The organism is Sorangium sp. So ce131 (genome assembly GCF_051519095.1).
GTDB lineage: Bacteria > Myxococcota_A > Polyangia > Polyangiales > Polyangiaceae > Sorangium.
The window spans coordinates 5,284,049-5,341,719 of sequence record NZ_CP150455.1; the positions used below are offsets into that span (position 1 = coordinate 5,284,049).

At 72.5% G+C, this 57,671-nt stretch carries 42 protein-coding genes (2 of these 42 running past the window's edge); 19 read left to right on the forward strand and 23 right to left on the reverse strand.

Features of this window, described 5'->3' with window-relative positions; genetic code table 11:
• Window positions 1-213, forward strand: the 3' portion of a protein-coding gene (locus WMF43_RS19065; protein WP_437682045.1) for a hypothetical protein. Its footprint begins 87 nt before the window's first position; 213 of the gene's 300 nt are visible here — the last part of the coding sequence; its start codon lies beyond the left edge, outside the window; its stop codon occupies window positions 211-213.
• On the forward strand, window positions 210-494 hold the full coding sequence (locus WMF43_RS19070; protein WP_437682047.1) for a hypothetical protein: 285 nt from the start codon (window positions 210-212) through the stop codon (window positions 492-494). Before WMF43_RS19065 ends, WMF43_RS19070 begins: the two co-directional genes overlap by 4 nt.
• A 5-nt stretch (window positions 495-499) precedes the next feature.
• Here WMF43_RS19070 and WMF43_RS19075 read toward each other — a convergent pair whose 3' ends face one another.
• Window positions 500-841, reverse strand: coding sequence for a hypothetical protein (locus WMF43_RS19075; RefSeq protein ID WP_437682049.1), 342 nt, complete (start codon window positions 839-841; stop codon window positions 500-502).
• A 43-nt stretch (window positions 842-884) separates the two neighbouring features.
• On the opposite strand from WMF43_RS19075, the gene WMF43_RS19080 reads away from it, so the two are divergent.
• The 4 genes from WMF43_RS19080 (at window position 885) to WMF43_RS19095 (ending at window position 7,380) form a co-directional block, all read left to right on the forward strand.
• A complete protein-coding gene (locus WMF43_RS19080; protein ID WP_437682050.1) occupies window positions 885-1,211 on the forward strand; it encodes a hypothetical protein in 327 nt (108 codons plus the stop codon).
• On the forward strand, window positions 1,196-1,456 hold the full coding sequence (locus tag WMF43_RS19085) for a serine hydrolase (RefSeq protein WP_437684037.1): 261 nt from the start codon (window positions 1,196-1,198) through the stop codon (window positions 1,454-1,456). Before WMF43_RS19080 ends, WMF43_RS19085 begins: the two co-directional genes overlap by 16 nt.
• 315 nt (window positions 1,457-1,771) lie before the next feature.
• A complete protein-coding gene (locus WMF43_RS19090) occupies window positions 1,772-3,796 on the forward strand; it encodes a CHAT domain-containing protein (protein WP_437682052.1) in 2,025 nt (674 codons plus the stop codon).
• On the forward strand, window positions 3,793-7,380 hold the full coding sequence (locus tag WMF43_RS19095; protein WP_437682053.1) for an nSTAND1 domain-containing NTPase: 3,588 nt from the start codon (window positions 3,793-3,795) through the stop codon (window positions 7,378-7,380). The genes WMF43_RS19090 and WMF43_RS19095 overlap by 4 nt, the downstream gene beginning before the upstream one ends.
• A gap of 129 nt (window positions 7,381-7,509) precedes the next feature.
• On the opposite strand, the gene WMF43_RS19100 is transcribed toward WMF43_RS19095, so the two are convergent.
• Window positions 7,510-7,659 (reverse strand): hypothetical protein, encoded by a 150-nt coding sequence (locus tag WMF43_RS19100; protein WP_437682055.1) that lies wholly within the window; start codon window positions 7,657-7,659, stop codon window positions 7,510-7,512.
• Between the two features lie 111 nt (window positions 7,660-7,770).
• Between WMF43_RS19100 and WMF43_RS19105 the strand changes: the two genes are divergently transcribed.
• Window positions 7,771-8,871 (forward strand): LysR family transcriptional regulator, encoded by a 1,101-nt coding sequence (locus WMF43_RS19105; protein ID WP_437682056.1) that lies wholly within the window; start codon window positions 7,771-7,773, stop codon window positions 8,869-8,871.
• Here WMF43_RS19105 and WMF43_RS19110 read toward each other — a convergent pair.
• The 3 genes from WMF43_RS19110 to WMF43_RS19120 form a co-directional block, all read right to left on the reverse strand.
• A complete protein-coding gene (locus WMF43_RS19110) occupies window positions 8,858-9,400 on the reverse strand; it encodes a hypothetical protein (protein ID WP_437682057.1) in 543 nt (180 codons plus the stop codon). The genes WMF43_RS19105 and WMF43_RS19110 overlap by 14 nt on opposite strands.
• Before the next feature lie 322 nt (window positions 9,401-9,722).
• The gene (locus tag WMF43_RS19115; protein ID WP_437684039.1) at window positions 9,723-10,079 is read right to left on the reverse strand and encodes a hypothetical protein; all 357 of its coding nucleotides are present in this window, start codon (window positions 10,077-10,079) and stop codon (window positions 9,723-9,725) included.
• 70 nt (window positions 10,080-10,149) lie between these two features.
• On the reverse strand, window positions 10,150-10,470 hold the full coding sequence (locus WMF43_RS19120) for a hypothetical protein (RefSeq protein ID WP_437682059.1): 321 nt from the start codon (window positions 10,468-10,470) through the stop codon (window positions 10,150-10,152).
• A 728-nt stretch (window positions 10,471-11,198) separates the two neighbouring features.
• Between WMF43_RS19120 and WMF43_RS19125 the strand changes: the two genes are divergently transcribed.
• Window positions 11,199-13,958, forward strand: a complete 2,760-nt coding sequence (locus WMF43_RS19125) for a kelch repeat-containing protein (protein WP_437682061.1) — start codon at window positions 11,199-11,201, stop codon at window positions 13,956-13,958.
• 213 nt (window positions 13,959-14,171) lie between these two features.
• Here the strand turns inward: WMF43_RS19125 and WMF43_RS19130 are convergent, their stop codons facing one another.
• Window positions 14,172-14,792 (reverse strand): class I SAM-dependent DNA methyltransferase, encoded by a 621-nt coding sequence (locus WMF43_RS19130; RefSeq protein WP_437682063.1) that lies wholly within the window; start codon window positions 14,790-14,792, stop codon window positions 14,172-14,174.
• Between the two features lie 27 nt (window positions 14,793-14,819).
• Window positions 14,820-15,050, reverse strand: coding sequence for a YgaP family membrane protein (locus WMF43_RS19135; protein WP_437682065.1), 231 nt, complete (start codon window positions 15,048-15,050; stop codon window positions 14,820-14,822).
• A 220-nt stretch (window positions 15,051-15,270) separates the two neighbouring features.
• On the opposite strand from WMF43_RS19135, the gene WMF43_RS19140 reads away from it, so the two are divergent.
• The gene (locus WMF43_RS19140) at window positions 15,271-16,185 is read left to right on the forward strand and encodes a glutathione S-transferase family protein (protein WP_437682067.1); all 915 of its coding nucleotides are present in this window, start codon (window positions 15,271-15,273) and stop codon (window positions 16,183-16,185) included.
• Window positions 16,186-16,281: 96 nt separating this feature from the next.
• Entirely contained in the window at window positions 16,282-17,514 is a 1,233-nt protein-coding gene (locus tag WMF43_RS19145) for a hypothetical protein (RefSeq protein WP_437682069.1), read from the forward strand.
• 81 nt (window positions 17,515-17,595) lie between these two features.
• Here WMF43_RS19145 and WMF43_RS19150 read toward each other — a convergent pair whose 3' ends face one another.
• From WMF43_RS19150 to WMF43_RS19160, 3 genes are read right to left on the reverse strand one after another with little or no spacing between them, the layout of a single operon-like run.
• Window positions 17,596-17,787, reverse strand: a complete 192-nt coding sequence (locus WMF43_RS19150; protein WP_437682071.1) for a hypothetical protein — start codon at window positions 17,785-17,787, stop codon at window positions 17,596-17,598.
• Between the two features lie 22 nt (window positions 17,788-17,809).
• The gene (locus WMF43_RS19155; RefSeq protein ID WP_437682072.1) at window positions 17,810-18,034 is read right to left on the reverse strand and encodes a hypothetical protein; all 225 of its coding nucleotides are present in this window, start codon (window positions 18,032-18,034) and stop codon (window positions 17,810-17,812) included.
• Between the two features lie 15 nt (window positions 18,035-18,049).
• Window positions 18,050-18,940 (reverse strand): hypothetical protein, encoded by an 891-nt coding sequence (locus tag WMF43_RS19160; RefSeq protein ID WP_437682074.1) that lies wholly within the window; start codon window positions 18,938-18,940, stop codon window positions 18,050-18,052.
• A 1,136-nt stretch (window positions 18,941-20,076) separates the two neighbouring features.
• Here WMF43_RS19160 and WMF43_RS19165 point away from each other — a divergent pair.
• Together WMF43_RS19165 and WMF43_RS19170 are read left to right on the forward strand one after the other, a co-directional pair.
• A complete protein-coding gene (locus WMF43_RS19165) occupies window positions 20,077-22,056 on the forward strand; it encodes a CHAT domain-containing protein (protein ID WP_437682076.1) in 1,980 nt (659 codons plus the stop codon).
• On the forward strand, window positions 22,053-25,832 hold the full coding sequence (locus WMF43_RS19170) for an nSTAND1 domain-containing NTPase (protein WP_437682078.1): 3,780 nt from the start codon (window positions 22,053-22,055) through the stop codon (window positions 25,830-25,832). The genes WMF43_RS19165 and WMF43_RS19170 overlap by 4 nt, the downstream gene beginning before the upstream one ends.
• Before the next feature lie 162 nt (window positions 25,833-25,994).
• On the opposite strand, the gene WMF43_RS19175 is transcribed toward WMF43_RS19170, so the two are convergent.
• From WMF43_RS19175 to WMF43_RS19185, 3 genes are all read right to left on the reverse strand, one after another.
• On the reverse strand, window positions 25,995-27,668 hold the full coding sequence (locus WMF43_RS19175) for a peptidoglycan-binding domain-containing protein (RefSeq protein ID WP_437682080.1): 1,674 nt from the start codon (window positions 27,666-27,668) through the stop codon (window positions 25,995-25,997).
• A 160-nt stretch (window positions 27,669-27,828) separates the two neighbouring features.
• Window positions 27,829-29,487 carry a peptidoglycan-binding domain-containing protein gene (locus WMF43_RS19180; RefSeq protein WP_437682081.1) on the reverse strand — a complete coding sequence of 553 codons (1,659 nt, stop codon included), beginning with the start codon at window positions 29,485-29,487 and terminating at the stop codon, window positions 27,829-27,831.
• Window positions 29,488-29,748: 261 nt separating this feature from the next.
• Window positions 29,749-30,609: an SDR family NAD(P)-dependent oxidoreductase gene (locus WMF43_RS19185; RefSeq protein WP_437682083.1), complete on the reverse strand. Its 861-nt coding sequence runs from the start codon at window positions 30,607-30,609 to the stop codon at window positions 29,749-29,751.
• A 127-nt stretch (window positions 30,610-30,736) separates the two neighbouring features.
• Between WMF43_RS19185 and WMF43_RS19190 the strand changes: the two genes are divergently transcribed.
• Entirely contained in the window at window positions 30,737-32,503 is a 1,767-nt protein-coding gene (locus WMF43_RS19190; protein ID WP_437682085.1) for a transposase, read from the forward strand.
• Window positions 32,504-32,512: 9 nt separating this feature from the next.
• Here WMF43_RS19190 and WMF43_RS19195 read toward each other — a convergent pair whose 3' ends face one another.
• The gene (locus WMF43_RS19195) at window positions 32,513-35,968 is read right to left on the reverse strand and encodes an nSTAND1 domain-containing NTPase (RefSeq protein WP_437682087.1); all 3,456 of its coding nucleotides are present in this window, start codon (window positions 35,966-35,968) and stop codon (window positions 32,513-32,515) included.
• Window positions 35,965-38,064: a CHAT domain-containing protein gene (locus WMF43_RS19200; protein WP_437682089.1), complete on the reverse strand. Its 2,100-nt coding sequence runs from the start codon at window positions 38,062-38,064 to the stop codon at window positions 35,965-35,967. Before WMF43_RS19200 ends, WMF43_RS19195 begins: the two co-directional genes overlap by 4 nt.
• A gap of 401 nt (window positions 38,065-38,465) precedes the next feature.
• Here WMF43_RS19200 and WMF43_RS19205 point away from each other — a divergent pair, with 401 nt between their 5' ends.
• From WMF43_RS19205 to WMF43_RS19215, 3 genes are read left to right on the forward strand one after another with little or no spacing between them, the layout of a single operon-like run.
• A complete protein-coding gene (locus tag WMF43_RS19205) occupies window positions 38,466-39,290 on the forward strand; it encodes a DUF5995 family protein (protein ID WP_437682091.1) in 825 nt (274 codons plus the stop codon).
• Window positions 39,287-41,014, forward strand: a complete 1,728-nt coding sequence (locus WMF43_RS19210) for a hydroxysqualene dehydroxylase (protein ID WP_437682093.1) — start codon at window positions 39,287-39,289, stop codon at window positions 41,012-41,014. The genes WMF43_RS19205 and WMF43_RS19210 overlap by 4 nt, the downstream gene beginning before the upstream one ends.
• Entirely contained in the window at window positions 41,011-41,364 is a 354-nt protein-coding gene (locus WMF43_RS19215) for a hypothetical protein (RefSeq protein WP_437682095.1), read from the forward strand. The genes WMF43_RS19210 and WMF43_RS19215 overlap by 4 nt, the downstream gene beginning before the upstream one ends.
• Here WMF43_RS19215 and WMF43_RS19220 read toward each other — a convergent pair.
• The 3 genes from WMF43_RS19220 to WMF43_RS19230 all read right to left on the reverse strand — a co-directional run bounded on the left by WMF43_RS19220 (window position 41,298) and on the right by WMF43_RS19230 (window position 48,660).
• Window positions 41,298-45,368: a serine/threonine-protein kinase gene (locus WMF43_RS19220; RefSeq protein WP_437682097.1), complete on the reverse strand. Its 4,071-nt coding sequence runs from the start codon at window positions 45,366-45,368 to the stop codon at window positions 41,298-41,300. The two genes, WMF43_RS19215 and WMF43_RS19220, sit on opposite strands and share 67 nt — an antisense overlap.
• A gap of 71 nt (window positions 45,369-45,439) precedes the next feature.
• Window positions 45,440-46,879, reverse strand: coding sequence for a C25 family cysteine peptidase (locus WMF43_RS19225; protein ID WP_437682099.1), 1,440 nt, complete (start codon window positions 46,877-46,879; stop codon window positions 45,440-45,442).
• Between the two features lie 236 nt (window positions 46,880-47,115).
• Window positions 47,116-48,660 (reverse strand): sigma 54-interacting transcriptional regulator, encoded by a 1,545-nt coding sequence (locus WMF43_RS19230; RefSeq protein ID WP_437682101.1) that lies wholly within the window; start codon window positions 48,658-48,660, stop codon window positions 47,116-47,118.
• A 164-nt stretch (window positions 48,661-48,824) separates the two neighbouring features.
• Between WMF43_RS19230 and WMF43_RS19235 the strand changes: the two genes are divergently transcribed.
• Window positions 48,825-49,889, forward strand: coding sequence for an N-acetyltransferase family protein (locus tag WMF43_RS19235; RefSeq protein ID WP_437682103.1), 1,065 nt, complete (start codon window positions 48,825-48,827; stop codon window positions 49,887-49,889).
• A 12-nt stretch (window positions 49,890-49,901) separates the two neighbouring features.
• Here WMF43_RS19235 and WMF43_RS19240 read toward each other — a convergent pair whose 3' ends face one another.
• The 3 genes from WMF43_RS19240 to WMF43_RS19250 form a co-directional block, all read right to left on the reverse strand.
• A complete protein-coding gene (locus WMF43_RS19240) occupies window positions 49,902-50,219 on the reverse strand; it encodes a rhodanese-like domain-containing protein (RefSeq protein ID WP_437682105.1) in 318 nt (105 codons plus the stop codon).
• A 188-nt stretch (window positions 50,220-50,407) separates the two neighbouring features.
• Window positions 50,408-52,492, reverse strand: coding sequence for a family 2A encapsulin nanocompartment cargo protein cysteine desulfurase (locus WMF43_RS19245; protein WP_437682106.1), 2,085 nt, complete (start codon window positions 52,490-52,492; stop codon window positions 50,408-50,410).
• On the reverse strand, window positions 52,479-53,384 hold the full coding sequence (locus tag WMF43_RS19250; RefSeq protein WP_437682108.1) for a family 2A encapsulin nanocompartment shell protein: 906 nt from the start codon (window positions 53,382-53,384) through the stop codon (window positions 52,479-52,481). Before WMF43_RS19250 ends, WMF43_RS19245 begins: the two co-directional genes overlap by 14 nt.
• 589 nt (window positions 53,385-53,973) lie before the next feature.
• Between WMF43_RS19250 and cysK the strand changes: the two genes are divergently transcribed.
• Together cysK and epsC are read left to right on the forward strand one after the other, a co-directional pair.
• Entirely contained in the window at window positions 53,974-54,963 is a 990-nt protein-coding gene (gene cysK, locus WMF43_RS19255; RefSeq protein ID WP_437682110.1) for a cysteine synthase A, read from the forward strand.
• On the forward strand, window positions 54,960-55,922 hold the full coding sequence (epsC, locus tag WMF43_RS19260; protein ID WP_437682112.1) for a serine O-acetyltransferase EpsC: 963 nt from the start codon (window positions 54,960-54,962) through the stop codon (window positions 55,920-55,922). Before cysK ends, epsC begins: the two co-directional genes overlap by 4 nt.
• Window positions 55,923-56,107: 185 nt before the next feature.
• On the opposite strand, the gene WMF43_RS19265 is transcribed toward epsC, so the two are convergent.
• Both WMF43_RS19265 and WMF43_RS19270 read right to left on the reverse strand, forming a co-directional pair.
• Window positions 56,108-56,881, reverse strand: coding sequence for a hypothetical protein (locus tag WMF43_RS19265; protein WP_437682113.1), 774 nt, complete (start codon window positions 56,879-56,881; stop codon window positions 56,108-56,110).
• A 7-nt stretch (window positions 56,882-56,888) separates the two neighbouring features.
• On the reverse strand, window positions 56,889-57,671 hold the 3' portion of the coding sequence (locus tag WMF43_RS19270; RefSeq protein WP_437682115.1) for a hypothetical protein. 381 nt of this gene lie beyond the right edge of the window; 783 of the gene's 1,164 nt are visible here — the last part of the coding sequence; its start codon lies off the right edge, out of view; its stop codon occupies window positions 56,889-56,891.

Consider the following 57,671-nt stretch of genomic DNA (forward strand, 5'->3'; position numbering starts at 1 on the left):
ATGAATGCAAGCAGCTGCTCGCCGGGCGCCTGGGTGCTGAGCTACTTCGGGCCGAATCAGGACGTGCCGAGCGATTCGCTGCATCTCGCCTACAGCACCGACGGGCTTCACTGGTCGACCCTCGCCAGCGGACAGCCTGCGTACCAGCTCACCGGGATGGGAACGAATCACATCCGAGATCCGTTCCTGTTCCGCAAGAACGATGGAACGTGAGTCCGGACTACATCACGCGCGGCTCGACCCAGAGCAGGAGACGTGCGACGGAGGGGCCGTTTGTCATCAAGGATCCGCGGCAGAGTCGATGGTACCTGTTCGCCGACTACTACCTGAACGGCGGTGTGTTCGGGTGCTGGAGCACGACGGATCTCGACGCGGATCCGGGCTCCTGGACGGAGCTCCCGAGCGCGCAGTACCGCTTCCCGTCCGGCGTGCGCCACGCGAACGCGGTCCGGGTCACGCAGGCGGAGCTCGACGCGATCATCGCCCACTACTGAACATCCTACCGGATCCGCAGGATCATCATGCGCGCACCGAAATCTCCCCGCCCAGAGTGCACTTCCCTCTCTGCGCCACGCGTTGCGCTCACGGCGGCAGCTTGCGTCCTCGCCGCGTTGCTCGTGGTGGTCGGGTGCTCGGATGGGCCCTCGACCGATGCGCCGGACGCGTCGACCAATTCATTGCGGATCAGGACGGCGGGCACAGCGCTCAGCACCTCGGAGTCCGGCGGGCGGGTGACCGTGAGCGTGGCGCTCGACGCCGCGCCGAGCGAGCCTGTCACGGTGCCGGTCTCGAGCTCGGATGCGACCGAAGGCTCCGTCTCACCGGCGACCATCTCCTTCACGGCGGAGGATTGGAGCACCCCTCGAGAGATCACGGTCACGGGCGTGGACGATGCGGAGAGCGACGGGGAGCAGATCTTCCGCGTCCGCTTCGGGCCCTCGGTCTCTGGAGATCCAGCATGCGACGGCCTCGTCGCGGAGTCCGCTGACATCACGAACACGGAGGACGACGGTCCAAGGACGGCGGCGATCGTCGTCAGCGACCCGTCGGGGACCCTCGCCGAGCGCGGCGCGCCCGTGACATTCACCGTGCGCCTCGCATCGCAGCCGAGCGCGCCCGTGACGATCGCCCTCAGCGTCAGCGACACGACCGAGTCGACGCTGAGCCATGAGGGCCTGACGTTCACGGGGGCGAACTGGACTGTTTCGTAGAGGAGTCGAGCACGAGCAGCGATTGGCGTGGGACCGTCGACGCGCTCGCGGCCGAGGCGCCCTTCTGGGAGCCGGGCACGCGGCACGGCTATCACGGCCTCGTGTTCGGCCATCTCGTGGGAGAGGTCGTGCGTCGCGTGACGGGGCGCGCTCCCTCGGCACGTTTTTCCAGGAGGAGTCGGCGCGACCTTGCTCGCCCGTCCAGTGCTGGCGTCAGGCCGAGCAGTCGACCGATCGCCTCGTGACGGCACCGGCATCGTCCGGCGCCGCGCCTCCGGTGGTGCCGCCCGGCGCGGCGGTGTCCGGCGCAGCGTCCAACGGCGCGCCGCCTGTCGCCTGATTCCCCCGCCCGGAGGCCGGCCGCAGGCGGTGTGGTGTCCCCTGCGCACCGCGCGGCGGGATCGGTTATCTTGGCCCCGTGGGGATCCATGAAGCGATCGTTACCGAGAGGGGCAGTGGGATGAGCACCGAGGCGACCGCGGAACCGCCGCCTTCGGTGGGCGGCCGACGGCGCACGCATCTCGTCTGCGGGCGATGGGTCAAGGCAGAGGCGATCTCCGGTGGACCAGCCGTTCTGGCTTGAGATCGAGCTCGAGCTCCACGGCGCCGAGCTGCGGCTCACCGCCCGCGGCAGCCGCGGGGAGCGCCTGCCGTCCCGGTCGCTGGGTTCGGAGGTGACCCGGGAGCGGCTCACGGCGTTCACGAAGAGCGTCGGGCGCGCGGTGAGCAGCGGCCAGCCCCTCGGCGCGCCGGCGTTGAGCGAGGCGCGAGCGCTCCACGCGGCCGTCTTCCAGGGCGAGCTCCGGGACGTCGCCGCTCGTCTGCTCGAGGCCGCGAAGGACCGACCGCTCTTGCAGCGATTGATGCTTCGCGATCCCGTCCTACAGGCGTTCCCCTGGGAAGCGCTCTGCGAGCCCGACACCAGCGAAGGCTTCTGGGGCAGCTCCCCTCGGGTCCTGCTCGCCCGGGGCGTGACCTCCGCCGACCCGTGGGAGCCGCGGGAGGTGGCCGGGGCGGTGCGCCTGCTCGCGATCGCGCCGTCGGGAGCGGGGGGCGCCCTGGGGATCCTCAAGGACGCGCTCTCCGACCGGATCGAGGCCGGCGAGATCGAGTGGCTGGATCCGATCGCCGGCCCTCGCGCCGGCCAGCGTTTCCTGTTCGAGCAGCTCCGCCGCAGCAAGAGCCCGCACATCGTCCATTTCCTCGGGCACGGCACCGTCACCCCGGATGCCCGGCCGATGCTCCGGCTCGCCGACGAGGAGGGCGAGGAGGCCTGGATCTCCGCCGGCTCGCTGGCGCAGGAGCTCTCGGCGAGCTTCGGCGAGGACCTCCGGCTGGTGGTGCTGGAGGCGTGCGAGGGCGCCGCGCCCGGGGCCTTTGGCAGCGCGGCGGAGATCCTGGCGCGGGCGGGAGCGAATGCGGTCGTGGCGCACCTCTGGCCGGTCGAGGCCGGCATGGCTCGGCTGTGCTCGAAGGAGCTCTATCGAGCGCTCGCCGGATCGGGGCGCGAGCACGGCGACGTCGCGGCGAGCCTCGCGGCCGCGCGGCGGACGATGCTCCTGCAGAGCGCGGAGGGGTTCTCGCCGGTGCTCACGTTGCGCGGGCCGGACGCGGCGATCTTCGATTTCGAGGGCCGCAAGGTCTCGCCTCCCGTCGCGCGGCGCGCGCTGTCGGGCCGCGCGAGGAGCCTGGCGCCGGCGCTCCAGGGCCTCCTGGAGCGGCCGTTCTCGATGGTGCTCGGCGACCACGGCCAGGACAACAAGTCGGAGTTCCGCCGCGAACTCCAGCGGTTCCTCGCCGAGAGCGGCGACGCCGGGGGAGACGCGCTGTCGCTCTCCGCGCTCACCCAGCGCTGCGCGCTGCGCTTCGGCCAGGAGAAGCTCTATGAGGTGTTCCAGGACGCGCTCCACGGCAAGCTGGACGCGCACACGCCGCCGCTCGTGGCGTCGCTGGGGCGGCTCCTGGGGCCGGGCGTGCACGTCACGTTGTTGTGGCTGCCGCTGCTCGAGCGGGCCATCGCCGAGCACCAGCCGGATCGCACGGTGTACGTGATCCAGCCGTCGCTGCTCGACACGGTCGGCAAGCCGCGGGTGGTGAAGCGCGCCGGCGGCGCGAAGGCGTGGACGAAGCAGGCGGGCCTGCCGAACCGCTTCGATCGCGAGGGCGATCTCGTGGTGCTGCGCCTCTACGGCGGCTACCTGCCGGAGCCGCGGCCGGTCTTCACGAGCGCGATGCTCACGGAGGATCAGCACATCCACGGCCTGATCGGCGTGGAGGGGTTTCGCCCTCCCGAGTGGGCGGATGGCTTGATGGGCTGGCTGCGCAATCAACCGGGCCTGTTCGTTGGCCTCTCGGTGCTGGAGTGGCGGCACCGGATGCTCTTGCGCTGGCTCTATGACCAGCGGCCCGCGCCGAAAGGCAGCCTGTCGCTGCTGAGCATCCGGGTCGACCCGGCCGAGCAGGAGATCTGGGAGAGCGGCGGAGGCCTGCCGGGAACGGGGCGGATCGCCGCGTTGCGAGAGGAGCCGGACGAGCTTTCGGCGGCGCTCGCCGCGGTTGCGCCGCCCGAGGCGACGACCCGATGAGCCAGAACCCCTTTCCAGGGCCGCAGCCCTACCGCGCGAGCGAGCGAGAGCGCTTCTTCGGCCGCGAAGAGATGACCGAGAAGCTCTCCGGCAGCATCCTGGCCCATCGCTGCGTCACGGTCTTCGGGCCTTCGGGAGCAGGCAAGTCCTCGCTGATGCAGGCGGGCGTGATCCCCGAGCTGGAGGCGTCGCACGCGGCGCGGGCGGTGCGTGTCGACACGTGGCCTGAAGGCGAGCGTCCGATCGAAGGAATGGCGGACGCGATGTATGCCGCGCTCAAGCTGGGGGAGCGGCCGCGGGAGATGGCGCCGGACGAGGCGGTGCTGCTGGCGGTGCAGCGGGCGGCGCGGCGGTCGGAGCGGCCCATCCTGATCTACCTGGACCAGATCGAGCAGCTCCTCTTTCCCGGGCGGGATCCGGCGGAGCTCGAGGCGCTCGCCGAGTGCATCGATCGGCTGGCGGAGCAGCCGCTCCGCGGTCTGAAGCTGGTGCTCTCGTTGCGGGAGGACTACCTGGGTCGCTTCCGGGATCGGCTCCGGGGCCGCCGCAAGCTGCTCGACAACGGGTTCCGGGTCGGGCCGCTCTCGGTGAGCGAGATGGTCCGTGCCGTCTACCGGGCAGCGGAGGAGCAACGGTGGTCCGAGCGGCAGATCCACGCGCTGATGCTCGAGGTGAGGGCGCCTGGTTCTTCGGCGTCGGACGAGGCGGACGTGCAGGCGGTCTATGCCCAGATCGTGTGCCGGGTGCTCTGGGACGAGCGGGCCGCGGGGAAAGGGCACGAGCCTGGTGTGGTCGAGGCCGAGGCGATCCTCCGCCGGTACCTGGAGGCGACCGAGGAGGGGCTGGGCCCGCTGAAGGACGCGGGACGCCGCCTTCTGGAAGAGCACCTGATCGATCCGGCGGGGAACCGCAAGCCGCTGACGGAGAAGGCGGCGCGCCTCGTGCTGCCGGCCGGGGACGCGACCGAGGTGCTGGAGCGGCTGGAGCGGGCCGGTGTGCTGCGCGCGGAGGAGCGCCAGGGGAACCGGCTGTTCGAGCTCGGGCACGACTGGCTCGCCAAGAAGGTCTTCGAGCGGAGGCAAGCTCGGGAGGAAGAGCAGCGGCTGGCCAGAGAGCGCGCGAAGCGGCGGAGGCTCGTGGCCATCGCGGCGGCGCTGGGGGTGGCGGCGGCGGTGATGGTGGCTGTCGTGATCTGGGCCCTCGGGCAGCGGGACGCCGCGCTGGCGGCTCAGCAACACGCGGACGCGCAGGCTGCGCGGGCACGTGCGGCTTCGTTGATGGCCGGCGCTCGGGAGCTTGTCGCGAGAGGTCAACCTGCTTCGGCGGTCAGGCTGCTTCTTGAGGTCGAGGAACCGCAAAAAATGCGGGGATGGCACGAGGTGACGTATGAGGTTCTTGCCCCTGGTCTACTCATGGCGACGATGCAAGGCCATCAGGACCCATTGAGGTACTGTGCGTTCAGCCCTGATGGCCGTCGCATCGTGACCGCCTCGAACGACAAGACCGTGCGGGTGTGGAACGCGGATGGGTCCGGCAGCCCCGTCGTCCTCCGAGGCCATGAAGGCTGGGTCAGGTCCGCGGCGTTCAGCCCCGACGGCCAGCGGGTCGTCACCGCCTCGGACGACAAGACCGCGCGGGTGTGGAACGCGGACGGGTCCGGCAGCCCCGTCGTCCTCCGCGGCCATGGAGGCGGGGGCTGGTCCGCGGCGTTCAGCCCCGATGGCCAGCGGGTCGTCACTGCCTCGCTCGACAAGACCGCGCGAGTGTGGAACGCGGACGGGTCCGGCAGCCCCGTCGTCCTCCGCGGCCATGAAGGCGCGGTCGGGTCCGCGGCGTTCAGCCCCGACGGCCAGCGGGTCGTCACCGCCTCGAACGACAAGACCGCGCGGGTGTGGAACGCGGACGGGTCCGGCAGCCCCGTCGTCCTCCGCGGCCATGAAGGCTTGGTCTGGTCCGCGGCGTTCAGCCCCGACGGCCAGCGGGTCGTCACTGCCTCGCTCGACAAGACCGTGCGAGTGTGGAACGCGGACGGGTCCGGCAGCCCCGTCGTCCTCCGCGGCCATGAAGGCGGGGTCTCGGCCGCGGGGTTCAGCCCCGACGGCCAGCGGGTCGTCACTGCCTCGGATGACGCTACAGCGCGGGTGTGGGACGCGGACGGGTCCGGCAGCCCCGTCGTCCTCCGCGGCCATGAAGGCGGGGTCTCGGCCGCGGGGTTCAGCCCCGACGGCCAGCGGGTCGTCACTGCCTCGGATGACGCTACAGCGCGGGTGTGGGACGCGGACGGGTCCGGCAGCCCCGTCGTCCTCCGCGGCCATGAAGGCTGGGTCTCGGCCGCGGGGTTCAGCCCCGACGGCCGGCGGGTCGTCACCGCCTCGGGCGACAAGACCGCGCGGGTGTGGAACGCGGACGGGTCCGGCAGCTACGTCGTCCTCCGCGGCCATGAAGGCTGGGTCTGGTCCGCGGCGTTCAGCCCCGACGGCCAGCGGGTCGTCACCGCCTCGAACGACAAGACCGCGCGGGTGTGGGACGCGGACGGGTCCGGCAACCACGTCGTCCTCCGCGGCCATGAAGACTTGGTCAGGTCCGCGGCGTTCAGCCCCGACGGCCAGCGGGTCGTCACCGCCTCGGACGACAAGACCGCGCGGGTGTGGAACGCGGACAGGTCCGGCAACCACGTCGTCCTCCGCGGCCATGAAGGCTGGGTCAGGTCCGCGGCGTTCAGCCCCGACGGCCAGCGGGTCGTCACCGCCTCGGACGACAAGACCGCGCGGGTGTGGAACGCGGACGGGTCCGGCAGCTACGTCGTCCTCCGCAGCCATGAAGACTTGGTCAGGTCCGCGGCGTTCAGCCCCGACGGCCAGCGGGTCGTCACCGCCTCGGCCGACAAGACCGCGCGGGTGTGGAACGCGGACGGGTCCAGCAGCCCCGTCGTCCTCCGCGGCCATGAAGGCTGGGTCTGGTCCGCGGCGTTCAGCCCCGACGGCCAGCGGGTCGTCACCGCCTCGGAGGACAACACCGCGCGGGTGTGGAACGCGGACGGGTCCGGCAGCCCCGTCGTCCTCCGCGGCCATGAAGACTGGGTCTGGTCCGCGGCGTTCAGCCCCGACGGCCAGCGGGTCGTCACCGCCTCGAACGACAAGACCGCGCGGGCGTGGAACGCGGACGGGTCCGGCAGCCCCGTCGTCCTCCGCGGCCATGAAGGCTTGGTCTGGTCCGCGGCGTTCAGCCCCGACGGCCAGCGGGTCGTCACTGCCTCGGGCGACACTACCGCGCGGGTGTGGAACGCGGACGGGTCTGGCACCCCCGTCGTTCTCCGGGGCCACGAAGCCATGGTCACGTCCGCGGCGTTCAGCTCCGACGGCCAGCGGGTCGTCACTGCCTCGGAGGACAACACCGCGCGGGTGTGGCCCCTGCCTATCTCTGCGCTCCGGCAGAGTCTTCATGCGGCCACCACCGATTGCCTCTCCCCCAACATGCGCCGGACCTACCTCGACGAGAGCGACGACGACGCTCGCAGGGGCTATGATGCCTGCGAGCGCTCCTATGGCCGGATACCCTTCTACCCCGACACCAGCACGCCTTGACCCGCGACGCCTTGCTACGGCAGACGCTTGCCATCGTAGCGCTGGCTGCCTGACTGGCGTTTGGCCGAAGCGATCGTCGGTCCAGAAGGCTTCGAGAGCAGGCTGAGCCCACGCAGCTCCGCCGCCGAGTCACCCCTCCGATGCCACCGGTAGCCCGAGCAGCCGACCGAGCGCCTTGTGAACGACCCGGGCCGCCACCTCATCCCCGAGGGCGACGGTGCGGCTCAGGGTGCTGGCGAGCGAGGCGACCACGGCTGCCCGAGGCGACGGATCGGTCACGGCGAGCTCCCCAAGCCCGGGGCTTGGCCGTTGCTTTGCGCGGGCTCTCCTCCGAGAGCGGTCGTCAACGCCGGTTGACCGGGCCGAGCCGATGTGGCTCTCTCGCGGCCGGTGGCCAGCGGATCCGAGCGCAGGGCGGCGCAGGGACGGCGGCGGCCGGCGCCCCCGCCGCCGGCGGCCAGGGAGCGCCGCGACGCCGGACAGGCGGGCGCGCTCCCGCCCGCGGCGCCGGCGCGCGATCCCGAGATCCTCGACGATCTCCAGTCCTTCCTGGTGTTCGCGCGCGCCGTGGAGGCGCGCTCCTTCACGGCCGCGGCCAGGCGCCTCCGCACGACCACCTCGGCGGTGAGCAAGCGTGTGGCCCGGCTCGAAGAGCGCCTCGGGGTGAGCCTGTTCGAGCGGACCACGCGCGCGGTCGCCCCCACCGAGGCGGGGTCGCGGCTCTACGAGCGCTGCGCGCGCATCCTGCGCGAGGTCGAGGCGGCCGAGATCGAGCTGGCCGGGCTCGGCAGCGCGCCGCGCGGCACGCTGCGCGTCAGCGCGCAGGTGACGCTCGGCGACGAGCACGTCGCGCCGCTCGCCGCCGCGTTCCTGGCCCGGCACCCGGAGGTGCGGCTCGATCTGGTGTGTGATGACAAGCCGGTGAACGTCGTCGAGGAGGGGTTCGATCTCGCGCTGCGCGTCGGCTCGGGGCTGCCGGACTCGGCGCTCGTGGCGCGGCGCCTCGCGACCCTCCGCAGCGTGGTCTGCGGCTCGCCGGAGTACGTTGCGCGCCGGGGCGTCCCGCTCGCGCCGGGCGATCTGCTCGCGCACGATTGCCTCCACTTTGGCCTCGTGTCCGTCGCGAGCTACTGGGCGCTGCGCACCCCGGCGGGACCGCTCTCGGTCCCGGTCGTTCCGCGCGCGCATTTCACGACCGCCTCGGCCCTCCGGCATGCGGCGCTCGCGGGTCTGGGGCTCGTTCATGTCCCCAGCATGGTGGTGACCGAGGACCTCCGGAGCGGGAAGCTCGTCTCGGTGCTGGACGGGTACACCCGCCGCGATCTCGGCATCTATGCGCTGTACCCGTCGGCCAGGGGCCTTGCGCCGAAGGTCCGGGCGTTCGTCGACTTCCTCGCCGAGCGGCTCCCTCCCCGCGTGGAGCTCGCTGCCGCCGCGCCGAGCGAACCGGTGAAGCCGCGCCGCCGTGCGCGCTCCGTCAAGCGCGCGTGACGCCGGGACGCGGCGCGCGCTCCGTCGAGCGCGCGCCGCGCGGGTCGAGCAGGGGCGAGAACGCGCCTCGCTCGCACCATGCGAGGTAGAGCTCGATCCCCAGGACCACCGCGCCGAACGGGGTCGCTCCGCCCGGCGCGAGGACCAGGTGGAACAACACGATATTGACAACGTTCGGCGCGACGAGCACCAGCGCGAGCGGGACGAAGCGGTTCGCGAGCAACAGCGCCCCGGCGGCGACCTCGACGCCCTTGATGAGCGGCACCATGTACCCCGTCGCCGTCAGGGCCTCCAGGAACGCCGCCGCGCGCTCCGGCACCGCGGGGGGCGGGATGAAGCCCAGAAAGCCGTTGAGCCCGAAGACGAAGAGCATGAGCCCGAGCAGCACGCGCGCCACCGTGGGCAGCGGCAGGCGCCTCGATCGCTGGCCCAGGTCCAGGGGGATGGGCCCTCCGCTCCCCGGCGCGGCGCGTCCTGTTCCCGTGGGTGCCGAGGCGTCTGCTCGGATGTCCGAAATGGCTGCTGTCATCGCTGGATCTCCTGCTTGATGCCGGCGATCGCCCGGAGGCCTGCCGACCCGCCCAGACTGACAGGCCCCGCGGGAGCAGAGCAGTCCGCGCCCCGGCAACACACCGTTTCCCGCACGGAACCACGGAGCGGCGGTCCAGCATCATCGATTCACGGGAAGACACCTGTCCACCGGAAGGACGGTGTGCGGCGCCTGCCCCGCGCAGCGGCCGGATCAGGGTCATGGTGGCGAAGTGGGGAGCGAGCCGCGCCGCGATCGCGCCGGGACCGGCGCGGCTGCAGACGGCCAGTGACATTCTGACCGCCAGTGGTGACGTTGTCGGCTACCTTCGCTGCTCCGATCGCGACGGCGTGGAGGACGATGGCCCGGCCGAGCATGACCGTTCCTGGAAGCCGCCTGGCCGGGGAGCGGCGGACGCGAACCAGCGCTCAAGCGCGTCCACTAACCCCTCGACGTCTCCCACGTCGCCGGCCCAAGCAATGCACCCGTCGGGGCGGATCAGCATCGACGTTCTTACGAGGACGTGATCGTCATCGTACCCTTCACGTCGACGCCTGAACACATCCCAGGCGACCGGGGCGCCAAACGACGGAAGGACAAGGTACTGGAAGACGTGCCCAGCGTAGCGGTCGTCGACGTAAGCGTGTATGCGCAGCTTCGCGTACACGTCGTCGGTCATGGTGCCGTATTCGAGCCGCTGCTCCGCTTCCAAATCAGGGTCTGCTTTCGTCGCCGCGCGAAGGGGCAGGTCAGGGGACGGTCTGCTTGCGAATTCGACCGAGAGAGCGAGAGCACTGGAGGGCCATGGTGCCGAACCCGACGAAACAGACAGCAACGTCGGACCAGCTCCGGAGGTCGAGGGCCTCGACTCGCACGAGCAAGAGATACGCGAAAGCGAGGTTGACCAGCGCCCAGGCGACGTTCACCGTCGGGGACGACAACCCCTTGAATGGCGGTGATGCGAACGGGCTCTGCAGCGGTTGGCCGGACACGCCCGCGATCAAGTGGGGAAGCGCGTTGGCGAAGAACGCCCCACCGAAGAAGTACGCGAGATAGACATACCATGGCATGACGACCTCCTCGCTCTGTTCGAGCGGAGACTGCTCTCGCGCCAAAGGAGTGCGTTGTGGCTCGTCGCCTTTGGTGACCTCCCCCCACGGACAGTCTCACGGCTCGGCTCTGCGCCGCAAGGCCCAAATGCGCGCCCCGGGCCGCAGCCGAGGTCGAGGATCGTGAACGGGCCTCGGTCGTCGTGCATGGCGGCAGTGGGGCGAGTGTGCCCCGATGAGAAGGGGAGCATGCCCAGGCGGCGGCGCGCGGCGTCGTGCCGGGGGTGCAGGCGCGACGCCGCGCGCCCGCACGTGCCAGCGTGCCAGCGTGCCGACGTGCCAGCGTGCCAGCGTGCCAGCGCGCGATGGGTGATCGGGCACGTCGGGCGATCGCCACGTCGAGGACCTGTGTTGTCCCGGCTCCTCGTCCTCCAGGAACACGGCTGCCCCTCGTCTGGCATATGCATTGCTAGTCGCGTCGGTGAGGGGGCCAACCGGCGAGATGGCCACCACGTCTCGCCGTTCGCCCTCATCGCGACCGGATCCGCGGGGGTACGGGAGCGGCCTCTCTTTCTTGCGAGCCGACGCTTTCTTGCGAGCCGACGCTCGATTCATCGCTTGCTGCGGTGCAGCCCCGCGCGGCGTGCGGCGCTGCCGGACGCCCGCGATCGCGAGCACCGCCGCGCCGCGCCCGCGCCGCTAGCGCGGCGGACCGCGCTTCCGCTTCTTTCAATCCAAGGAGATCCACGATGCCTGTTCGTTTCAAGGCTCATCAGCTCGAGCGTCTTCAGCACATGATACGGCTCTTATTCCTGTGGCTCCTCGGCGGGACGATCTCCGCGGGCAGCGCCGGCTGCGCGGTGGACTCCGCGCCGCCGGGGCCCGACGAGCTGCGGTTCCGCTTCCCCGAGCAGGCTCCTCGGGTCCTCGACGGCACAGAGCCGTTCGTGCCCGTGAGCGGGGGCTTCGCGCTCGCGTCGACGAGCGATCCGGCGGGCGATATCGAGGCGTCGCTCCATCGCCGGGGCGGCTTGCACGCCGCGCTGCCGGCGAGCGGGGAAGGGGAGGTGCGCTTCCATCTGCCCGGCGGCTTCGACGTGCGGGTGCGCGAGATCGGCGCCGCGGGCGAGGGCGTGATCGTCGACAACGCCGTGGCGTTCCCGCGCGAGGGCGGCACGTCGTTCTGGTCGGCCATCGACGAGGGCTACGAGGAGTGGCTGCTGCTCGGGGCCGGCGTGGCGGACGACGACGCGCCGGTGGCGGCCTGGGAGGTCGCGGGCGCGTCCCTGCGGCAGCAGGGCGACGCGGTCGAGGTCGTCGACGAGGCGGGCGAGGCGCAGCTGCGCGTGACCGCGCCCGCGGCGTACGCGAGCGGCGGGCGGCCCATCCCCGTGTGGCTCGAGGTGCGCGGGGAGCGGATCGAGCTCTGGGCCGACGCGGACGGCGAGCCGGCGCTGGTCGACCCGGTGTGGACGCCCGTCACCTCGATGAACGCGGCCCGGAGCTCGCACACCGCGACCCGGCTCGGGAACGGCAAGGTGCTGGTCGCGGGCGGGCAGAACAACGTGGCTGTCCTGTCGAGCGCCGAGCTCTTCGATCCGACGACCAGCATCTGGTCGCCGGCGGGCACGTTGACCACTGCCCGCGCCGGCCACACGGCGACGCTGCTCGGCAACGGCAAGGTGCTCATCGTCGGAGGGCGAAACATGTCCGCCACGCCCTTCTCGTCCGCCGAGCTCTACGACCCCGCGACGAACGGCTGGTCGAGCGGCGGCGCGATGACCACGGCCCGGCACTCGCACACGGCGACGATCCTGCCGGGCGGCAAGGTGCTGGTCGCGGGCGGGACGGCCCCCATGCTGACCTTCGTCTCTAGCGCGGAGCTCTACGATCCGGCGACCAACACGTGGTCCGCGGCTGCGTCGATGAACGCGGTCCGGTCCGGCCACACCGCGTCGCCGATCGCGAACGGCCGGGTGCTCGTGACCGGCGGGTGCATGAACTCCCTGTTCCTGGCGACCGCCGAGATCTATGACGCCGCGCTCAACGTGTGGGCGCCCACCACCTCGATGAGCGTCGCCCGCTGCCTCCACGCGCAGACCACGCTCGTGAACGGCAAGGTGATCGTGACGGGCGGGAGCAACATCTCGACCAACGGGACGTTGAGCGTCGAGGTGTTCGACCCGGCCGCGGCCACGCCCTCCTGGACGGCGGCCGCGCCGATGTTCATCACCCGCGCCGGGCATGTCGCGACGCTGCTCGACGACGGCCGGCTGCTCGTGACCGGCGGCGGGACCGCGGGGCTCCCGACGCGCACCTCGAGCGAGGTCTACGACCCGGCGACCGACACCTGGTTGCAGCTCATCGGGATGTCGGAGCCCCGCACGGAGCACACGGCGACGCTGCTCGGCAATGGCAAGGTGCTCCTCGCTGGCGGCTCCAAGAGGGTGGGATCCACCACGACGTACCTCGCGAGCACCGATCTCTACGACCCGGCGGCCACCAAGTGGGAGCTCGCCGCGTCGGCGTCTTCCGCGCGCGTCTCGTCCGCCGCCGTGACGCTCGGCGACGGCAGGGTGCTGGTGACGGGCGGCGCCTCGGGGGTGACGACGGCCGAGATCTACAGCCCCGCGACGGGCACCTGGGCCTCGGCGCCTGCGATGGCGGTGAACCGCTCGCTCCACACCGCGACGCTGCTCGGCAACGGCAAGGTGCTGGTCGCGGGGGTGTTCCCCGCCACGGCGAGCGTCGCGTCGGCCAACGCCCAGGTCTTCGACCCTGCGACGTCCACGTGGTCGTCCGTGGGGACGGCGGCCGTCGGCCGGTACGCCCACACCGCGACGCTGCTCCAGAACGGCAAGGTGCTGATCACGGGCGGGCAGGAGACGGGCACCGGCATCACGCTGGCGACGGCGCTGCTCTTCGATCCGGGGAGCAACACCTGGTCGGCCGCCGCGCCGATGAACGCCGCCCGGTCGGACCACACCGCGACGCTGCTCGCCAGCGGCAAGGTGCTGGTGGCGGGGGGGCACCTCGCCAGCGCCGAGATCTACAGCCCGCTGAACGACTCCTGGACGACCGTCGGAGCGATGAGCGCGGCCCGCTTCGGTCACACCGCGACGCGGCTGGACGACGGCAGGGTGATCGTCATCGGGGGCGCGACCGCCCTGAGCGCCGTCTCGAGCACCGAGATCTTCACGCCGACGGTCTCCGGCGGCAGTTGGTCCGCCGGGCCCTCGGTGCCCACCGCCCGGGTGTATCACAGCGCGACGAAGCTCAACGACGGCAGGATCCTCGTCGCGGGAGGCGCGAACGGCGTGTCGGCTCCGGTCACCTACCTGCGGACCGCCGCGATCTACAGCCCCGGTTCGAACACCTGGGCGACGACAGGGCCGATGAACGACCTCCGTGCCCACCACCAAGCGGTGCTGCTCGGGAGCGGCAAGGTGCTGGCCGTGGGCGGCTACAACGGGTCCAACCTGTCGAGCGCCGAGGTCTACACCCCCTGATCCCGGGTAGGCCGAGGCCTGGTAGACCGACCGGGCCGCGGCCGCACGCTTGACCGGGAGCGCGGCGGCAGGCCGCGCTCCCGGCTGGCGGCTCGGTTCCGGGCTGGCGGGATGGGGTAAGCCGGCATGGGCGAGCCGGCCGATGGGCGAGCCGGCCGATGGGCGAGCCGGCCGATGGGCGAGCCGGCCGATGGGCGAGCCGAGCCGTTCCTCTCAGCGCTTGCGCCACACCGTCGCCAGCCAGGGCTGCTGCTCGCGCGGCCGGCCGGGCGGCCGGTAGTAGTGCGCGATCTCCTCGAACCCGGCCGCCGTCAGGTGCTCTCGCCACCGCTCGAGCGACCAGTAGCAGCCGTATCGATCGCCCGACCACCCCTCCCGATCATCGCCGCGCGGGTTCGAGCTGAACAGGACGCCGCGCGGGCGGAGCGCGGCGTGGAGCTCGCGGAGCACGCGCGGCAGCGCGGCGCTCGGGACGTGGAACAGCGACGCGTTCGCGAAGATCCCGTCGAAGCGCTCGGACCCGAGGTCGAGGCGGAGGAAGTCCTGGTGGAGCACCTCGCAGCCCGCGTGCTGCCGCGCCATCTCGGCGAACCGCGCGCAGCCGTCGAGCCCGATCGGGACGTGGCCCTCGGCGCGGAACGCCGCGAGATCGCGCCCCGGGCCGCAGCCGAGATCGAGGATCGTGAACGGGCCCGGCCCCTCGAGCGCCGAGAGCAGCGCGGCGCGGTTCTGCGACACGTCGTGATCGCGCGTGCCTTCCCAGAACGAGGCGGCGTGCGCGTCGTAGTGGGCGAGGGTCCTCGCGGTGAGCCCGGCGTCGCGGTCGTCGTGCATGGCGGCAGCATACGCCGAGCGCGCGCTTCAGGGGTGAGCCGCCCGGAGCGCTTTTTCGCGCGTGTCGACCCCGAGCAGCCGGTTCACCGGGCACACCCGCGTGATGGCGCTCTCCACGATCAGCGCCCCGGCGACGAGGGCCGCGAGCCCTCCCGGCCGACCTCGGAGGCCGCCGAGCGCGGTGGCTCCCAGGCCCATGAGCAGCGGGCCGGCGACGAGCCGCGCCGTTCGATCCAGCGTACCGACGTTCTCTTGCATGGCGTCCTCCTCGCTTCCTGTCGCGTGTGCCGTGTCGTGCGCCCGAGGGAGCCGCGGGGCGCGCGGGAAACCTAGGAGAGGAGGCGCAGACCGCAAGCCGCGGAGGCCGCCGCGTCCGGCCTCGGAGGTCCGGTCATGGGCGCGCGAGGATCGCAAGATCCTCCAAGAGCGCATCGCCGCGCTTCGCCACGATGGCGGCCACGAAAGCGCGAGGTGACCCATGGCCGAGATCATCCTGCATCACTATCCGTTGTCGCCGTTCGCGGAGAAGATCCGCCGCATACTCGCCTACAAGCGCGTGCCGTGGCGGTCGGTCGAGCAGCCGATCATGGCGCCGAAGCCGGAGCTCGTGCCGCTGACCGGCGGTTACCGGCGGATCCCGGTGCTGCAGATCGGCGCCGACGTGTACTGTGACAGCGTGTGTATCGCGCGGCGGCTGGAGCGGCTCTGGCCGCAGCCTGCGTGTATCCCGGAGGGCCTCGCCGGGGTCGCCGGCGCGCTCGAGGACTGGGCGGATCACCGGCTGTTCCTCCTCCAGACCATGCGGCCGACGGTCGTGGCGATGCTGCCGGCGCTGCCGCCCGGCATCCTGGCGGACCGCGCGGCGATGTCGCCCGCGATGAGCAAGGAGGTGCTGGTCAAGGCGGCGCCGCACGCGCTGGGCCAGGCGCATCTCTCGCTGGATCGCCTGGATCGCCAGCTCCGCGGCCGGCCTTTCCTGCTCGGCGACGCGTTCTCGATCGCCGACGCCGCGTGTTTCCACGCGGTGTGGTTCCTGAGGAACAGCGCCGAGCTGTTCGCGGCGGTCGCGGCGCGGCCGGCGCTCGCGGCCTGGTTCGCCCGCATCGAGGGCTTCGGCCCCGGCGACGTGCGGCCGATGAGCGCCGCCGACGCGCTCGAGATCGCCCGCGCGTCCGAGCCGGCGGACGTCGCCGGCGGGGGGCCCGAGACGGCGGCGGGCGTCTCGCTCGGGGATGCCGTGGCGATCACGGCCGACGACTACGGCCCCGAGGAGAGCCGCGGCGTGGTGGTGCGGTTCACGGAGGAGGAGATCGCGATCCGACGCCGGGATGCGGCGCTGGGCGAGATCGTCGTGCACTTCCCGCGCGCGGGCTACCGGATCGAGAAGCGGTAGCCGGCGGCGGCGGCGCCGCTGCCGTCGCCGCAGCCGCCCGGCATTTCGCGATCATCTCGAGATCCGGGCGGCGCGCGCCGTGGCAGAACGGTCTGCATGACCTGCACGAACCTCTCCGGCATCCCCGCGCGCTGCGCGCTCCGCAGCGCACCCTGGCTCCTCCTCGCGACCGTCGCGGCGCTCGGCTGCTCCGGCGAGGTCACGGTCGCGCCGAGAGGCCCCATCGACCCCCCGGTGGCGGGGGAGGACACCTGTCCACCCGAGGACGCGCCCGCGCCGCCCGACCCGGCGCCGATCGCGTTGACGGCGGTGAAGAGCGCCGCGTTCGTCGGCGACACGCTGCACGTCGAGGCCACGGTCGAGGGCGTCCCGCGCTACGTCGTGCTCGCCCTCGACGCCGGCGGGGGCGCGCGCGCCGTGGCCATCGCCACCGCGTTGCGCGGGCCGGCCAACCTCGTCGAGGGCGCGCCGGGCACCCACGTGCGCCTGCGCGCCGGCGACGCGGGCAACCCCGTCGTCGACTTCGTGGCGACCGAGGACCCGGAGGCGCCGGAGCTCGTCTCCAGCGCCGCGGTGTCCGGCGTGCTGGAGGGGGGAACCCCGTTCTCGGTGTCGGCCGGGCGCCTCTTCTTCTGCATGCGCCCGCTGATCGGCGACGGCGAGTCCGCAGCGCTCGTGGCCGTCGACGTGCAGGTCCGCCGCGAGCCCCTGGTCTGGGAGTTGATCTCGTCGCCCCTCTGCGCTCGTTCCGGCGAGGTTTCGTACGCCGCCGCGGGCGCCGCGTGGATCTCCTGGAACCAGCCGGCGGAGAGCTCGTCGCAGGACGTCTCCCTGCACACGGTGGGCGCGGCGGGGGCGGCGTCGATCGTGAACCACGGCTACAACCCGACCGGCGTGCACCAGTACGGCGCTGTCCTCGCCGCCGCGACGAGCGAGCAGCGCGCCGTCTTCGACCCGGAGAACAGGACGTATTTCCTGCTGGTCAGCCCTGCCGGCGGCGCGCAGATCGCCTGGGCGAGCCTCGGTGTCGGGGCGGAGCGGCGCCTGCTCGGCGTGGCGGACACGACGCTCTACCTCGCAACGGAGGACGGCGTGCGCGCGGTCGACATCACGGACATCGAGCGCCCCGAGACGCTGCCCTATCGGGCGACGATCGACGGCTTCGAGGGCGCGTTGCGCCTGCTCGCCACCTCGCCGCGTTTCCTCGCGGTCGTGGACGACCAGGGCACGCTGTTCCTCGTGCCGCGCGACGACCCCGGGACCGTGGGGCCGCTGGTCGTCGTCCCGTCCGCCGGCGACGCCCCGCCGGCCGGGCCGTGCGCGGACTGAGCCGCGCGGCGCGCGCCGTCTCCCGGTCTCGGGTAGAGGACGTGGACGACCTCTCGGGGAGTATCTTGCAACGCGATCCGCTTAGCGGTCGAGTTTCTTCGCAGGCAGCTCCCGGAACTCGGGCCACATCGCGTACAGGACCTCCTCGGGCGTGAGCCCGTGGCGGGGCAGCGCTCGCATGACGGTCGCCAGGCGCCTCTCTAGAGGCAGCAGCGCGAGCATCTCGTCCAGCACCCCTGGGTAGCTCTGACGAGCCAGCTCGTGCTCCTTCATGGCCGTGGCGCTCCGATGCCCCTCAGCGGTTCAGCTTCTTCGCGAGCTGCTCCCGCACCTCGGGCGGAATCGCGCGGAGGATCTCCTCGGCGGTGAGCCCCTGGAGGCGCAGCGCTGGCGTGAACCCGTGATGGCGCAGCGCTCGCTCGAGGGTCGCCAGGCGCTCCTCTGGAGACAGCAGCGCGAGCATGTCGTCCAGCACCGCTACGTAGCCCTGACAAACCAACTCGTCGTCCTTCGCCGTCATGATGCCCGCTGCCGCTCAGCGGTCCAGCTTCTTCGCGAGCTGCTGCCGCAACTCGGGCGAAGCCTCACGCAGGATCTCCTCGGCGGTGAGGCCCTCGAGGCGCTGCCCTGGCGTGTACTGTGACAGGACCTCTTCGGCGGTGAGGCCCTCGAGGCGCTGCCCCGGTGTGAACTCCGACAGGACCTCCTCTGGAGGCACTTGCTTGAGCAGCTGCTTCAGCACCTCATTGTAGCTCTGACGAGCCAGCTCGTAGTCCTTCATGGCCATGGTTCCCCGTTGCCTCCGGAACTGTTTGACTTGCTGGTAGAGGGCATTGTACACCTGAGTTTCCTCCGGATCCAGCGGCAGGATCTGCCCCGCTCCCTTCAGGTAGTCCCGGGAAAATGTGTAGAGCAGACGCTCCGTGGGGCTTTGCCGGCAGGCCTCGCGTGTCGCCACGCCGTGGAGCAGGAAGCCGTTGAGCTCGCCCCTCCAGAGACCGCCTCCGATGGGGGCGAAGGAGCCGCGGTGGCGCTCGACCTGCCTGACGAAGCCCGAGGGGATGCGGTCGGCGATGACCATGAGGCAGAGCGCGTCGGGGTCGAGCAGCTTGTTGTGCCGCATGTAAAGGGCGCCATAGGCGAGCAAGGTCAGCACGTCCTCGGGCTCCAGGTCGTCCGTGGGACCCTTGTGCTCGATGAGCGTGTGGTGCCGCAGATGGCCGAAGATGCTGTGGAGCTTGCGCGCGTCCCCGGCAGGCTCGTTGACGAGCCGCAGGACGACGATGTCCACGCGGAGGGGCATGCGGTTCAGCAAGAGCTCGGGAGACAGCCGCCAGCCGCTGGGCAAGTAGAACTCGAGCAGGGCGACGAGCATGGGATGCCAGGCGGTGACGCTCTCGCGCGGAGGCGCTTCGGGCTCGGTCATGGCGCGAGATGCATTTAGTTCGCGACGATGGTCGAGGCCAGTAGAAATCATGAGGATGCTGCCAAATAAGAAAACAAGATGATGTGCGGATTTGCACGCGATTGCGAGAGATAGAGTGTAACGCGCGTGTCGGCGCGGGAAGTGCGCGTCCTTGGCGACAGAGGATGTGCGCAAATGCCGAGCTCGCGCGTGATGCGCTTGGCACGCGCTGCTTGTCGCGCTGGCCGAGCGGCCACTGGGCCAGTGTTGGCCTGGGGACCGGCAACGGCCTCCCCGGTCGTGGCGATGCAGCGGCATGTCCGCCCACGTACAGAGTGCCGCACCGGTGTCGGTCGACCTCCAGCCGGGTCGCGCCACGCGTGCTGCTGGAACCGTGACCTCCTGCGGCACCGCGGGTGACCGATCCCGCTTTGCTGCACGTTCTGGATGGAGCAGCGCCCGCGACCTGTGCCACCGCAGCCTCGATCTGTGCCAAGTCAGGGGGGTCGGGCACTGGCACAAACGCAATGCATTGCGACACACCGGGGTCCGGACCCCCTCCGGGCGCTCTGCAGGGCGTGTGCAGAAGCCATTTTGTGCCAAAAATCGCTCTAGAAATCGCAATTTTGTGCCATGAACCTCCCGGAAGCGCTTCGGATTGTGCCAGAAGGGGGGTCGGGACCCCTCCGGACCGCAAGACGGAGCGCCCGCCGGGGCTCGGGACCCGGCGAGGTCGCAAAGCAGAACGTGCGCGCGGGGAGAGGAACGCTCCTCAGCGGAGCGTGGAGCGCTCTCGGGGGGGCGACGGTGGGCGCGTGCGCCGGCTGGTGGTCCTCGGCCACGTAGCCGTTGGTGCTGCGGACATGGGCACGTGCCGGAGGGGAGGGCGAAGAAACTCGAATGATCTTCATGTCCTCTCACCTTCACAGGCGATCTCTCCGAGCAGAGGAGGACACCAGGCTGCTCGTGCAACCTGCGGCCGTGCCCTCAACGACGAGGAGCTCCTCCTGACAAAGCACCGGAGCGCTTGGGATCTCGCCAAGGAGACGAGCCTGGTGCCGCGCAGGCCGTCACGAAGCAGCGCGCGCGCGAGTCCCGGCGAGCTCGCGTGTAGTAACGTGCCGTCCATGCAGCGACCCGGGGCACCCAGCCCATGGATGGAGCTTGTTCTCGACCGCGCCGGCGGCGACGTACGGGCCTCCGCGCGAGGCAGCCGCGGCGAGCAGACGGCGCCTCACCCGCTCGGCCCGGAGCTGGGCGCCGAGCAGCTCGGCAGCTTCAGCGTCGCGGTGCGCGAAGCTGCGGCGCGCGGGCGGCCGCTCGGCGCGCGCGTCGAGACGGCGCAAGCGCTCCATCGCGCCGTCCTCCGCGACGGCATCGACGACCTCCGGGCGCGCCTCGGCGAGGCCGCGGGCGGGCCGCTCCTCGTGCGCCTCGTGATCCACGATCCCGGGCTGCAAGAGGCCCCCTGGGAGGCGCTCGCCGCGCCGGGCGAGGCGATGCGCTTCTGGGGGACCTCGCCGGATCTCTTGCCGGTGCGCGGCGTCGCGACGGCCGAGCCGTGGCAGCCGCGCGAGGTGCGGGGCGCGGTGCGCGTGCTCGCGATTGCGCCCTCCGGCGGCGCCGCGCTGGCGCGGCTCAAGGAAGCGCTCGCCGGCCCGATCGCCGCGGGCGAGGTCGAGTGGCTCGCCCCGATCGAGGGGGATGCCGTCCGGCTGCCCTGGCTCTTCGACCGCCTGCGCTGCGAGCCGATCCCGCACGTGCTCCACGTCCTCGGCCACGGGGGCATGCAGGACGGCGTCCCCGTGCTGCGGCTCGCGGACGAGCACGGCGAGGAGCGCTGGTTGCCGGTGGAGCTCCTCGCCCAGCAGCTCAGGGCCAGCTTCCGTAGCTTCCTCCGGCTCGTGGTGCTCGAGGCGTGCGAGGGGGCGAGGCCGTCGGTGTTCGCGTCGGCCGCGGAGGTCCTCGCCCGGGCCGGGGCGGACGCGGTGGTCGCCCACCTCTGGCCGATCCAGGCCGACGTGGCGAGGGCGTGCTCGGCGCAGCTCTACCGCGCGCTCGCCGGCGCGGAGCTCGGCAAGGGGGATGTGGCGCTGGCGCTCAACGAGGCGAGGCGCGCGGTCCTCGGCGCCTTCGATGGCAGCGCCGAGGCGTTCTCGCCGGTCGTCTACCTCCGCGGGCCGAACGGGGTGCTGTTCGACTTCAAGGGCCGCAAGGTCGCGCCGCCGGCACGGCCGGCCGTGGTGAGCGACGCGGCGAGAGCCGTCGATCCCGGCCTCATGCGCACCGTCTCCCGGCCCTTCTCGCTGCTGCTCGGCGACCGCTGGAAGGCCGACCGCGCCGCGCTCGACGGCTTCCGCAACAAGCTCCGGACCGAGATCGCGAAGGTCTCGGAACCGCCGCCGCCGGGACTGCCGATGAGCGCGCTGACCCAGCTCTACGCGCTCCGCCGCGGCGCCGACAAGCTCGGCGCCGAGTTCCAGCGCGTGTTCCGCGTCGGCGCGGAGGCGCCGCCGGTGATCAAGGCGCTGGCGCGCGCCCTCGGCCCCGGGGTGCACACGACGCTGCTGCGCAGCCCGCTGCTGGAGATCTCGCTGGCGGAGCAGCAGCCGGAGAGGACGATCCACGTGATCCAGCCCGACGAGGAGAGCACGCTGGTGCTCCGGCGGGCGGCAGGCGGCGACTGGGAGGCGCGCGAGGCGCCGCCCGCGTCGGTCGACCTGGAGCGGGAGATCGTGCTGCTCCGGCTCTACCGCGGGTACACGCCGGAGCAGATCTTCACGCGGCCGCTGCTCACCGAGGACGACTACCTGCTCGGCTTTCGCGAGCTGGAGAGCGCGCTGCCGCGCGACCTGGCGGACGAGATCCTGAGCACGCTGAACAGCCGGCCGGCGCTGATCGCGGGGATGTCGCTGACGACGTGGCACCACCGGATGCTGCTGCACCGGCTGTTCGGGCGGCGGCCGGTGCCGCGAGGGAGCATGGCTTTGATCGAGCCCGACGACGCCGAGCGGGAGCTCTGGGAGAAGGGCGTCAGCCTGCCGGGGAGAGCCGGCGTGGGGGTCGTCGCAGCCAGCGATGGAGACGTCGCGGCCTGGCTCGGAGCGCTCGTGGAGTCGGGCGGAGACAGCCGATGAACGAGGCGAGCGCGCCGCACAACCCGTTTCCCGGACCGCAGCCGTACCGCGCCGCGGATCGCGGGTACTTCTTCGGCCGGGAGGAGCTCACGAGGAAGCTCGCGCACCGGCTCATGGCGCACCCGTGCACGACGGTGTTCGGGCCCTCCGGGGCGGGGAAGTCGTCGCTGATGCAAGCGGGGGTGATCCCGCTCCTGGAGGAGGCGCACGACTTCCGGGTCGTGCGCGTGGACGGCTGGCCGCCCGGGGAGGCGGCGCTTTCCTGGCTCGTCCGCGCCGTCTTCAACGATCTCGAGCTGGGGGATGCTCCTGACGGGAAGGCGCGGATCGAAGCGCTGGATGCGGCGATGAGCCTGGCCGAGCGGAGGAGCGAGCGGCCCATCTTGATCTACCTGGATCAGCTCGAGCAGCTGCTCTTTCCAGGGCGGTACGCAGGCGAGGCGAGCGCGCTGATCGAGGCCGTGGATCGGCTGGCGCAGAAGCCGATCCGGGGCCTGCAGCTCGCGCTATCGCTGCGGGAGGATTACCTGGGGCGCTTCCGGGATCGGGCGAGAGGACGGCGGGAGCTGCTGGATCACGGCTTCCGGCTCGGGCCGCTGTCCGTGGGCGAGATGGTGGGTGCGGTGTGCCGGGCAGCGGAGAAAGGGCAGCCGGCCCAGTACTGGGCCGAGGAGCGGGTGCGCGCCCTGATGCTGGAGGTGAGGACGCCCGGGTCGTCGGGCTCGGAGGAGGCGGAGGTGCAGGCCGCGTTCGGACAGATCGTCTGCCGGGCGCTGTGGGAGGAGCGGGCGGCGGGGCGAGGCCACGAGGCCGGGGCCGTGGAGGCGGAGGCGATCCTGCACCGGTACCTGGAGGCCACGGTGGAAGGGCTCGGGGCGCTGAGCGAGGCAGCGCGGATCCTGCTCGAGGAGCACCTCGTCGACCGGGAGGGCCACCGGACGTTGCTGACCGAGCAGGAGGCGCGCGCCGTGCTGCCGGCCGGAATGCCGGTGGGGACCGCGGAGGAGGTGCTCGGCCGGCTGGAGCGCGCGGCGGTCCTGCATGCGGAGGAGCACCAGGGAAGCCGGTACTTCGAGCTCGGGCACGACTGGCTTGCCAGCCGGGTGTTCCAGCGGAGGCAGGAGCGGGAGCAGACAGAAGCGGAGAGGAAGCGGAGAGAGGAAGAGGAACAGACGATCGCCCGGGAGCGGGCGGCGCGGCGGACGCTCGGGGTGGTCGCGGCGGTCGCGGTGGCGGCGGTCGCGGTGATGGCGGTGGTCGTCGTCTGGGCCCTCGGGCAGCGGGACGCTGCGAAAGCGGCGCAAGGGGAGGCGACGGCCCAGGAGACGCGAGCGCGGAGCGCCCTGGTGATGGTCGGCGCTCGGGAGCTCCTGGCACGAAGTCAGCCGGCGGCGATGAAGCTGCTGCTCGAAGCAGGGGACGCGGAAAATACACCGGGCTGGACCGACTTGGCACTCGATGTGCTGGCCATGAATCCTCCGATGGCGACGATGCGAGGCCATCGCGACAGAGTGTTTGTCGCTGGCTTCAGCCGCGACGGGAGCCGCATCGTCACCGCTTCAGGCGACAAGACGGCGCGGGTGTGGAACGCGGATGGCCGCGGCACACCCGCCGTGCTCAGCGGCCACGAGGCCGCGGTGTTGTCCGCGGCCTTCAGCGGCGACGGGCGCCGCATCGTCACGGCCTCAAGCGATCATACGGCACGGGTGTGGAACGCAGACGGCAGCGGCACGCCCGTCGTGCTCAGGGGCCATGAGGCCGCTGTCGTGTACGCGACGTTCAGCGGTGACGGGCAGCGGGTGGTCACCGCGTCCCACGACGAGACGGCGCGGGTGTGGAGCGCGGACGGCAGCGGCACCCCCGTGGTGCTGAGGGGGCACGAGGCCGCGGTGTCGTCGGCAGCATTCAGCGATGACGGGCAGCGGGTGGTCACCGCGTCCGTCGACAAGACGGCGCAGGTGTGGAGCGCGGACGGCAGCGGCACCCCCGTGGTGCTGAGGGGGCACGAGGCCGCGGTGTCGTCGGCAGCATTCAGCGATGACGGGCAGCGGGTGGTCACCGCGTCCGGCGACAAGACGGCGCGGGTGTGGGGCGCGGACGGCCGCGGCACCCCCGTGGTGCTGAGGGGGCACGAGGCTGCGGTGTCGTCGGCAGCATTCAGCGATGACGTGCAGCGGGTGGTCACCGCGTCCGTCGACAAGACGGCGCGGGTGTGGGGCGCAGACGGCCGCGGCACCCCCGTGGTGCTGAGGGGGCACGAGGCTGGGGTATCGTCGGCAGCATTCAGCGATGACGGGCAGCGGGTGGTCACCGCGTCCGTCGATAAGACGGCGCGGGTGTGGAACGCGGATGGCAGCGGCACGCCCGTGGTGCTCAAGGGCCACGAGGCCGCGGTGTCGTCCGCGGTATTCAGCGGCGACGGGCACCGCGTCGTCACCGCATCGGACGACGAGACGGCGCGGGTGTGGAACACGAACGGCCGCGGCACGCCCGTGGTGCTGAGGGGCCACGAGGGCGCGGTGTCGTCCGCGGAGTTCAGCGGCGACGGGCGCCGTATCGTCACCGCATCGTACGATGGGACGGCGCAGGTGTGGGGCGCGGACGGCCGCGGCACGCCCGTGGTGCTGAGGGGGCACGATGCCGCGGTGTTGTCGGCAGCATTCAGCGATGACGGGCAGCGGGTGGTCACCGCATCGCACGACAAGACGGCGCGGGTGTGGGGCGCGGACGGCCGCGGCACCCCTGTTGTGCTCAGGGGCCACGAGGACGCGGTGTGGTCGGCAGCATTCAGCGATGACGGGCAGCGGGTGGTCACCGTGTCCGGCGAGACGGCGCGGGTGTGGGGCGCGGACGGCCGCGGCACCCCTGTTGTGCTCAAGGGCCACGAGGACGCGGTGTGGTCGGCAGCATTCAGCGATGACGGGCAGCGGGTGGTCACCGCGTCCGGCGACAAGACGGCGCGGGTGTGGGGCGCGGACGGCCGCGGCACACCTGTTGTGCTCAGGGGCCACGAAGCCCCGCTGATGTACGCGGCGTTCAGCGGCGACGGGCAGCGGGTGGTCACCGCATCGTACGACAAGACGGCGCGTGTGTGGAACGCAGACGGCAGCGGCAAACCCGTTGTGCTCGAGGGCCACGTGGAGTTGATTCGGTCTGCGGCGTTCAGCGGCGATGGGCAGCGGGTCGTCACGGCGTCCGACGACAAGACAGCGCGGGTGTGGAACGCGGACGGCAGCGGGACCCCCATCGTGCTCGAGGGGCACGAGGGTGCGGTGCTCTCCGCGGTGTTCAGCGGCGACGGTCGGCGCGTGGTCACCGCGTCCTATGACAAGACAGCGCGGGTGTGGGACGCGGACGGCAGCGGGACCCCCATCGTGCTCGAGGGGCACGAGGGTGCGGTGCTCTCCGCGGTGTTCAGCGGCGACGGTCGGCGCGTGGTCACCGCGTCTACTGACAAGACAGCGCGGGTGTGGGACGTGGACGGCCCCGACACGCCCGCCGTGCTCACGGACCCCCAGGAAGGCGTTCGGTACATTTCCTTCAGCGCCAGTGGGCAGCGGAGGCTCATCGCTTTGAACGACAAGGCGGCGCTGGCGCGGGCAATCTCTGCCTCCGCGCTCCAGCAGCTCCTCCGCGCCGCCATCACCGACTGCCTCTCCCTTGAACTACGCCGAACCTACCTCGGTGAGACCCACGAAGGCGCCCGCAAAGGCTACGAGTCGTGCGAGCGCTCGTACGGCAGGACGCCGCTTTACCCCGAAGCCAACCCGCCGTGATCAACGAGGATTCACTCTCGGCACCACGTCGCCACCTGGAGGCGTGAGCCGGCCTGCGCGAAGCCGGCGCCGAGGACGCCGCCTCGGTCTACTCCATCGTCGAACGTCCCCGCTGAGGCGCGGCGCCGGAGGCCACCTGCAACTCGCCCCCGGCCCTCCGACTCAGCCTCTCGCCTCTCCGAGCTTCGCGTCGAGCGCCTTCAAGGTCCGCTGTCCCACGACCCCATCCACCTTGAGCCCGCTGGCCACCTGGAACTCCTTCATGGCCTTCTCCACGCGCGGCCCGAACTCGCCGTCGATCCTCCCGAACCCCTCGATCCCGACCGCGAGCAGCGCCTCCTGCAACGCCTTGATCTCGGGCCCGCTGTCCCCCTTCCGGAACGACCGCTCACCCTTCGCGGCGCGCTCGAGCGCCGGCTGGCCGGCGAGCGGCGCGTTCTTCAGGATCTGCGCCTTCGGCGGCTCCGCCGGCCTGCCCGGCCGCGGCAGGGGAAACTCGACGAACGGGTCCTTCGACGGCGGCCCCGACGCCCGGATGAACGGATCGCTCATGCAATCGAGGCCGTCGGCCTTCATGTGCTTGCAGTAAAGCTGAAACTGCTGCCAGCTCGGGATCCACTTGGAGCGCCGGGCCTTGCCATAAAAGAATCGCCCGACGAGCACCGCGAGGCGCTGATCGCGCTCGACCGAGGGCGCGCCGCCGCCCGCCTGCGGCAGCGCCCAGTCGAGGCAGCCGTCGACGTACGCGGGCGCCCAGTGCTTGAGGTGGACGATCAAATTGAACAGGGCCTGCGTGGCGATGGCGTCCGCCCCGGGAATGTGGCCCGACGTCTCCATGAACGTGGCCAGCTGCGCCTCCGTCACCGCGTCGCGCGTCTCCGGGTCCCGCGCCACGTGGATGAGCAGCCGGAGCAGCGCGACCGAGCTGCGCATCGTCTCGAGCGCCTCCCGCTGCCCGGTGATCACCCGCTTCGCCCGGAGGTCGACGACATCGTAGACGTTCCTGTCGCGGTAACGCACGCCGGCGCGGCCGAGGCGCTCCCGCAGCGCCTCGTTCGCCACGGCGCGCGCCATCACCTTGCCCAGCATCCCGCGGCCGCCCCAGCCGGTCCCCCACGTGACGATCTGGTTATCGTACGTGTTGATGGCCGCGGTGCTGCCCTCGCGCGCCTGGAAGGCGCCGAACGCGAGGATCTTGCGGCGATCGCGCGGGCTTGCGGCGGCCGCGCGCGCCTCGAAGTAGTCGCCGAGGTAGGCTTGATGCGCCCTGTCGCCGGCCCCGGTGTACATGTGCCCGTTGCGGACCGCCTTGAGGCCCGGCTCCGCGGGCGCCTCGTTGCGGCTCTGCGCGATCTCCTCGAGCAGATCGCCCGGCAGCTCGCGTCCGGCCACGTCCGTGCCCGCGTCGCGGGCGTAGTCCTCCCACGACGGGCCGGACTCACCACCGAGACGAGAGAACGCCGTGGGGTCCGGCGAGGCGCGCCCGAAGCCGAGCGCCGGGGAGGGGAGCATGAGCTCCGTGTAGCCCTCGAAGGAGGTGACCTTCCCCGCGCCCTCCACCCGCGCCCGCACCTCGTCGAGCAGCGCTTGGCGCAGGCTCTCCGGCGGGATGTCGTCATCGGGTAATTCGAGCCCAGCAAAGGTGATCTCCCAGAGGAGACGACCGTCCGATCCCCCGAGGAGCCGATGCGAGAGCAGCGCAGGAGGGAGCGTCGGGCAGCCGCACAGGCTGAATGCGGCGGCTTCGGTCCGTAAAATCTGCTGTAGTTCCGTCGGGTTGACGCCCTCCTCCGGGGCGACGTGGAAAAGAAAGACGTTCGTGGAGTCCTCGATCATGGTGTTCACCCTCCCTTAGAGACGCCGAGGACGTTGGCCTTGGTCGTCACCGCTGCCTTCATCACCCGCCCGCGCTTCACCGATCATGCCGTCGCCCGCAGCCGGCACACCTCGCACGCGTCGCGCGCCGCGTCGGTGCCTCCGCCGCGCGTCGCGGCGCTCAACGCCCCGCCGCAACGAGCGCCTCGTCGAGCGCCCGCACCACGGCGCGCCCCGCGACGCCGTCGCGCCCCAGGCCACGGCTCGCCTGGAACGCCTCAAGAGCCTGCCGGGTGCCCGGCCCGAAGCGCCCGTCCACGCCGCCGTCGACCGGGATCCCGAGCGCCAGCAGCCCCTGCTGGATCACCTCCACCGCCGGCCCGTGTTCGCCCTGCCGCAGCGAGCCATCGCCCGCGGCGATCCGCTGGAGCTCGGGCCGACCGGCGAGCAGCCCGCTCGCGAGCACCCCCGCCGGTGGGGCGGGCGCCGGCGTCGCGTCCGTCGGCCACTTCGCGGGGGCGCCGCCGCCCGCGGGGTAGGGCGCGTCCGGCGACCAATCGGACCTGCCCGGGCGATCGTGCAGGCCCTGGCTCGGCCGCCAGCTCATCGTGGCGTTGCCCCTCGCGTCGCACGAGCAATCGAGCAGCGGGCGGTTGTCCCGCGGGCCGTCCCAGGCCGAGTTGACACAGAACGTGGGCTCGACGGTCTCATGGAACGGCGCGCCCCGCAGCGCCCGGAAGAGCCACGAGATGGGGATTCGCTCCTGCTCCATCGAGAACCACGCCGAGCGGAAGAGGAGCTTCCTGTCGCTCCGGCGCCGGAGCAGGAGGCGCGCGCGCCCGCGGGGCGCGAGCTGCGCCCGGAGGCTCCCGAGCGATCCCGGCCGGGCGATGCCGCGGAAGGTCCACGCGCCGCCCGACAGGGCGCTCGGGATCCACGGCCACCAGTGCGACTCCCAGAGCAGGCGCGACCCCTTGGCGATCGCAGCGTGACGCCCCGGATCGTTGAACGAGGTGGTCGTGTCCCAGAGCTGCCACAGCCGCTCGGTCGGGTGCTTGCGCAGCACCATGGCCACGTGCCCGCTGCCGCGCCCGCATCCGACGACGTGCTGGGCGCCCGTGCACGTGGCGCCGGCCTTGGTCATCGGGCAAGGCGCCGACCAGAACAGGCAGGAGCCGACGGTGATCTGCTCCCATAAATCATCCGGCATATCCTCCAGCACGAGCGGCACCTGCGTCCACCCCTGGCCGAGGCGCGCGCACGAGGGCTGCGCGTCGATCCCGGAGCCGATGTCGCCGAGCGCGCCGCCGTCCCAGCCATAAAAACAGAGCGCCGTCGTCACGGCCTGCTGGCACTGGCCGACCAGCGGATACCGCCCCGTGTCGGCGATGGCCTTCGCGACCCGCGCCTGGGACCCATAGAAGTAAACGGGCTGTGTGTACGGAATGCCGGTCTGGTGCTCGGCGACGGCGCGCGCAAAGGCCTCGGCCGGGCCGTCGAGGCGCGCGTAGTCCGGGTGCGCGAACACGTCGTCGAGGCCCTGCCGCGCGCGGGCGAACAGGAGCTCGGCAATGCGGCCGATGTGGTCCGGTCCGGGGATGTCGTGCTCGGGTGCGCGCAGGAGGTTCACGGTCCGCACGAGCTGCGGCGGCGGATCGGCGGGGCCCACCAGGGCGTGCGGCCGCGCGAGCCACGCCTCCGGCGGCCGGGCAGGCTCCATCTCCAGGTCTTCCCAGGGAGGCAGACCGCATTCGCCCGGCAGGGCGTCCGCCGCGATCTCCGGGGGTAGCTGCTCGATGGATGGCTGTCCGTCCTGCTCGTCCTCGGGCCTGTGCGTCATGTGCCGCCCCTCCTTCGTGCCTGTGCCCGCGCTGGCGCGACCGCACGGCCGCTCGCTCCCATGATAGACATTCCTCCAGCGGAGGACGCTTTTTACAGGCGCGAAGGTGCTCCGAGCACGGGACCGACGCGACGGGGCGCACGACCGGCGGGGACTCCGGTAATGGCACGTCATGCTGCGCCGCCGCGCTCCGGGAGCGAGCCGGCGGCGGCGGAATGAACAGGTGGGCAGCGCCGGACGGTCCCGGAGGACCGGGGCGCCTCAGGGCTTCGCCGCGCCCTTCATGTGCGCCGCGAACGCCTCGGCGTAGTCCGGGTGCCAGCGCGAGAGCGCCGGGCGGTTCCGGATCAGGTCGTCGGCCGCCCACTGGATGCGGCGCTCGTCGACCTCGCGCGTGACCGCGTTGTCAGGACAGAGGACGTAGAAGTCGCCCCGGCCCATGCTGTCGATCATCAGATCGACCACCTGGTCGGCGGTCCAGGCCTCCGCGGGCTTCTCCGGGCCGCGCGCGGTCATTCCGGTGAAGGTGTAGCCCGGGATCAGGAGATGGGCGGTGATCTTGCAGCCGGGCACGTTGCGCAGCTCGTGCGCGAGCTGCTCGGTCACCACCTTCACGCCGGCCTTGGAGACGTTGTAGGCCGCGTCGCCCGGAGGGGTGGTGATGCCCTGCTTCGATCCGGTGTTGACGATCGCGCAGGGGGTGTCCTGCGCGAGCATCGCCTCGGTGAACGCCTGCACGCCGTGGATCACGCCCCAGAGGTTCACCTCGATGAGCCGCCGCCAGCGATCGTAGTCCTGCCAGGGCTTGCCGCCGCCGCCGACGCCGGCGTTGTTCATCAGCACGCCCACCTCGCCGAACGCCTCGTAGGCGACCTGCTTCAGGCGCTGCACGTCGTCGAGCTTGGCGACGTCCGTGGGCACCGCCCGGACATCGGTCTTGCCGCCGGCCGCGAGCGCGGCGACGCCCGCGGCGGCCTCGTGCAGCGCCGGCCCGTCGAGGTCGGCGAGGCAGACCTTCAAGCCCATGCGCGCGAAGCGGATGGCGGCGGCGAGTCCGATGCCGCTGGCAGCGCCGGTCACCACGGCCACGCGGCCGGGCGTCAATGCGGGATGGTGAGTCATCGTGGGTCTCCGTCTAGCGTTGGGGTCACGACGCGTATGGCACGACGCGCGCGGCGAGTGTAGGGGGGCGAGCCGCATCCGAGGGCGCGTTGACCCCCCGGCGCGCCTCTGGCACGCTGCCGCGCCCATGCAGGATGTCGCCCCCAGGACACTGGAGCTCTTGCTTGCGGATGCCGCCGATCTCCGCCCCACGCTCGCGGCGGGCCTGCCCGAGATCGCGGCGGGCAACGCGCCTCGGCCGGAGAAGACGCCGCGGGGCGTGGACGCGCTCTCCCTCGAGATGCCCGACGCGAACCCGAACGATCTCGCCCTCCAGCGCTGGTCGGTGATCGCGCCCGAAGGCGCCGCGGGCGACCGGGCGCTCGAGGCGATCGCGCCGCTCCTCCGGCTCCGGGAAGGCGAGCAGGGGGCGAAGGTGGCGCCCTACCGCGTGAAGCCCGGAATGGGCATGGCAGAGGCGGCCCGGTGGAAGAACGACGTCCTGCACGACGAGCGGGTGCCAGAGGCGGAGAGGCCGCGGTATCTGCTCCTCCTCGGCGACCTGGACGAGGTGTCGATCGAGCTGCAGCACGTGCTCGCGAACGGCTCGTTCGTCGGCCGCCTCCACGTCGCCGGCGCCGACGGCAAGCCCGATCTCGACGGCTATGCGGCGTACGCGGACAAGGTGGTGCGCTGGGCCGTGGAGCCGACCGGCCACGAGCAGCCCGACGCGTTGTTCTTCGTCGCCGACGACGGCACCGACGCGACCCGGCTGGGCCACAGCCTGCTCATCGAGCCCTGCCTCTTCATGGCGCAGCGGCCGGGCAGGCGGCGCTTCCCGGCCGCGAACGTCGTCCAGATCCCCGGCGCCGACACCGCGGCGGATTTCCTCGGCGGGGTGAGCGCGGCGAGGCCCTCCGTGCTCCTGTCCGTCAGCCATGGGCTCGGTCGGCCCCGCGGCGGGTGGGCCTCCCCGGATCACCAGCGTGCGTTCCAGGGGGCGCTGGTCGTGGGCGGGCCAGGCGGCTCGGATCGGCTGCTCACGGCGGAGGGGGTGCAGAGCGCCTCGTTCCTCCCGGGAGGCCTGTGGTTCTGCGTGGCCTGCTTCGGGGCCGGCACGCCGAAGGAGAGCGCGTTCTACCCCTGGCTGTCCCTGCTCGCGCGCGAGGGCGCCTTCAGCGGTGTCAAACGGGTGCTGGAGAGCTTGCCCAGCTCCGACGAGCGCCCGTTCCTCGCCGCGCTGCCGCAGGCCGCGCTCCGGAACCCGAAGGGGCCGCTGGCGGTGATCGCGCACCTGGACCTGGCGTGGACCTACGGGTTCACCGATCCCAGCCGGATGACGCAGAGCCGCGCCTCGCGGATCTTCAGCAGCGTCCAGGCTGCGGCCCGCGGCAGCCGCGCCGGCGTGGCGCTCGACGCGCTGATGCGCTCGTACCGCGAGGTCAACGACGAGCTGCTCTCCGGCTACCACGCCGAGGAGGACGCCCGGGTGTGGAACCGGCCCTCCCCGGTCGAGCCGATCAAGCGCAGCAGCGCGTTCATGCTGCGCAACGACCTGCGGGGCTACGTGCTGCTCGGCGACCCGGCGGCGCGGCTGCCCTTGAAGGCGAGCGGGGCCCAGGCGCAGCTGCCCTCGACGGTGAGCGGGCTCGAGCACACGACGGCGGCGCCGCCGGAGAAGGCGACGCCGACCCGCGGCCTCGTCGGCGAGCGCTCCTCGGCGCACGAGTCCATGCCCACGAGGACCGCGGGCCACGATCCGGCGCGGAGGGAAGAGGCCGTGATCGCGGTGCTCCGGGGCGACGAGGCGCCGAGGGCGATCGCCGAGCGGTACGGCGTCTCGCGGGCGGAGCTGGACCGCTGGGTCGAGGTCTACCGCGAGGCGGGGCGGAGCGCGGTCGGCAAGCTGCCCTGAGGCGGAGCGCTACCGGCGGGCCGGATCGCGCCCGTGCGACCGCTCGCAGGCCTCGTAGCGCTCGCGCGCCTGGTCGGCGGTCTCATCCCGGTACATGCGGCGCAGCTCGGGCGGCATGCAGTCGACGGGCACCGCGGCGGCGAGGCGCTCGCGCAGCGCGCCGACGGACAGGGGCCAGATCCGCGCCGTGCCGTCGGCCGACGCGGTGACGACCCGCGCCTCATCCGGGCTGAACGCCGCGTGGAGCACGCTGGCGCGGTGCCCGCGGAGCACGATGGGCCGCCCGGTGCCGTCGGTGCGCCAGACCCGCGCCGTGCGGTCGTCCGACGTGGTTACGACGCGCGTGCAGTCCATGCTGAAGGTGCCGTACGTGATCTGCTTCTCGTGATCCTGGAGCAAGAGCCGCTCGCTCGGGTTCTCGGCGGTGACGAGGTAAGCGTTCTCCGGCCTCGTCTCGTCGATCGCGAGGGCATAGCGGTCGTCGGGAGCGAAGGCGATGCACTTCAGTCCACTGTACCGCCACCGTGTGATCACCGGCGGGGCGCTCAGCGCGCCGAGTTCCCAGGAGCGAACGGCGCCGTCCTGGGTCACGAAGCGGACCCGCGCGACATCCATGCGGATGAACAAGCGCTCGACGGGCGCCGCGCCGACGTCCAGCGCGATCGGCTCGCTCCATCGCTCCGCGCCCTCGGCGAGGGTGAAGGCCTTCACGGCGCGACCGCCCGGCGCGACCGCAAACGCCACGAGCCCTGCCGGGGCGAACGCCGCGACGAGGCGCCAGTCTGCTTCCACCGTCAACCTGGACGACTCCCTGCGGCCGTCCGGATCGACAATCCACACGGCCGAAGGCGACACGAGCGCCAGGCGACGCCCGTTAGGCTCGAAGCAGGCGCCGCGGATAGGCTCGTCGGGCTCGCTCAGGATCGAGGCCTCCCCCGAGCCGTCGGCGTTCAAGAGACGGGCGACGCCGTTTTCCGTGATCGTGATGACGCGCTGCCCGTCGTGGCTGAACCCCGCCGCGCTCAAGGCCCATTCGTCCCCCTCCAGCACCACAGGGACGCCGGTGCCCGCCGCCGTCCACACCTTCGCGTCGTCGAGCGACGCGGTGAGGATCTGCGCGCCGTCGCGGCTCCACGCCGCGGCGACGAGGCTCCTCTTGTGACCGCGCAGGACGCTCGACTCCATGCCGCCGGCCGTCCAGATCCGCGCCTGTCCATCCGTCGACGCGGTGAGCAGGTGGCGCCCGTCGGGGCTCCACGCGACGTCGACCACCGCATCGCCGTGAGGGCCGACGGTGAACAGGGGCTCGGCGCCGCCCACGCGGAAGACCCGCGCCGTCTTGTCGCGCGACGCGGTGGCCACATGCTGGCCGTCGGGCGAGAACGCGACCGCCGTGACGACGTGCTCGTGGCCTGCGAGCACGACGGGTGGACCTTCGCCGTCCGCCTTCCACACGCACGCCGTACGATCCGCGGAGGCGGTCGCGACGCGGCTCCCGTCGGGGCTGAAGACCACGCGCGCGACCGCGCCGCCGTGCCCGACGAGGCGCGCCTCGCCCGCCTCGGACCAGATCGTTGCGGTCCCGTCGCGTGACCCGGTGGCCACCCGGTCGCCGCTCGGGGCGAACGCCACGGAGGTCAGCTCGGCGTCGTGCGCCTCCAGGACGCGGCGCTTCACGCCGCCGCCCTCGACGTCCCATAGACACGCGGTGAAGTCCTGGGAGGCGGTGGCGACCTGGCGGCCGTCGGGGCTGAAGGCGACGTCCACGATCGCGTCCTCGTGCCCCCGGAGCGTCGCGAGCAGCACGGGATCTCCCGCGCCGCCGAGCTCCCACACGAGGGCGATCCCGTCGCGCCCGCCGGTCGCGATCCTCCGCCCATCCGGGCTGAAGGCCAGCGCCCAGACCACGTCGCTGTGCCCGAGCAGGACGACCGGGTCGCCGCGGCCGTCGGAGCTCCAGACCCTCGTCGCCCCGTCGAAGCACGCGGTGGCCACGCGGCGGCCGTCGGGGCTGAACGCCGCGGCGGTGAGCGATCTCTGGTGGCCCTTCAGGGTCGCGCGCGCGAAGCGCTGCCCGAGCACCTCGATGGCGAGCGCCGCCCAGCCGTCGGTCTGCTCCGGGCTCGCCACGTCGAGCAGCAGCCCTGGCGCCCACTCCGGCTTGCCGCGCGCGAGCAGCTCGCGCGCCGTGGCCACGAGCAGGAGCCCCCGCGCGCGCTCGCGCTCGGCCTCCGCTTGCCCTCGCAGCTCGATCTCCTGCTTCAGCCGGCGATCGCGCTCCTCCTGCATGCGCGCATTTTCCTCGCGCTGGCGCGCCTCCTCGCGCTGGCGCTCCTGCTTGCGCTCGTGGAGCTTCTTCGCGAGCCAGTCGTGGCCGAGCTCGTAATACCGGCCGCTCTGGTGGCCCTGCGCCTGCGCGCGCAGGATCGCCGCGCGCTCGAGCGCCTCGAGGATCCGCTCGACGTCGTCGTGCGACAGCCCGCGCAGGTGCGCCTCGCGCGCGGTGAGCAGCCGCCGGCTGCCGTCGTCCGCGATCAGGTGATCCTCGAGCAGGCGCCGCGCCGGCTCCTCCAGGCGCTCCAGCGAGGCGAGCGTCTTCTCCAGGTACTCGACCAGGATCGGCTCGGCCCGGGCGTCCTCGGACCGCTCGGGCGGCCCGCCCTTCTCGAAGAGCGCGCGGCAGACGATCTGCGCGTACGCCGCCTGGACCTCCTCGGCGTACGCCGCTTTGCCTGCCCGGCCTGACGGCGCCTCCTCGTGCGACTCCTCCTCTCCCTGGATCCGCACGTCGCGGAGGATCCGGCGCATCGCCCCCACGTCCCAGGCCTGCTTCGGCTCGCCCGTCAGCGCGGCGTCGCACACGGCGCCGGAGATGTCGTCCACCGACAGGTGGCCGAGCCGGAGCCAGTTCTCGATGAGCCGCCGGCGGCCGCGGATCCGCTCGCGCCAGCGGCCGAGGTAATCCTCGCGGATGCCCAGGACGAGGTGCACCTCCCGCGCCGGGCGCTCCACGAGCCTGTCGAGGCACCGGACGAAGGTGTCGACATCCTCCCGCCCCCGCCGGAGCAGGAGCTGCTCGATCTGGTCGAGGTAGAGGAAGATCGGCTCATCCGCGTCGTCGTCCGCGGCGCTCTCGGCCCCCGTCTTCGGATCGCGCCCGCACGGCGACAGGCTCACGTCGAGCCCCAGCCGCTCGCGCAGCGTCTCCTCGAGCCACTCGACTGGTTTGCGGTCGTGCGGCCACTTGTCGACCAGGACGACCCGGCAGCTCGACGCCTTGACGTCGGGGATGATCGACGCCTGCATCAGCGACGATTTGCCGGAGCCCGAGGGGCCGTACAGCGTGACGCAGCGCTGGACGAGCATCGTCCCGAGGAAGCTGCACGCGACCTGCTCGCGGCCGAAGAAGTGCGGGCGGTTCTCCGCCGTGTACGGCTGCGGGCCGGGGAAGGGGTTCCTGCTCACGGCGCCCCCGCGGGCCGCGGGTGGTTCATGAGCATGTCCGCGAGCGCCTCGGTGCTCTGCCGCGCGACGTGCACGGCGCGCGACCTGCCCCGGGTCAGCGCGCCCCCGCTCTTCGTCCAGATCTGCCCGTCGACATCGTCGCCGTCGAGCGGCAGCACGGCGACGCTCTCCCGCGGGAGCCCCTGGTCGAAGAGCAGCCGCAGGACCATGCGGTGGCGCCAGTCGAGCACCGAGATCCCGACGACGAGCGTGGGCCGCGTGCGCAGGTGTCGGACGAGGCCGTCCCAGTCGTTCGGCATCTCCGTGTGCCGGGGGTTCAAGGCGTGGTCGTCCTCCGTGAGCAGGGCGCCGAGCACCTCGCGCTTCGGGAGGTAGCCCCCATAGAGGCGCAGGATCACGAAGTCCCTCTGCAAGTCGAGGCGGTTGGGCCACCCTTCGCGCAGGTCGCTTGCCACGAGCCACTCGTCCGAGCCGGCTTTACGCCGCCTCACCCAGAGGGACCCGCCTGCCTCGTCCGGAGAGGGCGGCTGGACGACGTAGATATCGCCGCCCGCGTACCGCTCCGCGAGCGCGTGCTCCAGGACGGGCAGCCAGAGGAGGGTGGCGTGAACACCGGGCCGGAGGGCGCCGGCCAGCTCCCACGCGAGCGGCGTGAGCGGCGTGTCGTCGCGCTGGAGGATCTCCTCGACGACCTCCTTGAACACGTGGTCGAGCGCTGAGCGGCCATGGAGCAGCGCATAGAGCTGGATGCAATTGGCCAGCCCGGAGGCGTCGTCTCCTCTCACGTGCAGCTTCTCGGCGATCTTCTTCCGCAGCGCCATCTGGCACTCGAGCGGGTCCTCCCCCGAATCGCCGAGCAGCACGGAGAACGGCCCCGCCAGCAGCTGCTTCAGCTTCTCGGCGCTCTCCAGCTGTCCCCCGGCCGGCGCGGCGGCGGCCGGCGGCGGGGCCTTCTGGCCTCGAGGGGAGGGGCCCGGCGCGATCCGGCCGCGGAAATCGAAGATCAAGGGGTTGTCGCCGCGGAGGTAGAGGACCGACGAGAAGGCGCCGGCCCCCTCGACCAGCAGCTCTCGTCGGGCGCTCTGGAGGCTCGCGGCCACGTCGCCGCACCCCTGCTCCCAGAGGGTGAGCGAGGTGTAAAAGCTCTTCGCGAGCTCGCCGGCGACGTGGGTATCGAGCGGCCAGAGGTGCGCGATGACAGCGGTCGCCGCCCGCCGCGCGAGGATCTCGGCGGCGCTCCCGGCCGCGCCCGGAGCGGCTCCCTCGCATGCGTCGAGCACCACGAGGCGCAGGTCGTCCCCGAAGAAGCCGAGAAAGTCGTCGGCGAGCGCCTGGACGGGGATCTCGACCGGAGCGCCGTCGTCCCCAGGCAGCTCGATGACGGGCGTTCCTTCGTGGCCGCCGCCCCTCGACACGGCGCCGTGCCCGATGATGTGAACGACGTGGGGCCTCTCGTTGGGGTGGCTGTACCGCTGGAGCGCCGCGCGCAGGTTCGGCAAGGTGGCTGCCCTGGCGCCCTCGATGGGCTCGAGCAGATCGACCGCGCGCGCGTCGACCGCCTCGCCGAGCGCGCCCTTGACCCGCTCCGCGACGCGCGTGCTCGCCGCGGCGATGACCAGGACCCTGACCCGCCTGAGCACCCGCAGCGGCCTCGCGGGCCCGCCGTCGGTCACCGCGCGCACCACGTGCAGCCGCGGAGCGCTGGCCAGGAAATCGCTCGTGTCGAGGGCGCCGTGCGGGGGGGCCAGCATCACCTCCCACGGCACGGACTGGAGCGCGCGGCCCCTGGGCGCGAGGCGGAGCACGACGGACCGCGGGCGCGCGGTCGCGAGGTGGGCCGTGCAGATCTCGAGCGCCTGGTCCCTGAAGATCGCCGCGAACAGATCCCTCGCCGTCTGCCGCGCGCCGTCGTCGAGCGGCGTGTGCCCCTTCGCCGCGCGCCCGACGCCCTCCTGGAGCGCGTAGAGCTCGTCGAGGCTGAGCGAGATCTGCCGCCTGGTGCCGCCCTGCCCGAGGCTGCCTCTCGGGGTGACGAACACGCGGTCGCCATCGTTCTCGATAGCGATCTCGATCCAGAGCGGAGCGTCGTTTGGCATGAAGGCAGGATCCCGACAGCCGCGCATCGTCTCATGGGCGTCTCGCGAGGGGCAAGCAGCGAGCTCGCAGCCGCGCCCGTGCCCGACGCGCCGCCTTGCCTCGGGTCACCGCTTTTGGGGCTCTCTCCGCGCGCGCTCATCTGGGTTCGTATCAGGAGCTCGAACGCGGCTCCGGCCTCAGGCTCGCCTATCGTCCTTCTCCGCGGAGCGGAGTATCAGGGGCTCGCCGCGCGCCTCGGCTGACCCTCACCGTCCAGTCCAGTAGACGGTCGGACGCCCGCGTGCCCAGATCCCTGGACGGCGCCGTCCCCCCTCGGCGAAGCCGCCCGCGCCGCCGCGGCGCGCCCCTGCGTCGCGCCACGCCCGGAACGGCCCTTGCTCAGCGTCCCGCCACGACCGCCATGATGATGTCCTTCGAATCCAACGCCTGCACCCCCCCGGAGCCGTCCACGCCTCGTCGCAGCGCCGAGACCCTCGATCACGTCATCGAGCGGCTCGACGAGATCGCCGAGCGATCGATCCAGGAGGAGACCCGCTTCGGCTACTTCGCCGCGCTCTACCGGCGCGTCACCGCCGCCGTGCGGCACGAGGTCAGGACCGGCTCCTTCCTCGACGGCCCGCGCATGGAGCGGTTCGACGTCGCCTTCGCGAACCGCTACTTCGACGCGCTGGACCGCTACCGCGCCCGCGCCGCCGACCCCCAGGTCGCGCGCTCGTGGCGCGTCGCCTTCGACGCCTGCGCGCGCCCGGAGCTCACCATCCTCCAGCACCTCTACCTCGGCCTCGACGCCCACCTGGTCCTCGACCTCGGCGTCGCGGCGGCCGAGACCTGCCCCGGCGACAAGATCCACGACCTTCGCCGCGACTTCCTGAAGATCAACGATATCGTCGCCTCGCTCATGCGCGAGGTCGACCGCGACGTGGGCCGCGCCTCGCGGTGGGTCGGCGCGTTCGACAGCGTCGCCGGCGGCGCCTGGGCCGCGGCGAACAACGTCGTGCTCCGCGGCGTGCGAGAGCTCGCGTGGTCCGCCGCGCTCAAGCTCGCGCGCCTCGACCCGGCCGAGAGGGGCCCCGTCATCGAGCGGCTCGACGCCCTCGCCGTGTACCTCGCGGAGCAGATCGCGCAGCCGAATGTCGGCGTGCGGCTGCTCGTCCGGGAGGTCCGCGAGCGCGAGGTCGATCGGCCGGCGAACATCACCCGGACGCTGCAAGGGAGGAAAGCATGAGCAAGAAGCGTGTCGCCATCCTCGGCGGCGGGATCGGCGGGCTCAGCGCGGCCCACGAGCTCGCCGGCGACTTCGAGGTGCATGTCTACGAGGCGGACCGGCACCTCGGGGGCAAGGCCCGCAGCCAGTTCAAGGCCGGGACCGGCGTCGGCCAACGGCGCGATCTCCCGGGTGAGCACGGGTTCCGGTTCTTCCCCGCCTTCTACCAGCACGTCATCGACACCATGCGGCGCACGCCCCTGCCGGGCGGCGGGAACGTCGCCGACAACCTGGTCGGGTGCGGGGAGATGGCCATCGCCGAGGCCGACCGGGGGCCCCAGGTGCTCCCGCGGCGGCGCCCGCAGGGCATCGGCGACTTCTTCCGCGTCGTCGATGCCGTCGAGTCGTTCTTCGCCGGCTCGGACGTGTGCGCCAGCGACCTCGCGCTCTTCGGCTCGAAGATGCTCGCGTTCATGTGCACCTGCGACGAGCGCAGGCTGGGCGAGCTCGAGCGGATGTCCTTCTGGGACTACGTCGAGGGGCCTCGCTACACCCCGCGCTTCCAGTCGTACATCAACTCGTCGCGGTTCATGGTCGCGATGGACGCGAAGCGCGGCAGCGCCCGCACCATCGCCTCCAAGGCGCTCCAGATCCTGCTCGACTTCCAGCGCCCCGCCGACGCGAACGACCGGGTCCTCAACGGGCCGACCACGCTGCAGTGGCTCGACCCCTGGGAGCAGCACCTCCGGGGCCTCGGCGTCGCGTTCCACTTCGAGAAGCGGCTCATCGGCCTCGATTTCGACGGCGGCCGCATCCGCGGCGCGCGCTTCGAGGGCAGCCCGGACTCGGTCGCCGCCGATTACTTCGTCCTCGCCCTGCCGCTCGAGCGGGCCGGGGCGTGCATCGACGACGCGATGATCGCCGCGGACCCGGCGCTCGGGCGGCTCCGCGACGCGACCGACATGACGGCGTGGATGTCGGGCGCCCAGTTCTACCTCCGCAGGGACGTCCCGATCTGCAACGGGCACGTCGCTTACGCGGATTCTCCCTGGGCGCTCAGCTCGATCTCGCAGGCGCAGTTCTGGGCGCCCGCGGGCGGCCCCTTCTCCGAGCGGTACGGCGACGGGCAGGTCCAGGGCGTGCTCTCCGTGGACATCTGCGTCTGGGACCAGCCCGGGCGCTTCACCGCGAAGGCCGCGGCCGAGTGCACGAGCGCCGACGAGGTGCTCGCCGAGATCTGGCGGCAGCTCCAGGCCAGCCTGAACGGCAAAGGAGAGGTGCTCCGCGACGAGGACCGCGCGGGCTGGCGCCTCGACGACAACATCGAGTTCGGGCCGGGCGGCGCCAAGAACCGCACCCCGCTGCTCGTCCACCCGCCGGGCTCCTGGTTCCGGCGGCCGCGCGCCGAGACGCAGATCCACAACCTGATGCTCGCGTCCGATTACGTGCAGACCATGACCGATCTCGCCACCATGGAGGGCGCGAACGAGGCGGCCCGGATGGCGGCCAACGCGATCTTCGCGCGCGAGGGGCTCGCCGCGAAGGCGGCCCTGTTCCCGGTCGAGGAGGCCACCGGCCCGCTCGTGAAGCTCGCCAAGGAGCTCGACGCGCAGGCGTGGCAGCGCCGCGACCGGATCCTCGAGCTGCTCACCTTCTCGCCCCCGGTCGAGCCTACCCTCGAGGAGGCGAAGGCCGAGCAGGATCAGATGGAAGAGCGGCTGCGCCGGATCGCGGCCCTGCCATGACGTTGCCTCCGCCGAGCAACGCGCGCGGGCGCGGGGGAGCCACGACCGACGAGATCACGTTCACGATCACGTGGGAAGGCGACGACGACGTCACGCTCTTCTACATGATCGACAACGGCAAGGTGAAGGCCGCGAACGCGAGCCCTTTCGGCGGCGCCAGGAAGATCGAGGTCACGTACCAGACCCGGCCGTTTCCGACCCACCGCATCGAGTGGTCGCTCTGGTTCCCGGCGCGCAAGCTCCGGAACGTCATGGCCACCGCCTCGATCAACGGCGGCGCGCGTCAGGTGCTGCGCTGCGAGCTCGAGGCGGAGCTCCGGTGGTCGTCGGACGGGGTCGCGATCTCCTGAGGTGAGCGGGGCGGGGACGCCCGCCCGGCGCGCCCCGTCCAGGCCTCGGACCACGGGACGAGCGCCGCCGCCATGCGCCCGGGATCGGCCACCCCGAGCGCCCGCATCGCCGCCGCGCTCCGCGCGCGCAGCGCCTGGCCCACGGCGTCGTCCGCGAGGCAGCCCAGCCGATAACGCGCCGCGGCCGCGTAAAGCGCCATGTCGAGCCGCTCGAACGCGCTGGCGGCCCCGAGCAGCCGGCGCGCCGCCTCGCCGCGCCGCCCCTCGGCCGCCGCGACCGCGCCCCGCACCGCCGCGGCGAGCGCGTCCGCCCACGGGAGCCCCTCGCCCTCGAGGTGCCGCGCTTCCGCCAAGGCGAGGCGCAGGAGCCGCGCGCTGGAGGCCGCGCGCTGGCGCCCGCGCGCCGCGGCGCCCGCGGCCCCGGCAGCGCCCGCGGCGTCGGCGGCGCCCGCGGCGTCGGCGGCGCCCGCGGCCCCGGCAGCGCCCGCGCCCCCGGCAGCGCCCGCGCCCCCGGCAGCGCCCGCGCCCCCGGCAGCGCCCGCGCCCCCGGCGGCGCCCGCGCCCCCGGCGGCGCCCGCGGCCTCTGCAGCGAGCGCGCAGCGCGCCCGCAGGTGGCGCAGCGTGATCCGGAAGTGCTGGACCCGGAGCAGCACCGTCGCGCGCACCGTCGGCCAGACCGCCCGGATGCGCTCCCACGCGGCCCAGCCGTCCCCCGCGTAGAGGTCGATCTGGCACCGAGCGAGCAGCGCAAAATAATGCTGCGCCTGGAAATCGGACTGCGGCCAGAGGGCCATCGCCTCGTCCACGCGCCGCCGCGCCTCCTCGGGCTGGTCGGCGCCGAGCCACGCCATGCTGGGCAGCCCGGTCGCGAGGCTCGCCGCCGCGAGGATGTCGCCGCGCTCCGCGGAGACCTGGAGCAGCCGCGGGAGCGCGGCGCGCAGCTCGCTCATCCGCCCGAGGTACGCGAGCGACGCGAGCGACAGGATGTGGCACGTCGTCAGCTCCCAGGACACGCCCCGGCAGCGCTCCCGCAGCACGTCCTCGGCGCTGCGGCAGAGCGTGAGCGCGTCGCGCCACCGCGCCTGGTAGAACGCGATGGTCCCCTTCATGAGCAGCAGGAAGGCGCTCACGAGCGGATCGCCGTCCTCCTCGACCAGCGCCTCGGCGGCCGCGAGCACCTCGCGGCTCTCCTGCTCGTTGCGCGCGCCGCCGATGCCCGCGAGCTGCGACGCCTCCGTGGCGAGGCCGCGCGCCACCCGGCCGCGCTCCCCGAGCGAGAGCGCGAGGAGCAGGTAACGCGCCTGGAACGCCGCGGTCCGGATCTGGTCGATCCACGCGAGGCCGAGCCCCGCGGACCAGCAGGCGTCCACGCGCGAGAGGTCCTGGGCGGAGATCTGGTGCTCGGGGCGCGGCGCGAAGCCGCGCCCGCGCGCGCGGAGCCGCGCCCGGAGGAGGAGGACCGAGACGAGCGCCCGGCGCGGCGACGAGGGGTAGTGCAGCCCCACGGCCGAGAGCACGTCGCGCAGCATCGCGACGCCCTGGTCGACGTGCCCGCTCCGCAGGGAGTGCTCCGCGGCGCGCCGGCGGAGGTCGACGACGGCCGGCGCGTCCGGCGTGCGGGCCGCGAGGGCGCGCGCCGCGCTCGCGAAATGGGCCGCGGCCGCGCCGCCCTGGCCGGCGTTGACGAGCGCGTCCGCGAGCTTCTCGTGCAGGCGGTGGCGCGCGGGATCGCCCGGGCGGAGCTCGAGCGCCACGCCGTACATGCGGGCCGCCCGCTCGAACGCGAGCGCCTCGGCCGCCTGCTCCGCCGCGAGGATCGCGTAGCGCCCCGCCGCGGCCGTGTCGCCGGCGCCGAGGTGGTGCGCGAGCAGCGCCTCCGGGTCCGGGCTGGGCTGCGCCTCCAGCGCCTCGGCGATCCGGCGGTGGCACGCGCGCCGCCGCTCGGGCTCGAGCTGCTCGAGGATCGCGCCCCGGATCCGCTCATGGTACGTCTCGATCGCCGTCTGGCCGTCGATCTCGGTGAGCCGGAGCAGCGACGCCTTGCCGAGCCGGTTCACCTCGGGCCGGCCGGGCTCGCCGAGGCCCGCGGCCTGCAGCGCGACCCGGCGGTCGAGCGGGCCGGCCGCCACCGCCGCGATCTCGAGGATGCGCCGCTCGCGCTCGGGGAGCTGCTCCACCCGCGCCTTCATCACGTACGACAGGCGCGCCTGCGCCGGGGATCCGGCGGCCCCGGCGTCGCCGGCCCCGGCGGCGTGCCGCGCGAGCTCGCCGATGAAGAACGGCAGCCCGCCCGCGTCCGCGAGCAGCTCGGCGATCCCCGCGTGGACCTCGCGGCCCGCGCTGGCGAGCAGCTTGGCCGCGAGCTCCCGCGCGACCGGCTCGTCCAGCGGGCCGACGACGAGCGTGCGCGCGCTCCCCGCGGGCAGCTCGCGCAGGGCGCCCTCGAGCGCGTCGAGCACGGGGCAGCGCCGCGTGTCCTCGTGCTGGTGGGACAGGAGCAAGAGGAGCGGGGGCGCGTCGTCCGGGCGGAGCAGCTCGCGCAGGAGCAGCACGCTGTCCACGTCCCCCCACTGGAGGTCGTCGATCCAGAGCACGAGCGGGCGCAGGCCGGCGAGCCTCCGGAAGAGCTCGCGCATCGCCTCGAACGCGTGCCGGCGGAGCTCCTGCGGCTCGATCGCGGGGGGCGGCCCGGCCGCGGCGGCCAGCGCCGGGACGCGCCCGAGCACGGGGAAGATCCGGAGCAGGGCGGCCGCGTGCTGCGGGGCGACGGCGGCGGCCTGGTCGTGGGGCAGCCCGAGCAGGTGCCGGCTGAGCGCGTCGACGAGCGCGTCGAGCGCCTTGTACGAGACGGACTCCTGCGGGTGGCAGCGCCCGCGCAGCACGAGCGCGCCGGCGCTCTCCTGGGCCCAGGAGGCGAAGCGGCGGACGAGCTCGGTCTTGCCGACGCCGGAGGCGCCCTCGACGCGGACCACGGCCACGCGGCCGCGCTGCACCTCGTCGAAGGCGGCGCGCAGGGCCAGGAGCTCGGCCTCGCGCCCCACGAAGGGCGGCGCCGGCATCGGGGGCGGCCGGCTCGACGGCCGGCTGGGCGCCCTGGCGGCGGCGAGGGCGTCGAGGACCTGGCGGCAGCCTGGCCGGCGCGCCGGCTCGGGGTGGAGCAGCTCGTGGACGAGCTGGCTCAGGACCTCGGGCGTGCCGGGGGCGCGCGCGCTGAGGGGGAAGACGTTCCGCTGCTCCTTGTCGCGGATCATCCGCCACGGCACGCCCGGGAACGGCGGCGCCCCCGCGAGCGCCTCGTAGAGCAGCACCCCCACGCTGTACCAGTCGGCCGCCGGGGTGAGCGGCCTGCCCCAGGTCTGCTCCGGCGACATGTAGGGCAGGGTGCCCGCGAGCTCGTTGTGATCCGTGGGCGCGGCGTCCGGCCCCCACGGCGTCACCAGCCCGAAGTCGAGCAGCACGACGCGGCCGCCGCGGGAGACCATGATGTTCGACGGCTTGATGTCGCGGTGGAGCTTGTAGGCGGCGTGGAGCGCCGCGACGCCGAGCGCGAGCTGCTCCGCCGCGTCGACGAGGCGCGCGAGCGGGCGCGCGTCGAGCCCGTCCGAGGGCGGGGCGCCGGCCGGCCCGCCGCGCACGTGGGTCGCGAAGTCGACGCCGTCGACCAGCTCCATCGTGAAGAAGCAGTCCTCGTCGCCGACGACGAGCTCGTGGAGCTCGACGAGGTTCTCGTGGAGGATGCCCGCGAGCGAGCGGAACTCCTCTTTCAGGAAGTAGAGCTGGTTCGCGTCGAGGCAGAGCAGCGTCTTCAGGGCGACCTCGCGCTCCATCTCCGCGTCGTAGACGCTGTAGACGGCGCCCATCGCGCCCTGCCCGAGGTGGCGGCGCGGCTGGAAGCGCGGTGTCCCTGCGAAGGGACCCGCGGCGAGGCCGGGCGGGTCGTGCGCCCCGTGAGGCACGGTCTCTCGCGGGGGCTCCCCCCGAGGAACCGTGGTGGCGAGCCTCATGGGGAGCACAGCATACGGGGAGAGCGCGCCGGCCGACAACAAGGTCGAGGCGCGGCCGCGTCCCCGCGGCCTCAGGCGAGGACCTCGGGCCGCAGGCGCGCCGCGGGATCGCCGAGGAGCACGCAGCTCTGCGCGTCGATCCGCTCGATCCAGGCGGCCGCGAGCTCGCGATCGGTCATCGGGCGGCGGACGCCGTCGGGGCTGTCCAGGCCGGTGAGCAGGTTGGCGCAGAGGGTCGCGTACCGCTGGCTGAAGTCGGTGGTCGCGAGCCCGACGGGGAGGCCGAGCATGATGAGGTTGAGGCTCGCGCGGAACGGCTGCACGCGGGCGGCGACGCCCGGCGGCCGGATCGAGAAGCTCCAGGCGCGGTCGACGTGGCCGATGACCGCGAGCGCGCCGCCGTTCGGGTGCGCGAGCAGGCGGCGGGGCAGGGCGGAGAGGAAGGGTCTGTCGGCGATGGTCGCGGGCGGGTCGGCGCGGTGCCTGCGGAAGTTGTCGACGGCCGGCGTGCCGGCGCTGAAGCACGCGAACGAGAACACCACGAGGCCGTGCACCCGCGCGCCGCCGCCGAGATCGGCGCCCGCGACGCGGTCCTCGGGCCCGACCGGGGTGGAGCGCTCCCATTCCTGGCCGAGCAGCGCTCCTTGCTCGGGGGCGTGCCGCGCGTGGTGCTTCGGCCAGCTCAGCCCGTGCGACGCCGTGAAGAGCACCGCGGGCGGCAGGCGCTGGCGGTCGCGGTGGAGGGCCTCGACGAGGTGCTGCCTGGTCCCGTCGGCCGCGATGTGCCGGGTCGTCCGGAACCGCCGCGCCTCCGCCACGGGCCGCGCGCCGCCGTCGCCGTTCGCGAGGGGCGTGAGCAGGCAGTCGGCGCTGAGCTCCGTCGCGCTGTCGCCCTCGTGGCGCGGCCCCCAGTAAACGACCTCCCGCTCGGCGAGCCTCGCCTGGGCGCGCTCGTAATCGACCACGGCGCGCGCATAGGCCTCGTACTCCGCCGCGGTGTCGAAGGCGACGCGCCCTACCGCGTACTCGATGTCGAGCAGGTACTGGAACTCGAACGGGATGGCGGCGGGCGAGCCCACGAGCAGGAGGTAGAAGGGGACCCGGGCCCCGTCGCGGGCGCCGGGGGCGACCCCGTGCCGGGCGAGCCACGTCGTGAACGTGTCGCTGGCGGCGTCGAACTCGAAGGTCTTGAAGAGCCGCCCCGCCTGCGTCTCTCGCTGCGCGAGCAGGGGCCGGAGCGCCGCGCGCACCGGCGCGGGCACGTCGCGCGCGAAGACGACCCCCCAGCCCATCTCGGAGAGGTCGCTCATCTCGGGCATGACGTTGAAGTCGATCCGGCGTGTGGGCTCGGGCGGCGGCGTCTCCGGGATCTTGAGGTGGCGGCGGGCCTGGTCGGCGAGGAGGGAGATGGGGACAGGATCCAGCGCGTAAGTCCCGGTCGCGCCGTCGATGCCGTTACAGGCAACGAGATCGTTCATCCAGACGTCGGTCATCGCCGGGCCCGAACTCACGTTTCATGCCACCCGGGGGGCGCCTCTTGGGGGAGGCGCCTGGCTGGTGCCCGCTGGCCGGCCGTAGGCGAGGCGGGCGGCGCCTGAATGTCCACTGCGGTGGACGGTCGGGCGCGCGGCGTATTGTACCGCGAGGACGCGGGGGCGAAGACCGCTTGTCGCCGGAGCACGTCGCCGCGACGGCGGGCCCGGCCCCGCGGCCGCGAGGCGGCGTCAGGAGCGCCGGGGCTGCGGCGTCATTTCTGCCGCTCGATCCCGAACGCGCGGATCAGGTTGTAGACGTGGGCGCGGGCGATATCGAGCAGGTTCGCCGTCTCGGTCACGTTCCAGCCGGTCTCCTCGAGCGTGTCGAGCAGGAGCTGCTTCTGGTACCGCCGCGTGGCTTGCTGGAAGGTGAGGCGCTCCACGACCGGGCTCTGGATCTCGCCCGCCGCCTCCGGGAAGAGGTGGCGCCGCTCGATCTGGACGAGCCCGTCGCCGGCGGCGCGCAGGGCCGCGGCCTGGATGGCGTGCTCGAGCTCGCGGACGTTGCCGGGCCACTCGGCCGCCTCGGCGGCGCGCCGGGCGCCGGGCGACAGGCGGAGCTGGGGCAGGTCGTACGCCTTGCAGGCGCACGCGCAGAAGTAGGCGGCGAGCGCCGAGACGTCCTCGCGCCGCTCGGCGAGCGAGGGCACGCGGATCGGGATGACCTGCAGCCGATAACGGAGATCTTCCCGGAACTTACGGCTCGTGACCGCGGCCTTCAGGTCGACGTTCGTCGCGGCGATGACGCGGACGTCCGCCTTGACGACGCGGCTGCCGCCGAGCGGAAAGTACTCTTTCGACTGGAGCAGCTGGAGGAGCTTCGCCTGCGCCGCGAGCGGCAGCTCGCCGATCTCGTCGAGGAAGAGGGTGCCGCGCTCCGCGGCCGCGACCTTGCCCTCGACCTTCCGCGCCGCGGTGGAGTGCGCGCCGGGGAGGGCGCCGAACAGCTCGCTCTCGAGGAGGGCCTCGGGCAGCGCGGCGCAGTTGAGCTCGACGAACGGCCCGGCGCTGCGCGGCCCGTTGTCGTGGATGACGCGCGCGAGCTGGGTCTTGCCCGTGCCGGAGGCGCCGGTCAGGAGCACGGCGACGTCGCGCGGCGCGACCACGGCGACCTCCTGGAGCAGCCGGGCCATGGCCGCGCTGCGCCCGATGAGCCCGTCGACGTGCAGCTTGCTCCGGAACGGGAGCGTCGGGTCGGACTCCTCGCGGCGGCGGCGCCGGATGAGGAGCCGGTCGGCGAGGGCGGCGATGTGCCGGGCGAACGTCTCGGCGCGCTGCACGTCCTCGTCGGTGAACGAGCCGGGCTGGAGCCGCTCCTGGAGGTACAGGACGCCGAGCGGTGGATCGACCCCGATGGGGGCGCAGAGGATCGCCTCGATGCGGTTCTTCCGCACGCTCGCGCGGTTCCGGAACCGCGGGTCCTCGAGCGCCGAGGCGGTGGCGATCGTGGTGCGGGTGGCGATCGCCTCGGCGATCACCCCTTGCGAGAGGGTGGCGCGGATGTCGGCGACGTCGCCGTCGGAGCAGCCGCGCGCGATCCAGAAGCGCGGGGCGTCGTGGTCGCCCCCGTCGTCCTGGAGCTCGAGGTAGCCGCGCCGGGCGCCGGCCAGCTCGACGAAGAGGCCGAGGGCCTCGTGCAGAAAGGGCTCGAGCTCGTCCTGCGCGCCGAGGTCGAGGAGCCTGCGGTACAGGTCACGCTCGCGGAGGACGTGCGTCAGGTCCGGCAGAGGGGCGTCCTCGGGCGTGATCCGATCCACGTACACCAGCCTAGCAGGGTAGGTCGAGATCCGGCCGCGCTCTCCGCTGCCCGCCGCTGCGCCTACCTTGGGCGACACGCCGCCTGGATACTCCGTGAAGCTGCTTGTTCACCTCGGCTGCGCTCTGGGCGTCGCTCCTCCGGTCGTGCAGGATACCTGCCGTCATGATCGGACCGGAGAGCGCCGCAGACCAGACCATCGAGATCCGCGCGGCCCTTCCTGAAGATGCAACTTGGGACGCGGTGGCGCGCCTGAACGCCGCTGTCCCGAGAGGCGAGCGGCACGACTTCGAGCCGCGCACGCCCGCCGCGCTGCGGGAGCTCGACGCGGTGCTCTCGCGCGACGGCCGCGTCCTCCGCCGCTACGTCGCCGAGGTCGTCGATACGGGCGCGATCGTGGCCTATGCGCACGGCTTCCACATGCCGTGGGATCATCACCCGGCGCGATTCTGGTGCTCGGTGCGGTGCGACCCGGCCTATCGCCGCCGCGGCATCGGCCGCCGGCTCTTCACTGCCCTGGAGCGTGATCTCGATCGCCTGGGCGCCGCCGAGCTCCGCGCGATGGTGCCCGAGGCTCGGCCGGACATGGGCGCGCTCATGACGAATCTCGGATTCCACGAGCTCTTCCGGAGCTGGGACTTCGAGCTCGACCTCGCGCAGCCCGGCCCGGGGCCTCTCCCGGCCGTCCCCCCGCCCGGCGTCGCCGTCGTCACGCTCCCCGAGGAGCGAGCGCGCCAGCCTGCCTGCCTCGCGGATCTACGCGCCCTGTACCTCGCCGTGAGCCGCGAGGTGCCGCTGCCGAACCACGCCGATCCGGAGCTGCCGGCCGAGGCGTTCGCGGCTTACCTGGAGCGGTGGCCCACGTCGCTGCCCGAGGCGTGTTTCATCGCGAGGGAAGGGGACACCTACCTCGGCCTGTGCATCCTGCACCGGAGCGCCGAGGACCCTGCGTGCCTCGATCACCTCTTCACGGGCGTGGCGCCCAAAGGCCGCGGGCGCGGCGTGGCGACGGCGCTCAAGCTGTCGACGATCACCTTCGCGCGGCGCCACGGCTACGCGCGGATCTCGACCGCGGTGGAATCGAACAACCCAGGGATGCTCGCGCTGAACGAGCGGCTCGGGTTCGTGCGGCGCGGGGGCCTCATCGTGCTTGCGAGGCAGGGCAAGCCCGCTCTCCGCAACCCGCCATCCGCCGGCCCGGCGCACGCCGGCCCGAGCACGCCGGGGTGAACGTGCGCGAGCTCAGCTGTGCTCGAGCGGAAGCCCCGCCTTCACCCAGCCGCTCGTGCCACCATCCAGGTTGTAGAGCTGGTTGAACCCGAGCCGCTCCGCGAGCTTCGCCGCCGTCAGGCTGCGGACGCCCTTCGCGCAGACGAAGACCACCCGATCGCGCGGCAGCGCACGCTGCGGATCCGCCCTCAGCTGATCGAGGGGCACCAGCCGAGCCTTCGGCAAGTGGCCCACGGACGACCACTCGCGCGGCTCCCGCACATCCACAACGTCCACCTCGCCGCTCTTGATCAGAGCGTCCGCCTCCTTGGGAGATATCGTCTGGATCATGCGTCCACTATAACGGACGCGGCCGTCGTCGGCAACCCGGGGGACACACGTCCGCCACCGCCTCGAAACCCTTCAAATCCCTGGATTTCGGCCTGTCTTGCGCGTTCCGGCACCTGGGCCACACGGAAGCCGCAGGGCGGTCAGGGCCGCGACCTCCGCCACAGCGGACGGCGTACGTCGCAGTCGGATCAGCGCAGGCGCCCGATCTGGATCCGATGCAGCGCGTCAACCAGCGCGTCGATGTCCTCGCAGGTGTTGTAGGGGGCGAGCGACGCGCGCACGGTGCTCTCGACGCCGAACCTGCGCAGGATGGGCTGCGCGCAGTGATGGCCCGAGCGCACCGCGATGCCCTCCCGATCGAGCGCCCCGCCTATCTCCTCGGTGCGCTGCCCGTGCAGCACGAAGGAGAGCACGCCCGCCTTGTCGGGTGCGGTGCCGATGAGCCGCAGTCCCGGGACGGTCATGAGGGCGTGGGTGGCGTAGTGGAGCAGCTCGTGCTCGTAACGGCTGATGTTCTCGATCCCGATCCGCGTCACGTACTCGAGGGCAGCGCCGAGGCCGACGGCATCCGCGATGTTGCCGGTGCCGGCCTCGAAGCGGGCCGGCGGCGGCTGGTAGGCCGTCCGCTCGAACGTCACGTCCGCGATCATGTTGCCGCCGCCTTGCCAGGGCCCCATCGCGTCGAGCACGTCGCTCTTGCCGTAGACGACGCCGATGCCCGTCGGACCGAACACCTTGTGTCCGGAGAACACGTAGAAGTCGCAGTCGAGGAGCTGCACGTCCGCGCGCATGTGCGACACCGCCTGCGCGCCGTCCACGATCACGCGCGCGCCGTGGCGGTGCGCCATCTGCACCATCTCGCGGGCGGGCGTGATGGTGCCGAGCGCGTTCGAGACCTGCGTGATCGAGACGACGCGCGTCCGCGGGCCGAGCAGCTTCTCGTACTCCTCGAGGATCACCTGCCCTCGATCGTCCACGGGAGCGACGCGGAGCCTGGCGCCCTTCTCGGAGCAAAGCTGCTGCCACGGGACGATGTTGGCGTGGTGCTCGAGCCACGTGATGACGATCTCGTCGCCCGGGCCCACGTGCCTGGAGCCCCAGCTCTGGGCGATCAGGTTGATCCCCTCCGTGGTGCCGCGCACGAACACGATGTCGCGCGCGGACGGTGCGTTGATGAAGCGGCGCGTCGTCTCGCGCGCCGCCTCGTAGGCGTCCGTCGCGCGGGCCGCGAGCGCGTGCGCCGCGCGGTGGATGTTGGAGTTCTCGTGCTCGTAGAAGTGCGAGAGGCGATCGATGACGACCTGGGGCTTCTGGGTCGTCGCCGCGTTGTCGAGCCAGACGAGCCGCCGGTTGTGGACCCGCTCCTCGAGGATGGGAAAGTCGCGGCGGATCGCGTGGGCGTCGAAGAGGCCCGCGGAAGCGCGCAGGCCGCGGGCCAGCGCCGGATCCACCGCGCGGAGCTCGTGGGCTTCGATCCGGCGAGCGCCGACGGGCGATTCGATGCCCACCGTCGGCGCGCTGGGCATGAAGTAGGGCCGCGTGTCACGCGCCGCGAGATCGCCCAGCACCGGAACGCGGAGCACCTCCTCGACGGCGCCGGGGCCCAGCGGCTCGGAGCCCAGGAGCGGGACGCGCGCGTACTCCCCGTGCACTGCTGCGCCCGGAAGCATCGCCGCGCCGGGATGACCGGGGAGCGCGCCGGGATAGCCGGGCGCTGAGCCTGGATACGCGGGGACCGCGCCGGGATAGCCGGGCGCTGAGCCTGGATACGCGGGGACCGCGCCGGGATAGCCGGGCGCTGAGCCTGGATACGCGGGGACCGCGCCGGGATACGCGGGGAGCGCGCCGGGATGACCAGAGAGCGCGCCGGGATGACCAGAGAGCGCGCCGGGATAGCCGGGCGCTGAGCCTGGATACGCGGGGGCGGCCGCCATGGAAGGCGCCGCTGCGGCCAGCGGCGCGGAGCCCGGGATCTGCCCGGGAAGCGCAGGTGACAGCGACGGCGCAGCGCCGGGGAGCGGCGGAGCGGGCACTGCCGATCCGCCCTGCCTCATCGGCGCGCCGAGCATCTCATTCGCGAGCTGCGCGATCACCGCGGCCATCGCGGCGGCGTCGACGCCGAGGACGCCGGGGACGCCGGGCCCAGGCGCGTGACCGGCGCCCGGCCCGGAGAGCGGCACGGCAGAGGGCGAGATCCCAGAGCTCCCCGCGGCCCGGGGCACCTGCGGAGGAGCACCCTGGAAATCCGCCCTGTGGAGCTCACTTGTACTCATAGTAGCTGTCCACCTCGACGCCCTCGAGCACGCCGAGCGCATCCTCGGTCAGAGCGGCTGCCGAGCAGTAAAGGGACGCGAGGTACGAAGAGGCCCCGGCCTGGTTGATGCCCATGAAGCGAACCGAGAGGCTGGGGCTCACCTCGCCCGGGATCCCCGGCTGGAACAGGCCGACGACGCCGCGCTTCTTCTCGCCGACGCGGAGCAGCAGGATGTCGGTCTTGTTGCCCGCGAGGTGCAGCTTGTCGGTGGGGATGATCGGGAGGCCGCGCCACGTGAGGAACGGCGAGCCGAACAAGGTCACCGTGGGCGGCGGAACCCCGCGCCGCGTGCACTCGCGACCGAAGGCCGCGACGGCCCGCGGGTGGGCCAGGAAGAAGGCCGGCTCCTTCCACACCCGCGCGATCAGCTCGTCGAGATCGTCGGGCGTGGGGCCCGCGCCGCGCGGCTTGACCCTCATGCTGGGGTGCACGTTGTTGAGCAGGCCGTAGCTGCCGTTGTTGATGAGCTCGTCCTCCTGCTTCTCCTTGAGCTTCTCGATGAGGACCGAGAGCTGCTCCTTCACCTGATCCATGGGGCTGCGGAACAGGTCGGAGATCCGGCTGTGCACGTGGATCGTCGTGGTCACCGTGTTGAGCACGTACTCGCGCGGATTCTCGTCATAATCGATGCGCGCGACGGGCAGCTGGGCGTCGTCATCCGGGCTGCACTCGACGGCAAAATCGTTCTCGACGACCCGATTGAGCCGGTACACGCCCGCCTCGAGCGGTAGCCAGGGCAGCAGCTGAACGAGCCAGCGGGGGGTGACTCCGACCCACTGCGGCGGGGACTTGGTCGTGTTCGATAGCTGGCGCGCAGCGCGCTCGCTCAGCGAGTGGGCTCCATCGTTCATGGCAGACTCTTCCTAGCGCTCTGACGCGTCCGACGCGTGGGGAGACGTCTCGGTCAAAGCAGTCCCTTAGTACTATTTCTCCCGATGGTAGCAACAGGGCGTTCCTTAGGCTGTCCGCTTTCCTCCTTTAAAGTAGAGGCTTCTACGTTATGGTGGAGCGCAGCCGCTTGAGCAGAATTGATGTCCACTCTGGCGGACGTCAGGCCCTGCCGACGCCGCGCGGCGCGGAAGTCGAAGGGCGGGGCCAGGCGGCGGAGCGCCGGCCCGGGCCGCGAAACACTGCTGACATCGACCGCCAGCGCCGGCCCGCGGGGCGCCGCGGACGCCGGTCGCGAGCCCCGGACCACGAAACATCACTGACATCGATCGCCGGCCCAGGACCACGAAACGCCGCTGACGTCGACCGCCAGCGCCGGGCCGGGAGGCGCCGCCGGCCGGTCGCCGGGCGGCGCGAGACAAAATGCTTGCGCAGTTTGTCCGTTATGTTAGACGTGCATCCGTTGTTGTTTCAAGAGCGGCGTCCGCTGCCCGCTCGAAGTCCTCACGACCTGGAGGACGCGGTAGCGCGCCGTCGCACCGCAGGGGCTCCATGTCGAACGTCACACGCCGCTGGTTCGAAGACAACGCAGAGGCCATCGGCCGCACGCCGCTCGTGCGCCTCCGTCGCGTCCTCGACGGCGCGAGCGCGCTCGTGCTCGCCAAGATCGAGGGGCGCAACCCTGGCTACTCGGTGAAATGTCGTCTCGGCGCGGCGATGGTGTGGGACGCCGAGAAGCGGGGGCTCCTCAGGCCGGGGAAGGAGATCGTGGAGCCCACGAGCGGCAACACGGGGATCGCGCTGGCCTTCGTCGCGGCGGCGCGCGGCTACCCGCTCACGCTCACGATGCCGGAGACGATGAGCATCGAGCGCCGCAAGCTCCTCGTGGCCTACGGCGCGAACCTGGTGCTCACCGAAGGGCCGAGGGGCATGAGCGGCGCCGTCGCGAAGGCGGAGGAGATCGCCGCGTCGAACCCAGACCGGTACGTGCTCTTGCAACAGTTCAAGAACCCGGCGAACGCCGCGATCCACGAGAGCACGACGGGCCCCGAGATCTGGGAGGACACGGCCGGGAAGATCGACATCCTCGTGTCCGGCGTCGGGACCGGCGGCACGATCACGGGCGTATCGCGCTTCATCAAGCACCGCAAGGGCAAGGCGATCACCTCCGTCGCGGTCGAGCCCGCGCACAGCCCGGTGCTCACGCAGACGCGCGCGGGCGAGCCGCTCAAGCCGGGGCCGCACAAGATCCAGGGGATCGGCGCGGGCTTCGTGCCCGACGTGCTCGATCTGTCGATCGTCGATGAGGTCGAGCAGGTGACGAACGACGAGGCGATCGCCTTCGCGCGGCGGCTGACGCGCGAGGAGGGGATCCTCTCGGGGATCTCGTCCGGCGCGGCGGCGGCGGTCGCGGCGCGGATCGCGAAGCGCAAGGAGAACGAGGGCAAGACGATCGTCGTCGTCCTCCCCGACTCGGGCGAGCGCTACCTGAGCACGAGCCTCTTCGAGGGGCTCTTCGACGAGAGGGGGCTCGCGACGTGAGCGCGCCGGACCGCGAGGCCAACGGGGTTGCGCCCGCGCCGGGAGGCGCCTCCTGGGCGCTCGGCTCGGTGGTGGCGGCGCTGCGCGAGGCCGGCCGGGGGACCGACGGCGTTCGCCGCCAGCTCGGGCGACGCCAGGCGCTGCCGTCGCGCGAGGTGCTCGTCGGCATCGCGCGCGATCTTCGGGCGGCGTTCTTCCCGGCGCACTTCGGGCCCCCGGATCTCACCGACGAGGGGACCGACTACTTCGTCGGTCGGACGCTCGACGCGGCGCTGCTCGCGCTCCACGAGCAGATCCGGAGGGGCCTCAGCTTCTCGGCGGATCTCGACGCCCGCGAGCTCGCCCTCCGCGAGGGCCGCGCGGCCGAGATCGTGCGCGATTTCGCCGCGGGCCTGCCCGCCGCGCGGGCGCTGCTCGAGACCGACGTGCGCGCGGCGTTCGAGGGGGATCCAGCGGCCACGAGCATCGACGAAGCGGTGTTCTGTTATCCGGGCATCACGGCGATCCTGCACCACCGGATCGCCCACCTGCTCTACAGGCTCGGCGTGCCGCTCATCCCGCGCATCCTCTCGGAGATCGCCCACTCCGAGACGGGCATCGACATCCACCCCGGCGCCGAGATCGGCGCGAGCTTCTTCATCGATCACGGGACGGGCGTCGTCATCGGAGAGACGTGCCGGATCGGCGAGCGTGTGCGCCTGTATCAGGGCGTCACGCTGGGCGCCAAGAGCTTCCCGGTCGACTCGAGCGGAAACCCCATCAAGGGTATCGAGCGCCACCCCATCGTCGAGGACAACGTGGTCGTCTACTCCGGCGCGACGATCCTCGGGCGCATCACCATCGGCCATGGATCGAGCATCGGCGGCAACGTGTGGCTCACGCGCAGCGTCCCACCGAACAGCCGGATCAGCCAGGCCAAGGTGCGGAGCGACGTCTTCGAGGACGGCGGCGGCATCTAGAGCGGCGGGCACCCGCTTCGGAGACGGGCCCATCTCGACGTTTTCGGTGCTCAACGCACAGGAGTGCGCTTCCGCGCCGAAAACGCCGATCTGGGCCCGTCTCCTGTGCGGGTGACCGCCGCTCTGCGGCGCATGTGCCAGAGAGGGGTGAACACCGCTGTGGAGGACCGAAGACGCTGGGCCGTTCAGAACGAGCTCGATCCTGCGCGGCCGGCTCCGCGAGATGTGCCGGTCAAGGGCGCTCCGCAGCTCGCCAGCTGGCTCACGGTGAAGAGGAGGATCCCGCAGACGGCGACGCAGGCGAGGACCCTGGCCGCGGCGCTACGGCATCCGCCCGCCGCGCGTGGGGGCACCTCTATCCGGGCCTCCTGACGCTTTTTTTTTAGCGTCGGCACCCGGGTCCACCGCGCCGCCGCCGCCTCGCCGGCGAGCAGCTCCATCGGCGGCGTGCTCCGCACGATCGTCATCGCCGCCGCCGCCCGGCTCTCCTGATGGCTCCGCTTCCAGGCCCGGATCGCCGCCTCGGGCAGCCCGAACACCTCGGCGGAGCCGTAGGTCCCCGCGAGGCCGGCGAGGATGCGAAGGTGCCAGTCGACCGGGATCACGGCGGGGAGCGCCTCGATCGACTCCGGCGGGATCGGCGGGAACCAGGCCGCGAAATGCTGGATCGGCCGCCCGGTCCAGTCCCTCCGCGCCGGATCGAAGAACCGCGTGGCCACGTAGGGGAACGCGCGCGGCGCCGAGGCGCCCGGCTCGTCGACTTCCAGGAGGCCATACCGCAGCTCCTCCGACCCGGCGTCCGCGTCGCCGACCATCGCCTCGAGCGTCGTGAGCCAGGCGGGGAGCGACGGCACGTCGGGAACACAGATGAACTCGTAATCCCAGTGCTCGCCGCGCGTCCTCCAGAGCAGGCGCGAGGGCTCGACGCGGGGCACGGGCAGGGGCGCGGGCTCGGGCATGACGGGCCTACTGGTTCTGGTGGTAGGCCCGCAGCCCCTCTTCCTCGCGGAGGGCCGCGACCATCGCGGTGAGCACCGCCTTGAACGTGTCGCCCTTGCGGATCGCGTCCTCCCGGGCGCGCTTGAGCCGGTCGAGCCGGGTGCTCACGAGATCCTTGAGCGAGATGTACCTCAGGATCTTGCTCACGATCTGGTACTTCTTCGGCAGAAAATCGTCGATCGAATCGACGAACTGCACGAGGCCGCGCAGCCCCTCGAGCAGCGTCTCGCGCGCCGACTTGTCCCTCCGCGCCGCCTGCGCCTCGCGGACCGCGCCCTCGACCGTGCTCACCAGGATCGCGGGGGCGAGGGTACGCACGCCGATCGAGGCCTTCGGGTCGATCCGCGGCGCCCGTGGCTCGCCCGTCTCAGCGCCCTCGCGCGCCTCGTCCGCGTCGCGCGGCTCGCCCACCTCGCCCGCGTCGCGCCGGTCCCGCGGGGCGGCGACGGACGAGAGGAGCATGAAGCGGTGTCCGAACGCCTGCTCGGCGCGGAGCACGGCGCAGAGCTTCGCGAGCTGGTCGTCCGCGTCCCGGCAGACCTCGCGCGCGAAGTCCTCGGCGCGGTACTCCGGCGGGAAGAGGTCGGCCTTGCTGAGGGCGAGGATCCACTCCCGCGGGAAGCTCACCTCCACGCCCGCGGCGGCGCTGGTCCGGCCGAGCCGCTCGCACTCGTCGGCGAAATGCTCGAAGAGCCACCGGATGTAGCCGGCGCCCTCGTCCTGGTACTTGGCGCCGTCCGCGATGAGGAT

What these genes read in the sequence shown, in the direction of transcription:
- WMF43_RS19150 (WP_437682071.1), bottom strand. Translation starts at nt 17,787, where the DNA reads ATGAAGGAGCACGAGCTGGCTCGTCAGAGCTACCCAGGGGTGCTGGAC.
- WMF43_RS19235 (WP_437682103.1), top strand. Translation starts at nt 48,825, where the DNA reads ATGATCGGACCGGAGAGCGCCGCAGACCAGACCATCGAGATCCGCGCG.
- WMF43_RS19215 (WP_437682095.1), top strand. Translation starts at nt 41,011, where the DNA reads ATGACGTTGCCTCCGCCGAGCAACGCGCGCGGGCGCGGGGGAGCCACG.
- WMF43_RS19250 (WP_437682108.1), bottom strand. Translation starts at nt 53,384, where the DNA reads ATGAACGATGGAGCCCACTCGCTGAGCGAGCGCGCTGCGCGCCAGCTA.
- WMF43_RS19135 (WP_437682065.1), bottom strand. Translation starts at nt 15,050, where the DNA reads ATGCAAGAGAACGTCGGTACGCTGGATCGAACGGCGCGGCTCGTCGCC.
- WMF43_RS19095 (WP_437682053.1), top strand. Translation starts at nt 3,793, where the DNA reads ATGAGCCAGAACCCCTTTCCAGGGCCGCAGCCCTACCGCGCGAGCGAG.
- WMF43_RS19140 (WP_437682067.1), top strand. Translation starts at nt 15,271, where the DNA reads ATGGCCGAGATCATCCTGCATCACTATCCGTTGTCGCCGTTCGCGGAG.
- WMF43_RS19170 (WP_437682078.1), top strand. Translation starts at nt 22,053, where the DNA reads ATGAACGAGGCGAGCGCGCCGCACAACCCGTTTCCCGGACCGCAGCCG.
- WMF43_RS19200 (WP_437682089.1), bottom strand. Translation starts at nt 38,064, where the DNA reads ATGCCAAACGACGCTCCGCTCTGGATCGAGATCGCTATCGAGAACGAT.
- WMF43_RS19210 (WP_437682093.1), top strand. Translation starts at nt 39,287, where the DNA reads ATGAGCAAGAAGCGTGTCGCCATCCTCGGCGGCGGGATCGGCGGGCTC.
- WMF43_RS19180 (WP_437682081.1), bottom strand. Translation starts at nt 29,487, where the DNA reads ATGACGCACAGGCCCGAGGACGAGCAGGACGGACAGCCATCCATCGAG.
- WMF43_RS19130 (WP_437682063.1), bottom strand. Translation starts at nt 14,792, where the DNA reads ATGCACGACGACCGCGACGCCGGGCTCACCGCGAGGACCCTCGCCCAC.
- WMF43_RS19265 (WP_437682113.1), bottom strand. Translation starts at nt 56,881, where the DNA reads ATGCCCGAGCCCGCGCCCCTGCCCGTGCCCCGCGTCGAGCCCTCGCGC.
- WMF43_RS19155 (WP_437682072.1), bottom strand. Translation starts at nt 18,034, where the DNA reads ATGACGGCGAAGGACGACGAGTTGGTTTGTCAGGGCTACGTAGCGGTG.
- WMF43_RS19205 (WP_437682091.1), top strand. Translation starts at nt 38,466, where the DNA reads ATGATGATGTCCTTCGAATCCAACGCCTGCACCCCCCCGGAGCCGTCC.
- WMF43_RS19165 (WP_437682076.1), top strand. Translation starts at nt 20,077, where the DNA reads ATGGAGCTTGTTCTCGACCGCGCCGGCGGCGACGTACGGGCCTCCGCG.
- WMF43_RS19110 (WP_437682057.1), bottom strand. Translation starts at nt 9,400, where the DNA reads ATGACAGCAGCCATTTCGGACATCCGAGCAGACGCCTCGGCACCCACG.
- WMF43_RS19190 (WP_437682085.1), top strand. Translation starts at nt 30,737, where the DNA reads ATGCAGGATGTCGCCCCCAGGACACTGGAGCTCTTGCTTGCGGATGCC.
- WMF43_RS19245 (WP_437682106.1), bottom strand. Translation starts at nt 52,492, where the DNA reads ATGAGTACAAGTGAGCTCCACAGGGCGGATTTCCAGGGTGCTCCTCCG.
- WMF43_RS19120 (WP_437682059.1), bottom strand. Translation starts at nt 10,470, where the DNA reads ATGCCATGGTATGTCTATCTCGCGTACTTCTTCGGTGGGGCGTTCTTC.
- WMF43_RS19240 (WP_437682105.1), bottom strand. Translation starts at nt 50,219, where the DNA reads ATGATCCAGACGATATCTCCCAAGGAGGCGGACGCTCTGATCAAGAGC.
- cysK (WP_437682110.1), top strand. Translation starts at nt 53,974, where the DNA reads ATGTCGAACGTCACACGCCGCTGGTTCGAAGACAACGCAGAGGCCATC.
- WMF43_RS19160 (WP_437682074.1), bottom strand. Translation starts at nt 18,940, where the DNA reads ATGACCGAGCCCGAAGCGCCTCCGCGCGAGAGCGTCACCGCCTGGCAT.
- WMF43_RS19145 (WP_437682069.1), top strand. Translation starts at nt 16,282, where the DNA reads ATGACCTGCACGAACCTCTCCGGCATCCCCGCGCGCTGCGCGCTCCGC.
- WMF43_RS19125 (WP_437682061.1), top strand. Translation starts at nt 11,199, where the DNA reads ATGCCTGTTCGTTTCAAGGCTCATCAGCTCGAGCGTCTTCAGCACATG.
- WMF43_RS19175 (WP_437682080.1), bottom strand. Translation starts at nt 27,668, where the DNA reads ATGATCGAGGACTCCACGAACGTCTTTCTTTTCCACGTCGCCCCGGAG.
- WMF43_RS19185 (WP_437682083.1), bottom strand. Translation starts at nt 30,609, where the DNA reads ATGACTCACCATCCCGCATTGACGCCCGGCCGCGTGGCCGTGGTGACC.
- WMF43_RS19220 (WP_437682097.1), bottom strand. Translation starts at nt 45,368, where the DNA reads ATGAGGCTCGCCACCACGGTTCCTCGGGGGGAGCCCCCGCGAGAGACC.
- WMF43_RS19115 (WP_437684039.1), bottom strand. Translation starts at nt 10,079, where the DNA reads ATGACCGACGACGTGTACGCGAAGCTGCGCATACACGCTTACGTCGAC.